The sequence below is a fragment of the Bradyrhizobium erythrophlei genome, from assembly GCF_042430365.1.
In the GTDB taxonomy this organism is placed as follows: Bacteria; Pseudomonadota; Alphaproteobacteria; order Rhizobiales; family Xanthobacteraceae; genus Bradyrhizobium; species Bradyrhizobium erythrophlei.
Window position 1 is genome coordinate 1 of sequence record NZ_JBHMET010000185.1, and the last position, 57,498, is coordinate 57,498.

The 57,498-nt window shown below is 60.5% G+C and carries 50 protein-coding genes and 1 pseudogene; 13 read left to right on the forward strand and 38 right to left on the reverse strand.

Annotated features, from left to right (window positions below):
* The first annotated feature begins 426 nt into the window (after positions 1–426).
* On the forward strand, positions 427–1,758 hold the full coding sequence (locus tag ACFFWD_RS25940; protein ID WP_376969933.1) for an acetamidase/formamidase family protein: 1,332 nt from the start codon (positions 427–429) through the stop codon (positions 1,756–1,758).
* A gap of 134 nt (positions 1,759–1,892) precedes the next feature.
* Here ACFFWD_RS25940 and ACFFWD_RS25945 read toward each other — a convergent pair whose 3' ends face one another.
* The 9 genes from ACFFWD_RS25945 to ACFFWD_RS25985 form a co-directional block, all read right to left on the reverse strand.
* Positions 1,893–2,690, reverse strand: a complete 798-nt coding sequence (locus tag ACFFWD_RS25945) for an enoyl-CoA hydratase/isomerase family protein (protein ID WP_376969935.1) — start codon at positions 2,688–2,690, stop codon at positions 1,893–1,895.
* A gap of 28 nt (positions 2,691–2,718) precedes the next feature.
* Complete coding sequence (locus tag ACFFWD_RS25950; protein WP_376969937.1) at positions 2,719–3,918, reverse strand: pyridoxal-phosphate-dependent aminotransferase family protein; 1,200 nt, start codon at positions 3,916–3,918, stop codon at positions 2,719–2,721.
* A gap of 323 nt (positions 3,919–4,241) precedes the next feature.
* On the reverse strand, positions 4,242–4,421 hold the full coding sequence (locus ACFFWD_RS25955) for a hypothetical protein (RefSeq protein WP_376969939.1): 180 nt from the start codon (positions 4,419–4,421) through the stop codon (positions 4,242–4,244).
* A 62-nt stretch (positions 4,422–4,483) separates the two neighbouring features.
* Complete coding sequence (locus ACFFWD_RS25960) at positions 4,484–6,040, reverse strand: amidase family protein (protein ID WP_376969941.1); 1,557 nt, start codon at positions 6,038–6,040, stop codon at positions 4,484–4,486.
* 245 nt (positions 6,041–6,285) lie between these two features.
* Positions 6,286–7,548: an amidase gene (locus ACFFWD_RS25965; protein WP_376970095.1), complete on the reverse strand. Its 1,263-nt coding sequence runs from the start codon at positions 7,546–7,548 to the stop codon at positions 6,286–6,288.
* Positions 7,457–7,843: a hypothetical protein gene (locus ACFFWD_RS25970; RefSeq protein WP_376969943.1), complete on the reverse strand. Its 387-nt coding sequence runs from the start codon at positions 7,841–7,843 to the stop codon at positions 7,457–7,459. Before ACFFWD_RS25970 ends, ACFFWD_RS25965 begins: the two co-directional genes overlap by 92 nt.
* Before the next feature lie 75 nt (positions 7,844–7,918).
* Entirely contained in the window at positions 7,919–8,992 is a 1,074-nt protein-coding gene (locus ACFFWD_RS25975) for a ketopantoate reductase family protein (protein WP_376969945.1), read from the reverse strand.
* Positions 8,993–9,139: 147 nt separating this feature from the next.
* Positions 9,140–10,432 carry an MFS transporter gene (locus ACFFWD_RS25980; protein ID WP_376969947.1) on the reverse strand — a complete coding sequence of 431 codons (1,293 nt, stop codon included), beginning with the start codon at positions 10,430–10,432 and terminating at the stop codon, positions 9,140–9,142.
* Positions 10,433–10,568: 136 nt separating this feature from the next.
* Positions 10,569–11,771: a pyridoxal-phosphate-dependent aminotransferase family protein gene (locus ACFFWD_RS25985; protein WP_376969949.1), complete on the reverse strand. Its 1,203-nt coding sequence runs from the start codon at positions 11,769–11,771 to the stop codon at positions 10,569–10,571.
* A gap of 132 nt (positions 11,772–11,903) precedes the next feature.
* On the opposite strand from ACFFWD_RS25985, the gene ACFFWD_RS25990 reads away from it, so the two are divergent.
* The 3 genes from ACFFWD_RS25990 (at position 11,904) to ACFFWD_RS26000 (ending at position 16,157) form a co-directional block, all read left to right on the forward strand.
* Positions 11,904–12,656, forward strand: a complete 753-nt coding sequence (locus ACFFWD_RS25990) for a GntR family transcriptional regulator (RefSeq protein ID WP_376969951.1) — start codon at positions 11,904–11,906, stop codon at positions 12,654–12,656.
* A 101-nt stretch (positions 12,657–12,757) separates the two neighbouring features.
* Positions 12,758–15,706, forward strand: a complete 2,949-nt coding sequence (locus ACFFWD_RS25995; RefSeq protein ID WP_376969953.1) for an FAD-binding and (Fe-S)-binding domain-containing protein — start codon at positions 12,758–12,760, stop codon at positions 15,704–15,706.
* Between the two features lie 22 nt (positions 15,707–15,728).
* Complete coding sequence (locus ACFFWD_RS26000) at positions 15,729–16,157, forward strand: GlcG/HbpS family heme-binding protein (protein ID WP_376969955.1); 429 nt, start codon at positions 15,729–15,731, stop codon at positions 16,155–16,157.
* A gap of 220 nt (positions 16,158–16,377) precedes the next feature.
* Here the strand turns inward: ACFFWD_RS26000 and ACFFWD_RS26005 are convergent.
* Both ACFFWD_RS26005 and ACFFWD_RS26010 read right to left on the reverse strand, forming a co-directional pair.
* Positions 16,378–16,545: pseudogene (locus tag ACFFWD_RS26005) on the reverse strand (transcriptional regulator domain-containing protein); the annotation flags it as partial.
* A gap of 190 nt (positions 16,546–16,735) precedes the next feature.
* The gene (locus tag ACFFWD_RS26010; RefSeq protein WP_376969957.1) at positions 16,736–17,008 is read right to left on the reverse strand and encodes a DUF2285 domain-containing protein; all 273 of its coding nucleotides are present in this window, start codon (positions 17,006–17,008) and stop codon (positions 16,736–16,738) included.
* Positions 17,009–17,232: 224 nt separating this feature from the next.
* Here ACFFWD_RS26010 and ACFFWD_RS26015 point away from each other — a divergent pair, with 224 nt between their 5' ends.
* Complete coding sequence (locus tag ACFFWD_RS26015; RefSeq protein ID WP_376969959.1) at positions 17,233–17,460, forward strand: helix-turn-helix domain-containing protein; 228 nt, start codon at positions 17,233–17,235, stop codon at positions 17,458–17,460.
* A 754-nt stretch (positions 17,461–18,214) separates the two neighbouring features.
* Here the strand turns inward: ACFFWD_RS26015 and ACFFWD_RS26020 are convergent.
* From ACFFWD_RS26020 to ACFFWD_RS26030, 3 genes are all read right to left on the reverse strand, one after another.
* Positions 18,215–19,516, reverse strand: a complete 1,302-nt coding sequence (locus tag ACFFWD_RS26020; RefSeq protein ID WP_376969961.1) for an ATP-binding protein — start codon at positions 19,514–19,516, stop codon at positions 18,215–18,217.
* Positions 19,510–20,175: a response regulator transcription factor gene (locus tag ACFFWD_RS26025; protein WP_376969963.1), complete on the reverse strand. Its 666-nt coding sequence runs from the start codon at positions 20,173–20,175 to the stop codon at positions 19,510–19,512. The genes ACFFWD_RS26020 and ACFFWD_RS26025 overlap by 7 nt, the downstream gene beginning before the upstream one ends.
* A gap of 65 nt (positions 20,176–20,240) precedes the next feature.
* Positions 20,241–20,576, reverse strand: coding sequence for a PepSY domain-containing protein (locus ACFFWD_RS26030; RefSeq protein WP_376969965.1), 336 nt, complete (start codon positions 20,574–20,576; stop codon positions 20,241–20,243).
* A 245-nt stretch (positions 20,577–20,821) separates the two neighbouring features.
* On the opposite strand from ACFFWD_RS26030, the gene ACFFWD_RS26035 reads away from it, so the two are divergent.
* Together ACFFWD_RS26035 and ACFFWD_RS26040 are read left to right on the forward strand one after the other, a co-directional pair.
* On the forward strand, positions 20,822–21,565 hold the full coding sequence (locus ACFFWD_RS26035; RefSeq protein ID WP_376969967.1) for a COG4705 family protein: 744 nt from the start codon (positions 20,822–20,824) through the stop codon (positions 21,563–21,565).
* Between the two features lie 69 nt (positions 21,566–21,634).
* Positions 21,635–22,033: a hypothetical protein gene (locus tag ACFFWD_RS26040; protein ID WP_376969969.1), complete on the forward strand. Its 399-nt coding sequence runs from the start codon at positions 21,635–21,637 to the stop codon at positions 22,031–22,033.
* Positions 22,034–22,643: 610 nt separating this feature from the next.
* Here ACFFWD_RS26040 and ACFFWD_RS26045 read toward each other — a convergent pair.
* From ACFFWD_RS26045 to ACFFWD_RS26080, 8 genes are all read right to left on the reverse strand, one after another.
* Positions 22,644–25,355, reverse strand: coding sequence for a CoA-binding protein (locus tag ACFFWD_RS26045; RefSeq protein ID WP_376969971.1), 2,712 nt, complete (start codon positions 25,353–25,355; stop codon positions 22,644–22,646).
* An 18-nt stretch (positions 25,356–25,373) separates the two neighbouring features.
* Positions 25,374–26,654, reverse strand: coding sequence for an ATP citrate lyase citrate-binding domain-containing protein (locus ACFFWD_RS26050; protein WP_376969973.1), 1,281 nt, complete (start codon positions 26,652–26,654; stop codon positions 25,374–25,376).
* Positions 26,655–26,726: 72 nt separating this feature from the next.
* A complete protein-coding gene (locus ACFFWD_RS26055; protein WP_376970097.1) occupies positions 26,727–27,683 on the reverse strand; it encodes a PstS family phosphate ABC transporter substrate-binding protein in 957 nt (318 codons plus the stop codon).
* A 246-nt stretch (positions 27,684–27,929) separates the two neighbouring features.
* Positions 27,930–28,997 carry an ABC transporter ATP-binding protein gene (locus ACFFWD_RS26060; RefSeq protein ID WP_376969975.1) on the reverse strand — a complete coding sequence of 356 codons (1,068 nt, stop codon included), beginning with the start codon at positions 28,995–28,997 and terminating at the stop codon, positions 27,930–27,932.
* Entirely contained in the window at positions 28,990–30,660 is a 1,671-nt protein-coding gene (locus ACFFWD_RS26065; protein ID WP_376969977.1) for an ABC transporter permease, read from the reverse strand. The genes ACFFWD_RS26060 and ACFFWD_RS26065 overlap by 8 nt, the downstream gene beginning before the upstream one ends.
* On the reverse strand, positions 30,657–31,721 hold the full coding sequence (locus tag ACFFWD_RS26070) for an ABC transporter substrate-binding protein (protein WP_376969979.1): 1,065 nt from the start codon (positions 31,719–31,721) through the stop codon (positions 30,657–30,659). The genes ACFFWD_RS26065 and ACFFWD_RS26070 overlap by 4 nt, the downstream gene beginning before the upstream one ends.
* Before the next feature lie 453 nt (positions 31,722–32,174).
* On the reverse strand, positions 32,175–33,620 hold the full coding sequence (locus tag ACFFWD_RS26075) for a sensor histidine kinase (protein ID WP_376969981.1): 1,446 nt from the start codon (positions 33,618–33,620) through the stop codon (positions 32,175–32,177).
* Positions 33,617–34,300: a response regulator gene (locus ACFFWD_RS26080; protein WP_376969983.1), complete on the reverse strand. Its 684-nt coding sequence runs from the start codon at positions 34,298–34,300 to the stop codon at positions 33,617–33,619. Before ACFFWD_RS26080 ends, ACFFWD_RS26075 begins: the two co-directional genes overlap by 4 nt.
* A gap of 147 nt (positions 34,301–34,447) precedes the next feature.
* Between ACFFWD_RS26080 and ACFFWD_RS26085 the strand changes: the two genes are divergently transcribed.
* Entirely contained in the window at positions 34,448–35,545 is a 1,098-nt protein-coding gene (locus ACFFWD_RS26085) for an ABC transporter substrate-binding protein (protein ID WP_376969985.1), read from the forward strand.
* A 243-nt stretch (positions 35,546–35,788) separates the two neighbouring features.
* On the opposite strand, the gene ACFFWD_RS26090 is transcribed toward ACFFWD_RS26085, so the two are convergent.
* The 4 genes from ACFFWD_RS26090 to ACFFWD_RS26105 form a co-directional block, all read right to left on the reverse strand.
* Positions 35,789–36,316 carry a hypothetical protein gene (locus ACFFWD_RS26090; RefSeq protein WP_376969987.1) on the reverse strand — a complete coding sequence of 176 codons (528 nt, stop codon included), beginning with the start codon at positions 36,314–36,316 and terminating at the stop codon, positions 35,789–35,791.
* 111 nt (positions 36,317–36,427) lie between these two features.
* Positions 36,428–37,951, reverse strand: coding sequence for a hypothetical protein (locus ACFFWD_RS26095; RefSeq protein WP_376969989.1), 1,524 nt, complete (start codon positions 37,949–37,951; stop codon positions 36,428–36,430).
* A gap of 87 nt (positions 37,952–38,038) precedes the next feature.
* Entirely contained in the window at positions 38,039–39,022 is a 984-nt protein-coding gene (locus ACFFWD_RS26100) for a YncE family protein (protein ID WP_376969991.1), read from the reverse strand.
* A gap of 324 nt (positions 39,023–39,346) precedes the next feature.
* The gene (locus ACFFWD_RS26105; RefSeq protein WP_376969993.1) at positions 39,347–41,539 is read right to left on the reverse strand and encodes a TonB-dependent siderophore receptor; all 2,193 of its coding nucleotides are present in this window, start codon (positions 41,537–41,539) and stop codon (positions 39,347–39,349) included.
* A 475-nt stretch (positions 41,540–42,014) separates the two neighbouring features.
* On the opposite strand from ACFFWD_RS26105, the gene ACFFWD_RS26110 reads away from it, so the two are divergent.
* The 4 genes from ACFFWD_RS26110 to ACFFWD_RS26125 all read left to right on the forward strand — a co-directional run bounded on the left by ACFFWD_RS26110 (position 42,015) and on the right by ACFFWD_RS26125 (position 45,770).
* Entirely contained in the window at positions 42,015–43,079 is a 1,065-nt protein-coding gene (locus ACFFWD_RS26110) for a YncE family protein (RefSeq protein ID WP_376969995.1), read from the forward strand.
* A gap of 191 nt (positions 43,080–43,270) precedes the next feature.
* On the forward strand, positions 43,271–43,999 hold the full coding sequence (locus ACFFWD_RS26115) for a LuxR family transcriptional regulator (RefSeq protein WP_376969997.1): 729 nt from the start codon (positions 43,271–43,273) through the stop codon (positions 43,997–43,999).
* Between the two features lie 84 nt (positions 44,000–44,083).
* Positions 44,084–44,716, forward strand: a complete 633-nt coding sequence (locus ACFFWD_RS26120; RefSeq protein WP_376969999.1) for an acyl-homoserine-lactone synthase — start codon at positions 44,084–44,086, stop codon at positions 44,714–44,716.
* An 88-nt stretch (positions 44,717–44,804) separates the two neighbouring features.
* Entirely contained in the window at positions 44,805–45,770 is a 966-nt protein-coding gene (locus tag ACFFWD_RS26125; RefSeq protein ID WP_376970001.1) for a LysR family transcriptional regulator, read from the forward strand.
* Here the strand turns inward: ACFFWD_RS26125 and ACFFWD_RS26130 are convergent.
* From ACFFWD_RS26130 to ACFFWD_RS26185, 12 genes are all read right to left on the reverse strand, one after another.
* Positions 45,737–45,982: a DUF2274 domain-containing protein gene (locus ACFFWD_RS26130; protein WP_376970003.1), complete on the reverse strand. Its 246-nt coding sequence runs from the start codon at positions 45,980–45,982 to the stop codon at positions 45,737–45,739. The genes ACFFWD_RS26125 and ACFFWD_RS26130 overlap by 34 nt on opposite strands.
* 7 nt (positions 45,983–45,989) lie before the next feature.
* Positions 45,990–47,207 carry a TraB/TrbI/VirB10 family type IV secretion system protein gene (locus ACFFWD_RS26135; RefSeq protein ID WP_376970005.1) on the reverse strand — a complete coding sequence of 406 codons (1,218 nt, stop codon included), beginning with the start codon at positions 47,205–47,207 and terminating at the stop codon, positions 45,990–45,992.
* Positions 47,204–48,133 (reverse strand): P-type conjugative transfer protein TrbG, encoded by a 930-nt coding sequence (gene trbG / locus ACFFWD_RS26140; RefSeq protein ID WP_376970099.1) that lies wholly within the window; start codon positions 48,131–48,133, stop codon positions 47,204–47,206. The genes ACFFWD_RS26135 and trbG overlap by 4 nt, the downstream gene beginning before the upstream one ends.
* Before the next feature lie 83 nt (positions 48,134–48,216).
* Positions 48,217–48,900 carry a conjugal transfer protein TrbF gene (trbF, locus tag ACFFWD_RS26145; RefSeq protein ID WP_376970007.1) on the reverse strand — a complete coding sequence of 228 codons (684 nt, stop codon included), beginning with the start codon at positions 48,898–48,900 and terminating at the stop codon, positions 48,217–48,219.
* Between the two features lie 485 nt (positions 48,901–49,385).
* Entirely contained in the window at positions 49,386–50,615 is a 1,230-nt protein-coding gene (gene trbL, locus ACFFWD_RS26150) for a P-type conjugative transfer protein TrbL (protein WP_376970009.1), read from the reverse strand.
* Positions 50,612–50,995 (reverse strand): putative entry exclusion protein TrbK-alt, encoded by a 384-nt coding sequence (gene trbK-alt / locus ACFFWD_RS26155; RefSeq protein ID WP_376970011.1) that lies wholly within the window; start codon positions 50,993–50,995, stop codon positions 50,612–50,614. The genes trbL and trbK-alt overlap by 4 nt, the downstream gene beginning before the upstream one ends.
* On the reverse strand, positions 50,995–51,723 hold the full coding sequence (gene trbJ, locus ACFFWD_RS26160; RefSeq protein ID WP_376970013.1) for a P-type conjugative transfer protein TrbJ: 729 nt from the start codon (positions 51,721–51,723) through the stop codon (positions 50,995–50,997). The genes trbK-alt and trbJ overlap by 1 nt, the downstream gene beginning before the upstream one ends.
* Positions 51,720–54,152: a conjugal transfer protein TrbE gene (trbE, locus tag ACFFWD_RS26165; RefSeq protein ID WP_376970015.1), complete on the reverse strand. Its 2,433-nt coding sequence runs from the start codon at positions 54,150–54,152 to the stop codon at positions 51,720–51,722. Before trbE ends, trbJ begins: the two co-directional genes overlap by 4 nt.
* Positions 54,153–54,161: 9 nt before the next feature.
* Positions 54,162–54,425 (reverse strand): VirB3 family type IV secretion system protein, encoded by a 264-nt coding sequence (locus tag ACFFWD_RS26170; protein ID WP_376970017.1) that lies wholly within the window; start codon positions 54,423–54,425, stop codon positions 54,162–54,164.
* Positions 54,425–54,712, reverse strand: a complete 288-nt coding sequence (locus tag ACFFWD_RS26175) for a TrbC/VirB2 family type IV secretion system protein (RefSeq protein WP_376970101.1) — start codon at positions 54,710–54,712, stop codon at positions 54,425–54,427. Before ACFFWD_RS26175 ends, ACFFWD_RS26170 begins: the two co-directional genes overlap by 1 nt.
* A 35-nt stretch (positions 54,713–54,747) precedes the next feature.
* Positions 54,748–55,728 carry a P-type conjugative transfer ATPase TrbB gene (gene trbB, locus ACFFWD_RS26180; RefSeq protein WP_376970019.1) on the reverse strand — a complete coding sequence of 327 codons (981 nt, stop codon included), beginning with the start codon at positions 55,726–55,728 and terminating at the stop codon, positions 54,748–54,750.
* A gap of 636 nt (positions 55,729–56,364) precedes the next feature.
* Positions 56,365–56,721 (reverse strand): Rrf2 family transcriptional regulator, encoded by a 357-nt coding sequence (locus ACFFWD_RS26185; protein WP_376970021.1) that lies wholly within the window; start codon positions 56,719–56,721, stop codon positions 56,365–56,367.
* A 136-nt stretch (positions 56,722–56,857) separates the two neighbouring features.
* On the opposite strand from ACFFWD_RS26185, the gene ACFFWD_RS26190 reads away from it, so the two are divergent.
* Entirely contained in the window at positions 56,858–57,244 is a 387-nt protein-coding gene (locus ACFFWD_RS26190) for a hypothetical protein (RefSeq protein ID WP_376970023.1), read from the forward strand.
* Positions 57,245–57,498: the final 254 nt, after the last annotated feature.

The following is a 57,498-nucleotide window of genomic DNA, read 5'->3' on the forward strand; positions in this document are numbered from 1 at the left end:
CAGAATCCCTTTCTTCCGATTTGGCAACTACTTGCAGACGCCCACATGCGATTCCCCTGCAGTCTCTTGCCCCGGACTCCAATTTGGGCTCAAGCAACGGTCGAGCCGATAAGGGCGGCTTTCCGGTTTACCCCCTGACGGCCGATGTGGAGACGAGTGCTGGGGTGGGACGGAACCGATCGGCCCTCCACGAGCGGGGACCACGGGCGACCACCTCAAGGTCGACGGCAAGCGAGTAACGTGGTACTGAAGGTTCTCTCGTACGACAAAGCGAAGCGAACCTTGTGAGAGGTCCGCGATAATTCCGCGATCTGACCATCGCGCCAGGTAAGGCGGCGTTCCAAGGCGTGTTGCTTGATCGCCAGTGAGCGCGGCTAGCGGTCCATTGATGCGGCATACCGCGCGAACGCTTTCTTGGGGGTCATCATGTCCGAGACCCACGGCGACGGAAGTGAGCACGCCCACCACCACCCTGATCATCACGTCTGCGCCAATCTCTTCGGCTGCGGCGACGAGAAGGGCACGGGCATCGTCCGCGAGGACATCAAGGATGCCGCCTTCGATGATCGCGCCCGCGATGCGCTTCTCCATATGGACGAGGTCGATAAAGAGAGTTTCGACGGCTATCTGTCGGCGCGCGGCCATTGGCGCCGCAAGTTCCTGCAAGCAAGCAGCTTCATGGGTGCGCTCGCCGCGGTCGAGCCATGGTTCGCGAGGCTGGCGCGGGCGCAGGAGTCCGGCGCAATTCCAAAGCGCCAATCCCATGGTGGAGGCCGCGTGCACGTGGTTCCCTCGACGAAGGAGACGGTGCGGCTCGGTGTGTTCGACGCCAACCTGGCGCCCATTCTCACCATCGATTCGGGCGATATCATCAGCTTTCCGGATACCTGGTCGCATTTCCTCAATGAAATGCAGCCGGGCGTAACGATCGACACGCTGGCGAAGCTGCGCGTCGATAATCCGGGTAAAGGGCCGCATTCGATCATCGGGCCGATTGCCGTGAACAAGGCCGAGCCGGGCGACGTGTTGGAGATCCGCTACGAGCGGATCCGTCCCTACCAATGGGGTGCCGTCTTCAACAATCCCGGCGCACTGGGAACCGGCCTACTGCCGCAGGACTATGCTCAGGGGCAGGTCAAGTATGTCGATCTCGACCTGCGGGCCATGACGGCTAGGCTCCTGCCCAACATCACCATTCCGTTGAAGCCGTTCCAGGGCACCTTTGGCGTTGCGCCACCCGATGGCTATTTCCCGCCCCTAAGTCCCGGCGTCACCAGTTCGGTGCCGCCGGGCCCGCACGCGGGCAATCTCGATCTCAGTGACTTGTCCGAGGGCTCGACGCTCTACATCCCGGTATGGAAGCCCGGCGCGCTGATCTATACGGGCGATAGCCATGCGGTGCAGGGCGACGGCGAGATCTCGCTTACGGCGCTTGAGACACGCCTGAAGGAGCTGCGCGTCCAGGTTATTCTCCACAAGCAGAAGAACCTGGCTTGGCCGGTCGCCGAGACAGATTCACACTGGATTATTATCGGCCTCGACAAGGACCTGAACGCAGCGATGGCTCTCGCAGCGCGCAACGCCATCAAGTTTCTGGCGGCCCGGGCGAGGATCAGCGAGCTCGACGCCTACGCGCTGTGCAGCGTCGCGGTGAGCTTCCGCGTGACCCAGGTGGTTGACATCGTGCGCGGCGTCCACGCACTGATACCTAAGACTATCTTCGCCTCCCAACTCAGGCGCGAGATGACGGTGGTGTGAGTGGCGCGCCTGCAGCGACGACTTCCAGTCGTGGGTCCTCCTGGACCGATTCGGCAAGTTTTGCTGCCGGTCCATATCCGCTTCGCCCGCGAAAGCGGACCTGTAGGAGAAGATGGCGGCGGGCGCCTCCAGCGCTACTTGCCCTTCCAGTTCGGCGTCCGCTTGTTGAGGAAGGCGTCCATCCCCTCGCGAAAATCCTCGCTCATATAGGCGCGCAGGATCAAATCCTCGCCCTCGTCGCGCGACAGCGTGCGGCGGATGCGGCGCACGGCTTCCTTGGTCACTTCGAGCGTGATCGGTGCGTGGCTGGCGACGAGCCTCGCGGTTTCGTCGGCGCGACGCTGCAGTGTCGCGACGTCGGGCACGATCTCATTGAGCAGGCCGAGCGCCAGCGCTTCCGGCGCCTCGACCAGGCGCGCCTTGAAGATCAGATCCTTGGTGCGCGCCGGACCGACCAGCGAGACCAGGCGCGAGATGTTGGACATCGAGAGGCAGTTGCCGAGCGTGCGCGCGATCGGAAAGCCGATCCGGGTCGATTCGGTGCCGATTCGGATGTCGCAGCAGGCCGCAATCCCGGCGCCGCCGCCGGTGCAGGCCCCGGCAATCGCCGCGATCACCGGAACCCGGCACTGCTCCAGCGCGCCGAGCACGCGATCGATCCGCGCTTCGTAATCAAGCGCGTCCTGCGCGGTCTTGAACGCGCGGAACTGCGAGATGTCGGTGCCCGAGGCGAACGCCTTGTCGCCGGCGCCGGTCAGGATCAGCGCCTTGATCGAGCGATCCTGGTTGATGCTGTCGCAGATCGACGCCATCTGCTCGTACATCGCAAAGGTCAGCGCGTTGCGCGCCTGTGGCCGGTTGAACGTGATCCGCGCGATCCCGTCCTCGACGGCATAAATCAGATCTTCGGTCGAATTGACGGGCGCGTTCATGTCTCGCTCATTCTGTTCAAGATGAATTTCAGGCGACGGCGGCCTTGGGCGTGAGCACGGCGTCGCGACCTTTCAGGACTTCCATCGCGGCCAGCACGCCGCCGCCGCGATGCGGCACCTTGGCAAGGTCGAGCCCCATCTCAACGCCGGACAGCGTTCCCATCAACATCAAATCGTTGAAGTGACCGATATGGCCGATGCGGAACAGCTTGCCCTTGACCTTGTTCAGGCCGGTGCCCAGCGACATGTCGAAGTTCTCAAGCACGATCTTGCGGAAGTTGTCGGCGTCGTGGCCTTCGGGCAGGCGCACGCCGGTCAGGGCCGGCGAATGCGCGTTGGGATCAAGACACTGCGTCTCCAGGCCCCAGGCCTTGATCGCCGCGCGCGTCGCGGCGCTGTGGCGCTTGTGGCGCGCGAACACGTTCTCGAGCCCTTCCTCTTCCAGCATCTTGACGGCCTCTTTCAGGCCCATCAGCAGATTGCACGCGGGCGTATAGGGGAAGGTGCCGGCCTTGTTGAAGGCGATGACCTCCTGCCAGTCCCAATACGAGCGCATGCTTTGATTAGCCTTAGCAACCGCGAGCGCCTTCTCCGAGACGGCGTTGAAGCCGAGCCCCGGCGGCAGCATCAGACCCTTCTGGGAGCCGGCAACCGACACGTCGATGCCCCAGGCATCGTGTTCATACGCCAGCGATCCGAGTCCCGAGATGGTGTCGACCATCAGCAGCGCCGGATGCTTCACGGCGTCCATGATCTTGCGCACGTCGAGCGGATAGGTGACGCAGGCGGTCGAGGTCTCGTTGTGGACCACGCAGACCGCCTTGATCTTGTGGGCCTTGTCGGCGGCAAGCTTCGCCTCGATCTGCGCGAGGTCGGCGCCATGGCGCCAATCGCCCGGGATGAAGTCGACGTCGAGCTTGAACTTGTCGGCGATGCCGCGCCACAGCACGGCAAACTGACCGGTCTCGCACATCAGGACCTTGTCGCCCGGCGCGAGCGTGTTGACCATCGCCGCCTCCCAGGCGCCGGTCCCGGACGACGGATAGATGATCACCGGCTGCTTGGTGCGGAATACGCGCTGCATCGCGGCGAGCACCGCAAAACCGAGCTCGGCGAATTCAGGACCGCGGTGGTCCAGCGTCGGCATGTCCATCGCCCGCAGCACCCGGTCCGGCACGTTGGTCGGTCCCGGGATCTGCAGAAAATGCCTTCCAGTGTGCACGGTCATGGGCGTCCTTCCCGGTCTTGCAGCGGTCTTGATAAGCCGCTCGCATATCACTATTCGCCGGGTTTGTCCCTCGCCGGGCGGGGGGCCGTCATGCAGATACGATGGCCCTCCGCCAAGGACGTGATGAACTTATGTCGAAGCAACGGGCTCTGCTTCACCTCGCCACCCGTGCGGGGAGAGGTCGGAACGCATCGCTAGATGCGTTCCGGGTGAGGGGGGAGCCTCCACGAACGCATCTGCCGTTGCGTATGCGGAGACAGCCCCTCACCCCAACCCTCTCCCCGCGAGGAGCGGAGCGAGGGACCGCACTTCCGTTGCGGTCGCTATTCCTCGGCCACCACCTTTCCGGACGGAGCCAATGCGTCAGCCTCCTCGAACGGCCGCTCGGGATGCATCAGGAGCCCCGAGAAGCCGCCGAGCAGCAACAACCCCATCGTCATCAGGAACGGCAGGTACCAATTCCCGGTGGCATCGACGACGAAGCCGGCGACGGGCGGCGACACCGTCGCCGCGGACAGGCGCGCTCGATATTGGTTGCGCCACTGTCGAGCGCGCGCAGCCGATGCTATTGGCGCAATGCAGGAACGCTCTGCGGGGGCTTGCGTACTTTGGTTGCTTGCTCAAACCCGTAAGCAACTTTGAACAACAACGCTTCGGTGAAAGGTCGCCCAAGAATATCCAATCCTATGGGGACACCGATCGGTGCAGTCGAACTCGGTTTAGAAAATCCCATGGGTACCGTCACTGCGGGAAATCCGGTCAGGGCGGCGAGAATGCCGGTACGATCCGCCTGGTTCAATTCGCCTATAGGGACGACCAGGCGCTTCTGCTCCGGATAAACCACGACGTCCACTTTCTGTTGTGCCATCCGTCCAAGGAGATGGTCGCGTAAACCGTCAATCATGGAGAGTCGGGAGAGATACTCGTTTTCCTGGGCCGGAGCTTCGAGAGCGTCAGTGGCGACCAGAAATTTTTCCAAAGAAGGCTTGTGATACTTTCCCGACACGATCAGTTCATTCAGATTTTTGACGGGCGCCTTATCGCCAAGACCTTTCAGGTAACCGTCGAACTGTGTCTTGAACTCCCACTTCTGTACGTCGTAATCACGGTTGAATGCATCAGTGCTAAAAAACGAATCGTCGATTTCGACGATCGTCGCGCCCGCTTGCTCCAGAGCGCTTAACGCATTCCTCAAGGCGACATTGACTTCTTCATGAAGCGGCTCTGCGCCGATAAAATTTTTAAGGACGCCGATTCGAACACCGAACAAGCCTTTCGGGTCGAGCGAGGTCGAAAATGACTTCGGAATTTTGCCGATGCTACGCGCTGTCGCAGCGTCACCTGGGTCGTAACCCGCAATCAGATCAAGCATTACCGCTGCGTCGGCAACCGAACGCGTAATGGGACCGACGACATCTTGTGTTGTCGACGTTGGCATAACACCTGCACGACTGATCAAGCCTTTGGTCGATCGAAATCCCACGAGACTGTTCGCCGATGCCGGAGAGCGAATGGAATTGACGGTATCGCTACCCAAGCCCACGGCTGCAAAATTCGACGCAACCGCGGCGCCTGTGCCACCGCTTGAACCGCCCGGCGTGCGCGTGAGATCATAAGGATTTTTGGTCTGCCCTCCGAGCGAGCTGACCGTGGTTCCAGACAGCGCAAACTCATGCATATTGGTTTTCATCAGAATGATGGCGCCCGCTTCTCGCAACTTGCGCGTGACGGTGCTTTCGACAGTCGGCTTGACGTCCTTCAACAGTAGATTGCCGCCTGTCGTCGGCATGTCTATTGTATTGTAATTGTCTTTGGCGGCAACGGGCACACAATGTAACGGGCCAACCAACTTGCCTGTTCTTTTGAAATCGGCGTCCATACGTGCAGCGATATCCAGAGCGGCCGGATTTATTGCAATCGTCGTATTAAGCGCTGGCCCCTTTTGGTCGTATGCGTTGATGCGATCAAGATACTTCGTGACCAAGGCTTTACAAGTAATCTGCTCGCTCTTAATTGCTTTCTGAATCGTGGCTATCGAAGCCTCTTCAATATTGAATGGTGCAGCGTACGCCGCGCCACAAACCATCGACAGCAAGAGTATCGCTAATAGTTCGCGTTTCACGTATTTCCTCCTTTTTTGAGTTGGTGGTCGTTTCACTCACAACCGACTCGTTTCGACTCCGTCGTCGACTATTGACCTGTTACAGCGCCACAGCCTTCTTGCGATTTGCCGCGATCCTTCCGTCCACGAGGATGACGATGGCGTCGAACGGGATGGCTCATGCCTTGTTGTTGGGCGACGAGTTGCACCCGCCTGTCGGCGCGCTCAATGTTGGTTGCGCCATTGTTGAGCGCGCGCAGCCGATGCTATTGGCGTAATGCTGGAACGCTCTGCGGGGGCTTGCGTACTTTGGTCGCTTGCTCAAATCCGTAAGAAATCTTGATGAGCAACGCTTCGGTGAACGGTCGCCCAAGAATATCCATTCCGATGGGAACGCCGATCGGCGCAGTGGAACTCGGTTTGGAGAACCCCATGGGTACCGTGACTGCGGGAAATCCGGTCATAGCGGCAAGAATGCCGGTACGATCCGCCTGGTTCAATTCGGTCACAGGAACAACCAAGCGCTTCTGCTCCGGATAAACCACGACATCAATTTTTTGTTGCGCCATTCGCGCGAGCAGATGATCGCGCAAGCCGTCGATCTTGGAAAGCCGCGCGAGATATTCGGTTTCCTGGGCGGGCATTTCAAGCGCGTCGGTGGCGGTTAGGAATTTTTCCAGGGACGGCTTGTGATATTTGCCCGACGCAATCACTTCGCTCAAGTTTTTGACCGGCGCTTTGTCGCCCAGAGTTTGCAAGTAATCGTTGAACAGCGTCTTGAATTCCCATTTCGTCACGTCGTAGTCACGATTGAACACGTTTGCGTCAAAGAACGGATCGTCAATTTCGACGATCGTCGCGCCCGCCCGCTTGAACGCCTTCAGCGCATTCGCCATAGCGGTATTGACTTCTTCATGAATGGGTTCGCTACCCATGAAGTTCTTAAGTACGCCGACGCGAACGCCGGACAAGCCTTTCGGATCGAGTGAGGCGGTGAATGATTTCGGGATGTTGCCGACGCTTCGCGCAGTCGGAGCGTCGGCCGCGTCGTAGCCTGCAATCACATCCAGTATGATCGCCGCGTCGTCAACCGAACGCGTGATCGGACCGGCGACTTCCTGCGTCGTTGAAGCTGACATGACCCCGGCGTGACTGACCAGGCCCTTGGTCGGACGGAACCCCACCAGACTGTTCGCCGATGCTGGGGAACGGATGGAATTGACACCATCAGTACCAAAGCCGGCGGCTGCAAAATTCGACGCAACCGCGGCGCCTGTGCCACCGCTCGAGCCGCCAGGTGTGCGCGTCAGATCGTAGGGATTCTTGGTCTGCCCTCCGAGTGAACTGACCGTGGTTCCGGACATCGCAAACTCGTGCATATTGGTTTTCATCAGAATGATGGCGCCCGCCTCTCGCAACTTGCGCGTGACGGTGCTTTCAACAGCCGGCTTGACGTCCTTCAACAGCAGATTGCCGGCCGTCGTCGGCATGTCCACCGTGTTGTAATTGTCTTTGACCGCGACCGGCACACAATGCAGCGGACCAACCAACTTGCCGGTTTTTTTTGAAATCGGCATCCATGTGCGCCGCTGTATCACGAGCGTGCGGATTAACCGTGATCGCCGTATCAAGCGCCGGCCCCTTTTGGTCATACGCGTCGATGCGATCAAGATACTTCGTGACCAGGGCTTCGCACGTAATCTGCTTGCTCTTAATCGCTTTCTGAATCGTGGCTATCGAAGCCTCTTCAATATTGAATGGTGCAGCGAATGCCGCGCCACAAACCATCGACAGCAAGGGTATCGCTAATAGTCCGCACTTCATGTATTTCCTCCTTTTTTGAGTTGGTGGTCGTATTACTCACCGAGTCGTTTCGACCCGTTGTCGACTATTGATCAGTTACGTCGCCGCAGCCTTCTTGCGATTTGCGGCAATCCTTTCGTCCACGAGCATGACAATGGCGTCGAGGACGGGATGGCTCATGCCTTGTTGTTGGGCGACGAGTTGCACCAGCCTGTCGGCGCGTTCGATATTGGTTGCGCCATTGTTGAGCGCGCGCGCAGCCGATGCAGGACGCACCAGGCTTTCTGCGGCCACAGCGTATTTCTCGAATGGTACGAGCTCGTCTCGCGAGGCACCGAGCTTGACGCATACGTCCACGACGAAGTCGTATATCGAACGCGATTCCTTGAGGTTGGCATGCACCGCTTCCTGTGCGGTTCTCATGCCGTCCTGGGTGATGCACCGATAGTTGCCGGCCATCAGCATGGCCCATTTCGCCAGTGGCACGAAAAGCGAGTCGTGAAAACGCAACTTCACCGGCAGCTCGATCTTGCCTTCCGGGGCATCGAAACGAACGGCATCGATATCCTTCTCGATATTGCGAAGGATCTCGTTGCTCTTCTCGCTGTCAAAGCGTGCAACCTTGAAGTTGGTCGGCAACGTTACTTGTAGCATGTTGGCCTTCCCCTCCGGAGGCCGGACCGCTTGCGGATCCGGGCTGCACAGTGTCAACGTGCCGGGATCGAAACTGTCCCATACCGCTGGCATGGTGTATGCCGGTCGGAGCAATTCGCTGTTCAGGTTGCGGATGCGCTTCATGTAAGGCAGCGGCGGCATGTTCATGATCGACATGCACGGCACGCGCGACTTCGCCACGGCTTCGAGCAATTCGCGCACGCCAGGCGAGCCGTATTGCGGCTCCTGCATCGCCAGCCCGATCAGGTCGTAGTCTTTGGGATTTATATCGACCGGACCGGAAGCAGACACCTTTCCCGGCAACTTGCGCGAATCGATCTCGATCTGCTCGTTGCGGCCGCGGATCGGCATCCGCACGCGAAAGCCTTCGGAATTGATGAGGGCAGCCTCAGCCGGCAGACAAACAAGTTGCACGTTGTGGCCACCAAACATCATCTTGGATGCAAGAAGCGAACCATACGACGCACCGAGAATGAGAATTTTGTAGTTGGGCATAGTTTGGCTCCAGTGTTGATTGGATATCGACAAGGCTCGACATGCAGTCACTCCGGGATACCGACAGCTGCTGCTCCCGGAGGTGATTTCGTCACAATTGGAAAAAGATCCGAGAAGATCTTGACCACCTGTGCGGAGGTAGAAGAGTCATTTTAGCTGCTGAACGAGTACACCTCGCTTGACCGGCTTCACTTCCTCGGGTGCTTCAAAGGGCTTTTCGGGATGCATGAGAAACGCAGTAAATGCGCCAAGAAGGAGCAATCCCATCGACATCAGAAAAGGCAGGTACCAGTTGCCGGTAGCGTCGATTACAAGGCCAGCCACAATCGGCGAAACGATTGCTGCAAACGCAGAGCCGGTGTTCATCAGGCCTGCAGCCGTGCCCGAATATTTCGGAGCGATATCCATTGGCACCGACCACATCGGACCGATCACAAGTTCGGCAAAGAAAAAACCTCCAGACAGGCATAGAGCAACGATCGTGATATCGTGAATGAACAGGATCGGAACAAGCGACAGGAAGGCGCCCGCGAAGCCGGTAATCGTAACGCTCAACCGCGCAAACCGGACATTGCCCGTCTTCTTGAGAACGCGATCAGACAGGATTCCGCCCAGGCTGTCGCCGACGACGCCGGCGAAGAAAACGCCCGAGGCGAACAGCGCCGAATTCTTGATGTCCAGGCTGTAGTTGTTCTTGAAGAACAGCGGCAGCCAATTCAGATACAGCCACAGGCACCAGCCGTAACAGAAATATGTGAGCGTGACGGGCCACATCTGGCGTAACAGCGGTCCCCACGGCACCTGGGGTCGCGTACCGATCGGGCGTGGCGGAAGCGACGCCAGTTCGGCCTCGGTGATGTCAGGATGATCCTTGGGCTCGTTGCGGAAATACAGGACCCAGGCCACGCCCCACAGCAGGCTGACCAGTCCCAGCGCGATGAACGAGCCGCGCCACGTCAGCCAAAACATCAGCGCAGCGATCAAAGGCGGCGTAACCGCATTGCCTAGCCGCGCAAAGGCGTGGGTAATGCCCTGCGCGAAACCGCGCCTGGTCGCGGGGGTCCAATATTGCATGGCGCGCGTAGCGGTCGGAAAGGTTGCACCTTCTCCAAAGCCAAGCGCGACGCGGGCGATGAACAACGTCAGCAGACCGTTCACAAAGCCCGTCAAGATGGTCGCCGCGGCCCAGACCATGCCGCACCAGAACAAGGTCCTGCGCGGCCCGAAATGATCGCCGACCCAGCCACCGACCACCTGGAACAGCAGATAGGGGTAGGCGAACGCCGAGAACACCAGCCCGAGTTGGGTGTTGGTGAGACCGAGCTCCTTCTGGATATCGCTCGCCGCGGTGCCGATATTCACCCGATCGACATAGGTGATGAAATACATCACGCAGAGCATCGCCAGCACGACGTGCGTGGCCTTGAAACGAATCCTCACGTTTTCCCCTCCCGAATTTTCGGTTTTTGAGTCGTTTGGACGCGCGACGCCGCGCGCCTCATCGTCTGAGCGTGATCGCCTCGGAAAACCGCGGCACGCTTTGCGCTAACGCGGCCCTCCGGATCCGGATCATGGATTAGGTCGTGACCACCTTCAGATGCGGCGACGAATTGCTCTGCGTCCGCTGCTCGAAATATTTCATCGCGGCATCGACCCCGCCGGAGCGGTGCGGAATGCCGGCGACCGACAGCCCCATCTCGACGCCGGTGAGCGCGCCGAGCAATGTCAGCTCGTTGCATTCGCCGAGATGGCCGATGCGGAACACCTTGCCGGCGACCTTCGACAGGCCGGCGCCGAGCGACATGTTGTAATTGTCGAGCACGACCTTGCGGAACTGATCGGCGTCGTGGCCCGGCGGCATCAGCACGGCGGTGAGCACCGGCGAGTATTCCGACGGCTCCTGGCACAGCACCTCGAGGCCCCATTGGGTGACGGCGGCACGGGTGGCGGCCGCCAGCCGCTGATGGCGGGCGAATACGTTGTCGAGGCCCTCCTCCAGCAGCATCGCGATGGCTTCGCGCAGGCCATAGAGCAGGTTCGTCGCCGGCGTATACGGGAAGAAGCCCTTCGCATTCGGCTTCAGCATCTCGTCCCAATCGAAGTAGGAGCGCGGCATCTTGTTGACCCGGGATGCGGCGCGGGCCTTTTCCGAGATCGCGTTGAAGCCGAGGCCGGGCGGCAGCATGAAGCCCTTTTGCGAGCAACTGACGCTGACATCGACCTTCCATTCGTCGTGCCGGTAGTCGACCGAGCCGAGCGAGGAAATGGTGTCGACCATCAACAGCGCCGGATGGCCGGTGCGGTCGATGGCGGCGCGGATGTCCGCGATCCGGCTGGTGGCGCCGGTCGAGGTCTCGTTATGCACGACCATCACCGCCTTGATGGTGTGCGCGGTGTCCCGCGCGAGCCTCGATTCGATCTCGGCGGGGTCGGCGCCGCGGCGCCAATCGCCGGGCACGAAGTCGACCTCGATGCCGAACCGTCCCGCCATCTGGCGCCACAGGGTCGCGAAGTGGCCGGTCTCGACCATCAGCACCTTGTCGCCCGGCGACAGCGTGTTGACGATCGCCGCCTCCCAGGCGCCGGTCCCCGACGACGGGAAGATGACCACCGGGCCCGAGGTCTGGAAGATCTGCTGGCTGCCCTCCAGCACGGCATGGCCGAGCTCGGCGAACTCGGCGCTGCGGTGATCGATCACCGGCATATCCATGGCGCGAAGGACCCGGTCTGGGACCGGGCTCGGTCCTGGAATCTGCAGGAAATGGCGTCCTTGATGCATGAAACCCTCCCAATCGGCACGTTCGGCCAGATACGCGAGTCATTTTGCATTCATTTTTTGTCTTTTCAATCTATTTTTGGTATTTAATTGTGAACATCGACGCAACCAAATGGGTAAATTACTGTCGTGCATATGAAATCCACGATTCTCGAAACCAGGACCCCGATCGCTGAGCCGGCCGCCGGCAATGGCGGCGACCGCCAGGAAGCCTCGCTGCACGGGGAAATCCTGCTGCGGCTTCGCGACTATGTTGTCGAAGGCAATATCCCCGAGGGCGCCCGCGTTCCCGAGCGCCAGCTCTGCGAGATGCTCGGCATCTCCCGAACCCCGCTCCGCGAGGCCCTCAAGGTGCTGGCCGCCGAGGGCCTGATCGAACTCCTGCCCAATCGCGGCGCGCGGGTGCGCCAGCTCAGGGCGCGCGACCTCGAGGAGCTGTTCGACGTGATGGCAGGACTCGAGAGCCTGGCCGGAAGGCTGGCCTGCGAGGCCATTACCGACGAGGAAATCACCGCGATCGAGCGGCTGCATTACGAGATGTATGGACACTATTTGCATCGCGACATGCACGGCTACTTCCAGGTCAACCAGCGCATCCATGAGAGCATTGTCGCCGCCGCCCGCAACGAGACGCTGAAGACCGCCTACGCCAATTTCGCCGGCCGGATCCGCCGCGTGCGCTACTCCGCCAATTTCGCCCGCAAGCGGCAGCGCTGGGCCGAGGCGATGCGCGAGCACGAGGCTATCCTCGACGCGCTACGCCGCCGCGCCGCCAGCGAACTGAGCGACATCCTGTTCCAGCACCTGCGCAACAAGCGGACCGCCGCCATCGAGCACCTGTCCGAGGATCGCGAAACGACGCCAGAGACGACGCCTCAGGGCGGATAGTCTTGCCGATTATGAATTCATAATGTAACTATCATCGCGCATGAATGCATAATCGACAGGAGACCGCGGCAACGGCCCTCCTGGATCACATCGGATTTGGGATGAAGAACGCCTCACCGCTCGAACGGCGCCTGCGGTCAGAACTGACCGGCGACGTCTTTTTCGACGCCTTCAACCGCGGCCGCTACGCGACCGACGCCTCGTTCTACCAGATCATGCCGGCCGGCGTGGTCGTCCCCAAGACCACCGACGAGGCGCTGCGGGCGCTTGCGATCACCCGCGACGACGGACGAATCGTCACCCCGCGCGGCGGCGGCACCTCGCAATGCGGCCAGACCATCAACAACGGCATCGTCGTCGACGTCTCCAAGCACCTGAACCGGATCGTCTCGCTCGATATCGAGAATCGCTCCTGCGTGGTCGAGCCCGGCATTGTGCTCGACGACCTCAACCGCCAGCTCAAAAAGCACGGACTGTGGTTTCCGGTCGACGTCTCCACCGCCTCGCGCGCGACGATCGGCGGCATGGCCGGCAACAATTCCTGCGGCGGACGCTCGCTGCGCTACGGCACCATGCGCGACAACACGCTGTCGATGGACGCGGCGCTGGCGGACGGCACGCTCGTGCATTTCGGCGAGGTGCCGCGCGATCTTGCCAACGTGAATGCGCCCGACGGCGGATTGAAGCTGTTCCGCGACATGCTCGACCTCGGCGAACGCGAGGCGGCCGAGATCGCGGACAAATTCCCGAAAGTGCAGCGCCGCGTCGGCGGCTACAATCTCGATGCGCTGGTGCCGCGCAACGCGCCTAACAACATGGCGCATCTTCTGGTCGGCTCGGAGGGCACACTCGCCTTCACGACGCAGGTCGCACTCAAGCTGTGGCCGGTGATCCGCAACAAGGTGCTCGGCGTCTGCCATTTCGGCAGCTTCTACGAGGCGATGGACGCCGCCCAGCATCTGGTCAAGCTGCGGCCGATCGCCGTCGAGCTGGTCGACCGCACCATGATCGCGCTCGGGCGCGAGATCGCAATGTTCAGGCCCGTGATCGAGGCGACCGTGCGCGGCGATCCGGATGCGCTGTTGATCGTCGAATTCGCGGAAGAGGATCAGCCCGACAACCTGCAGAAGCTGAAGCAGCTTTCCGAATTGATGGCAGACCTCGGGTTCGGCTGGAGCCATCCGCAGCGCAAATGGGGCGGTGTGGTCGACGTCATTGAACCCGCGACGCAAACAGCGATAGCGGATTTCCGCACCTCCGGCCTCAACGTCATGATGTCGATGAAGCAGGAGGGCAAACCGGTCTCCTTCGTCGAGGACTGCGCGGTGCCGCTGCCGCATCTTGCCGACTACACCGAGCGGCTCAACGCCATCTTCGCCAAGCACGGCACCCGCGGCACGATGTATGCCCACGCCTCCGAAGGCTGCCTGCATGTGCGCCCGGTGCTCAACCTCAAGCTCGAGAAGGACGTCAAGGCGATGCGCGCCATCGCCGAAGAGGCGTTCGAGATGGTGCGCGAGTACAAGGGCTCGCACTCCGGCGAGCATGGCGACGGCCTGGTGCGCTCCGAATTCCACGAGCCGATGTTCGGCGCGCGCATCGTCGCCGATTTCCGCGAGGTCAAGCACCGCTTCGATCCCGGCAACACGCTCAATCCCGGCAAGATCGTCGATCCGCCCAAGATGGACGACCGCTCTCTGTTCCGCTTCGCGCCGGACTACCGGGTCGATGACCTGAAGACCGTGCTCGACTGGTCGGCCTATCCCGGCGCCGGCGGCGGTTTCCAAGGCGCAGTCGAGATGTGCAACAATAACGGCGCCTGTCGCAAGCTCGAGGGCGGCGTGATGTGCCCGTCCTATCGCGCAACCCGCAACGAGAAGGACGTGACCCGCGGCCGCGCCAATACGCTGCGGCTCGCGATCTCCGGCCAGCTCGGCCCCGACGCGCTCGCCTCCGACGACATGATGGAGACGCTGAAACTCTGCGTGTCCTGCAAGGCCTGCCGCCACGAATGCCCGACCGGCGTCGACATGGCCAAGATGAAGATCGAGGTTCTGGCGGCGCGTGCGACCAGGCACGGCCTGTCGCTGCGTGACCGGCTGGTGGGCTATTTACCCCGCTACGCCGATCTTGCGTCGCGCTTTGCGCCGATCGCCAACCTGCGCAACAGGAGCCCGCTGCTGCGTGCGCTATTTGAGAAGATTGCCGGCATCAGCGCGCAACGCGCCCTGCCCGCTTTCCGGCGCGACACGTTCAAGCCCGACTCCGTGGTGTTCGGCCCCACCGACGGCCGCGAGGTCGTGCTGTTCGCCGACACGTTCAACCGCGCCTACGAGCGCGAGAACCTCGATGCCGCGCTCGACGTGCTGGTTGCCGGCGGATATCGCGTGCACCTGCCGAAGCCTGCGGATAAGGCCCGCTCGCTCTGCTGCGGGCGGACCTTCCTGTCGGCCGGCCTGGTCGAGGAGGCCCGCGCCGAGCTCGACCGGCTGGTCGCGACATTTGCGCCGTTTGCGGCGCGCGGCGTGCCCATTGTCGGCCTCGAGCCGAGCTGTCTGTTGACCTTGCGCGACGAATTGCTGTCGCTGCGATCGGACGAGGTGGCACGAAACGTCAGCGCGCACGCGCTGTTGTTCGAGGAATTCCTGGTGCGCGAGGCCGAGGCCGGACGGCTCAGCCTGCCGCTCAAGACGGTTGCCCGGAAGGCGATGGTCCACGGCCATTGCCACCAGAAATCCTTCGGCGCCTTCAAGCCGGTCGAGAAGGTGCTCCGCCTGGTACCTGAGCTGGCGGTGGAAACCATCGAGTCGAGCTGCTGCGGGATGGCCGGTGCGTTCGGCTATGGCGCGGACACCTACCAGGCCTCGATCGAGATGGCCGAGCTCTCGCTCTTGCCCGCGGTCCGGCGCGCCGACGCCGCCACGCTAATCGTGGCCGACGGCACCTCGTGCCGGCACCAGATCAAGGACGGTAGCGGACGCGCCCCACTTCACGTTGCCCGCGTCTTGGCGATGAGCCTGAACTGTGCGACATCCCCTTCCGACAAGTGATTACCCCATAAAGGAATAGACCATGGCCGAGCTGACCCTCGACGTTGCCCGCAAGATTCTTGACGCCGCGCTGGCCAAGGGCGTGGAGAAAAAGCTCAAGCCGCTCGTCATCACGATCCTTGACGCTCGTGGCGCCGTGAAGGTCACAGCCGCGCAGGACGGCACCAGCCTGATGCGCGCCGAGATTGCCCACGGCAAGGCCTATGGCGCGCTGGCGATGGGCATGGGGTCGCGCGCTCTTTTTCAACGCGCGCAGGAGCAGGCCTATTTCATCGACGCCGTGAACACCATCGCGCAGGGCCGCCTGGTCCCGGTGCCCGGCGGCGTCCTGATCCTCGATGGCAGCACTCTGCTCGGTGCCGTCGGCGTCAGCGGCGATACGTCCGACAATGACGAGCTTTGCGCGATCGCGGGTATAGAGGCCGCGGGGCTCAAGGCGAACGCGGGATGAGGTTTGCGACACCGGTGCGGCCTCGCCCCACCGTGCCGAGGCGCAGCACGACATGCCAGCCGTCCGCAGGCACGGCGAACCCCACCGGCCGCAATATCAAGCACTGAATGAGAGGCCGCGCCACTACTGACGGTCGGCGCGGTCGCTGCGACCGGCATGACGGCCGGCAGAACCTCGGGCGCCCCAAAAGATGGTCTGTTGCTTGAACGACCGCTGCGGGTCATGGGCGAAAGCAGATGCCCCACCTCCTCCTGAACTCCGATGTCACTTCGCCTTGCGGGCTGTTGGCAATCGCTTCGTGGTCGCGTCGATAGTCCGCGTTGCGACGAAGACATTCCCAGGCGATGTCGGTGATTTCGGCGTCTTGTAGGCTCCTATACGAATCCGACGACCGCCAGTCGAACTAAGGCATTGCACCCGCCCCTATTTACGCAGCTGGCAAGGATTGGGACGCAATAATTCTAATCGATTGGGTTGCGGGAAGATCCTAGTTTGGCACCACGTGGTGCTCGGAGTTGACCACTGGCTAGCGGGAGCAAATTGTTTGCTGGGGCAGATTCTGAGCGAAGATTTTCGTTCTATTTGGGCTCAGAGCCGCGCAATAGACGGCCCTCCTCGGTCAGCCATTTGGCGCGCGCGAGATGACTCTGGTATGCACCACATGCGCGATTTGGGTCGCACTCAGGATCGATATGCAGCACGATCCGAGCGACATCGCGCCAATCAGCTCCCTCGCCCTCGGCCTGCAGAAGCCGCAGGTACGTGACGACATGCTGCTCGTCATAGGGCGTCAGTGCCCGATCGTCGGGCGCTCTATCGGCTACATCCGGGTCTAGCGATGGTTTTTGCATTTTGTCCGATTTGTGAAAGCAGGGACGTTTCGCTATCGTTTGGCTAGCTCGCCGCAGCCCTTTGGCAACTCTGCATCCTATTCGGCAATCCCCTCCGGCAGAGACGGTCACCTTGATCGGGCGGCTCCAGCTAGCATTTGCCGTCTCATGAAATAGCATGTTCGGCGACGAATAGGAACGATCGTTCCTAGAACGATCGTTCCGGTTCGGGTTCCCATGTCGCTATGGATCTCATGGAGATCATGGCAGCGAACCTGCGTCGGAAACGCCACGATCTGCAAATGACGCAAGAGGAGCTGGCCGAGCGCGCGGGCTTAAGCGCCCGTTACGTCGGCGCCATCGAACGCGGCGATGTGTCGGCAAGCGTCACCGTCCTTGGGCAGATTGCCGAGGCATTGGGGGTGGAACCGGGAGACTTACTCAAGCGAGTCGGGCGGGTGAGCAAATCGTAGGCCGCCTCAAACCGGCCGCAGAGAGCTCGGCTGAATGAGCGGGCGGTTCACTCGGCTTGGCTCGGTCACCGTTCGGCGAGCGACTGCGAGACCAGAATCAGGGTGTAGGCGTCTTCGTCGTCGAAGAGGGTTGGCGTAAATCACCGGAGACTGATGGCGCCTTCCCGGCGCCAAAGGACATTCAGACTTAGCAATCTCTTCAAACGAAAATGCTCTTTCCCCTTCCCGCAAAGCGGCACAAGAAGCGATCGGGATAGGGAGAGCCTCGCGGCTCCTCCCTACCACACCACCGTACATACGGGTCCGTATACGGCGGTTCACCGGATTGAGCACGAACGGTTTGTTGAGCGTCCGTGCCAGAGGCTCAGAGAGTGGACTCCGCTGCGCTAGCCGGGTGGGGCTGTATGCATCAGGCGCCTAAGTCGAAGCAGGACCGCTGCCAAAAGAGTGACTGAAACCATATCCGAGCTCACCCACAAGGCAGATGTTGGAGCCGCTCGTGCCGTGTAATGCCCAGGGGAATTTGCCGGTTCACGGTGCCGCGCAATGTACCCCAGTTGCCGATTGGATCCGCCCAGAACCCGTTGTGGTGAAACACCGTGCAGAGATTGACGGCAAAACTCATCATTCGGCGATGTCGGTTGGATTCCGCCAACGATTCGCCTCGGTGCCCTCAGGAAACACATGAACGGTGTTGCAGAGCGACTTCCCCGCGATCACCCAACGCGCCGATCGAACACTGCCTTCCACGTCATTACGCTAGACGCAGTTTAACGGTCGCACGAAGGCCCGAACGGCCCCCCGCGTCGGTGATGTTCTCGAGTACGATCGAGCCGCCTATTTTATCAACGATCCGTTTCACGATAGATAGCCCCAGGCCCGCCCCCTCCCCGGTCGGGTGTCGCCCGCGATAGAATGGTTCAAATGCTCGGTCGAGGTCGCCTTGCGAAATACCGGGTCCCGTATCTTCAACTTGTAGGACGGCCCGCTCGCCCTCGCGATAGACGCCGAGATCGATCTGCCCGCCCTTCGGTGTAAATTTGATCGCATTCTCAACGAGGTTACGCACCAGGGAAGTGAGCGCTACCAGCTCGCCCCTTACCGCTATGGCTTCGACCATCTCGAAGCCGACATCGATTTCCCGGCTCGCGGCTTCCGGCAAAAGATCTGCGACAACTTCCTTCGCAATCTGGTCGAGAGATACGGCGGCGAATTCACCTGATGGAGTGCTATCTTGCCGCGCGAGCGTCAATAGTTGTTCAAGCAGCCGCTTGGTTCTTCGCATCCCCTCCTTGAGGGAGCCAATTCGCTCGCGCGCTTGACCGGGAAGGTCCACCGTATCCAGATTTTCTGCTTGCAAGCTAAGTGCGGTAATTGGCGTGCGCAGTTCATGGGCGGCATCTGCTACGAAACGCCGCTGTTGGTCCATCAGGTTGCGCATCCGTGCCAGGAGGCCGTTGATCGAAGTGATAAACGGATACAACTCGCTGGGCGTGCCCACCGCTGGAAGTTCGTGCATGTCGTCAGCCCGCTTAACATCGAGATCATGGGCGAGCCGCACCATCGGACGCAGCGAGCGCTCGATTACAAAGGCGGTTACGAGCATAAGACAAGGGATGAGCGCGGCGATCGGCAGCAGCGTTCGGAGCGCCATTTCCCCTGCTGTTTCGTCTCGGATCGTCGTACGCTGCATCACCGCAATGCGGCTCGTATCGGGCCGCGTGCGAAGCAGGATCCGTACCGGTTGGCCTTCGCGCACACCATTGTGCAGACCGTCTGGCAAGTTTACGAACTGACGGTCGTTGTCAGAATCGTGATGGAATTTTCCGATCTCCGCGACGGTCACCCTCGCTTCCGCATCGACGCCGGTCACGGGTTGGCTGTCCGGGAAGGTTTCCCCCTGTACAACGGCGCCGATCTGGATCAGGACCGCGTCCTGCATTTCGATCGCCTCGTTAAACGCCCAGACGTAGGCAAATAGGCCTCCGATACAGCCGGTCACCACAATGATGGCGGTGAACCCGATGAATAGGCGTCCACGCAGTGACTCTAGCATGGCGGCCGATCTGCCATCCATCCAACGCCACGAACGTTTCGGATTACCGTAGCTCCTAGCTTCTTGCGCACGGCATGGATTAGAAACTCAACCGCGTTGCTTTCGACCTCCTCACCCCAACCGTAGAGGTGTCGCTCCAGGTCGCCACGGGATAGGATGACGCCGGGCTGCATTAGGAGGGCTTGCAGCAACGCAAATTCTCGTGCGCTTAGCACCACCTTCTCTCCGGAAAAGGACGCTTCCCGCGTGGCCGGATCAAGCTCGATTCGGCCATTGGTGAGGATGGGCGACGAACCGCTGCCTTGGCGGCGAAGTACGGCGCGCATGCGCGCCAGAAGTTCCCCGATCTCGAACGGCTTAACCACATAGTCGTCGGCGCCGAGATCGAGGCCATCGATGCGGTCGTTCAAGGTGTCACGCGCGGTGAGCACAATAACGGGAACTTTTCTGCCTTCAGCCCGAAGTCTCCGCAGCACCTCGCGACCGTCAACGACCGGAAGCCCAAGGTCCAGCAACGCGATATCATAGGTCTCACTATAGACTGCCTCGATGGCAAGATCGCCATCCTTGACCCAATCGACGGCGTACGCGGCGTCCCTAAGCGCTTGCATGACCGCGGCACCGATCATGTGGTCGTCCTCGATCAACAGCACTCGCATGTCCGTTCCATTTAGCTAAGGCGCCGGCGAGACTGAACCCGCCGGCGCGCCTTCTCGGCTGAGGCTCAATCCGGTTTGTCGTCACCATCATCGGCGTCAGTCGGATCAACCGTCGATGCAATGACCGTTCCCTTTTCGGCATCGACCTTGACGTCCATCACCGTCGAACCGGCTCGCACTTCCACGTCATAGATCCAAGCACCCTCCCTTTGCCTCTCGAACTCGACGCGCGCGGCCTTGCCGCTTGCATGCTTCTCAGCGATCGAGACCGCCGTTTCCAGAGATATTCTCGCCGATGCGACAGGTCCCGCATCGTTGGTATCTTTTCGTGAAGGCTCGGCAAGCGCGGCCGAGTTGATCAACAAGATCGTCGAACCGGCAAAGGTCAATACACGCAGCATCGTCTACTCCTGAGCTTTCCGCCCCATGCCGCAAATGACAGCTCAGACTTAGCCGATCCTTAGCCTACCTGCAGACCGCGCGGCGCGATCCCGTTGGCCCTAATGAACGTGAATTGGGGACGCACTCTAGCAAAACCGCATCACCTAAGCCGCAGCTAAGTCCAGTGGGACACCCTTCACCGAACGATACAACCATCGAAATTGGAGTTGTTGAAGTGTCCTATCCTGAGCACGCCGATACTCGGATGCTGAACAAGGTTCCAGAGGTGACGTTGATCTTCTGGATAATCAAGATCATGTCGACGACGGTTGGCGAAACCGGCGCGGATTACCTGGCTGTTCACGTGGGGCTCGGGACGAGCGTGACTGGCATGATCATGACTTGCTTCCTCGTCGCCGCGTTGGTCATGCAACTGCGAACAGGGCGTTACGTCCCCTGGGTCTATTGGTTGACGGTGGTGCTGGTCAGCGTCGTTGGCACGCAAATCACTGACATGCTGACCGACAAGCTTGAGGTCAGTCTCTACGTCAGTACCGCCGCCTTTGCCGTTATATTGGCCGCTCTCTTCGCAACCTGGTACCGCATAGAGCGGACGCTTTCGATCCACACCATCGTCACCACACGACGAGAACAATTCTATTGGGCCGTCATCCTGTTTACCTTCGCACTCGGTACTGCGGCAGGCGATCTGGCCACGGAAGCGCTTGGTCTCGGTTTCAATTATGGGGTGATCGCGTTCTCGGGTTTGATCGCAGTGATTGCGATGGCCTATTTCCTCGGTGCGAACGCGGTGTTGACCTTTTGGCTGGCCTACATTCTGACGCGGCCGCTCGGCGCCTCGCTTGGAGATCTGCTGTCGCAATCGCGCGAGTACGGCGGACTTGGTCTGGGCACGATCCATACGAGCCTCGCATTCCTAACGGTCATTATCGGGCTCGTGATCTGGGTGTCCTTCGAGAGCGATCGAGCCGAAAAGGTGGACGCCTAATTCATCCGAATGAGTTCTGCAGAGCCGTCCGGGCGAAGCCTCCCGGACAATCAACAACGGAGAGCAACCATGAAGAAGATCATTCTGACCCTCGTCACCGGCGTTCTGGCCATTTCTTCGCCGCAGCACTTTCCATACGCGATCGAAGGAGCGTCGCTGGTATCGCGCGCTGAAGCGGCTGCGTCCAAACTCGGCGACCTTACGCCGTTCCGCACCATTGTCGTTGACGTCGCGGCACTGATCGATAAGGGCGATCTGGCCGCCGCCAAGACACGCATCAAGGATCTCGAAACCAAGTGGGACGAGGCGGAAGCAGGGTTGAAGCCACGTGCGGCCGTGGATTGGCACAAGGTCGATAAGGCAATCGATCGTGCTCTTCAGGCAGTGCGCGAGGATAATCCTGATGCGGCCAAATGCAAACAGGCTATCGCTGATTTGCTATCGATCATGGACTCAATGAAAGCCTAGCTGAGCTGCGAAACGTGTAGCCTTTGATCACCACTGACGGCGATGGGAATGACACCCGCTCAACCTGTTCGGTTTAACCGCTAGGCCGCTCGCCGGGTTACTCGTCCTCTCGGCCATCCTGATCCGATCACCCCGAAGCTCGGGGCGATCGGATTGATTTTTCGTCCCAGCCATCGCTCTTGTCTCGGTTGTAGGTTTCAACGTCAGTCGACATCATGCGCTCGACGCTCTCCGCTTTGCGGTGAGGAGTTCGAAGTCGGCCCTGCCGACCGAAACTTAGCGGGCAACCGACTGGCTTAGGTTTCAGGCCCGACGCACCGATCTCACGCGTGATATCCGGGAATTTCAATTCCCGGCTCGGGCAGGTCTCTCCTACCCCTCACGAACGATCCTGATGATACGCGTGACAGCCCCATCGGCTGATACGCCCCGGATCGTCCGATACGGAGCCCGGACGCAAGGGGGCGACGCTTTTCGATCATGTATCGTCCCTCGCGGCGCCCGCGCAGGAATGCAACACAACATGCTGCACGTCACATAATGCTGCTAATCATTTTCGACATTAACCGGCCGCACAATGTGACGCGGACGGGCGGTAGGCATGCTGACATCAGACCACGAAGCTGCATGCAGAAGCTGCGGCACGTGTGTCCATATTGCGTCCACGATTGAGGTGGTCGTCGATCTCTGCCGCGGCGCCGATCATACGGCCGTAGAGGAAGACGGTGAAGGCCGCGCGCTCCAGATCGCGCTCGTTGAGGCGACCAGCCTGATAGTCGGGCCAGAGCAGGCCGAGCAAGAGCGCTGCGATCACCGCATCGACATTGACACAGAAAACGTAAGGCGAAGCTCCTTCGTCGTGAAGCGCCTGGACGAGTTCGCGGTAGAAAGCGTGGAAGATGTTGTACTGTCCTTGTTGTGCCATGAACTCTGCGATGAAGCGCTCGCGGGGATCGTGGTTGACCGGTTTGCCCTTGAAGACAGGGTGGTGAACCCCGGGAAGCGCTCTGACCTCGGCGCCGAGTTCCTTGGCCTCGGCCTTCTCGCGCCTGTAGCGCTTGGCGAAGGCGGTCGCCATGCCCTTGAGGTCGACGCCATGGTCCGGGTCGGTGGGCTCGGTCAACTCGGCGCCCTTGAACTGCTCGAGCAGGAAAGCCATCCCCTCAAAGCCATTGCCGCCGTGGCTGTAGCCGGTATGAGTGAGAAAGCCGACTATCGCCTTGTTGATCTGGACGCGACCGGGGGTCTGCGGCCCGTCCGCCGAAACCGCGCCCTTGGCGCCCTGGGCCGAGATGGCGCCGGGGCCGTTCGAGATCAGGAGTCCTACGAGCATTTGCAGCGGCAGCGCCTCTGCGGTGGAGGGCTTTTTTCCGGTCATGGCAAGGAAACAAAGGTCGGCCATGGTCCATCGCCCAAAGCGCTCGTCGCGTGAGATGCCCCAGAGCGAACCCGACTGGTGATGCTCTCCGGGGATCGTGGCGCCGACCATGACGCCGTAGAGCCGAAGATACCAGGGCAGCGTCTCAGCGGTCAGGCGCGAGATGCGCTTGCGCATGAGCGGCCCCCAGGCGATCGTCATCGCAATGGCCGCGAGAATGGCATCTCGAGACAGCCGGCCGCCAAGGTCCCCAAGATATTTCAGGAAGGCCGACTTGGCGCCACGGGCCTCCATCGCAGCCAGCATCGCCTCGGGACGCGGATCGGCCGTCTCAGCTTCGGTGGCGAAGAACAGATCGCGGGTCGACGCGTCGCATATAATCTTGGACGTGTCGAAGCTCTCATCGCGACCATCTCTGAGGCCGGAATGAGCGAAGAGATCTATCAGCGCGCGCGTGCAGGCGAGCGTTCGCGCCACGCGCTTCGGACCCACGATGGCGGCTGCCGCAGCCATCACAGCATTGGGCGCATTACCGGCGTCCCGGGCGGCGTCAGCGGCGACGAGGATCGGATCGCCGACGAGATTGACCTCGGCAGCCACAGCAATGTCGAGCATGGCTCGGTCGTTCGCGCTGGCGATCTCGTGCACGAGCGGCAGGGCAAAGTTCGCTTCCAGCGGTTCGAGCGCAAGCTCGAGCACCGAATGACCGTGCACGCTCGTCACCTGCGTGGCGGGATCCATCTGCGACGCGCCGGACTTGTCCTTCATGTTCTGCCGGGCGACGACCGCGCCGACCTGCCGATCGAGTGCGGTGATCTGCACGGCGTAAGGATCTGGTGCAGTGACCGCCGGCATGGCGAGATCCGGCGGCAAGTGCAGCCCTTGATCATTGGCGATCCAGGGCTTGAGCGACAGGCTGCCGCGTGGCGCGAAGTCGGGAGTACGGTCATTGAGCGCCATCACCGCACTGAGCGCCGCAGGGATGTCAGCGATATTAGTGACGACCGCGCCCTTGGCCGAGACCACCGGACGCTCAGGCGTGAAGAGGCCATCGACGCCGAAGGCCTCCATGAACCAGCGCTCCTTGTCCTCGGCGCTGTCCCCCGAGCCCGCCATGGCGCCGGCATGTCCCACGGCACGCGTCAGCTTCGACTTCCAGCGGCCGACGACGCAGGCAACCACCGGCTTCGACCACGCCACGCCCTGCTCGTAGTAGCCGCCCGGCTCCACATAGAGCACGGCGGCCCGGGAGCGCTCGTCAGCGCCGAAGGCATGGGCGAAATCCCGAGCAGCGTAATGGATATAGACGTCCTTGCCGGATGAGATCAGGGTCGTCGTGCCCCAACCTGCGGTCGCCAAATATTGCGCGATTGTGGTGGTGAAGCCGCCGGAATTCGAAAAGATCGCGATCGAGCCTCTGAGAAGCGATTCCTCGGGATGGTCACCGCCGAGCGCGCCGCCGATGCGGACGCGGTTCCAGCTGTCGGCGACACCAAGGCAATTGCCGCCGATCACATCGACGCCATTGGCCTGCGCCATGGCGCGGATCTCCCGCGCATCGTGCACGGCGATCTTCTCGGTGATGATCACGATCTTCTGCAAGTCGCTATTGACCCGGATGAGCTCCGCCACGCCGTCGCGCACGCCCGTCGGCGGCAGGTAGACGACGCCGGTGTTGAAGCAGTGCCCGGCCGCGAGCCCCTCTCGCACATTGTTGTAGACCGGAATGTCGCCGCCTGCGGTCTTCAGCCTCTCGCCCGCTCGGCCGGGGGACGTACCGAAAACCACGTTGCCTCCGGAAAAAGCATGGCTCGTCGGCGTCACCTGCCGGGACTCACCGCCGAGGATGTTGAGCACGCACACCCGATCCTTGCGGGTCGCCATCTCGGCAAGCGAGCCGACGCTGAGAAAGTAGGGAAAGTCTTTAATGCCCTGGCGATACATGACCTCTTTCCTCTTTGATCAAGCTGCGGCCTTCAGGCCCAACGACGCCGCGATCTCGGCGCGGCCGCCGGCGCACATCCAGGCGTCGACCCGCTTGGCATAGGTGACAACCTCGGAGATGGCGCTGTCGAAGCCGAAGAAGCGATAGGGAAGCCCGAGGCTCTCGAGCGTCTCGGCGAGGTTGCCCATCCCACGCACGAGATTCGGGCCGCCCCGGCCGACCACCACATAAAGCGGGGTCGGCCCACAGGCGACGAAATGCTCGCGTAGTGCATCGCCCATACCCCGGAAGGTCTCCAGGATGTCGGTATTGTTCGACTTGCCGCCGATAATGAAGAGCACATTGGTTTGCGCGAGGTAGTGGCGATAACAGATGGCCGCGACCGCCTTCATCTTCTCATAGGGCGGATTGCCGCCGAAATCCGACGAGATGATCGCGGCCTCGCCCAAGACCTCTGTCACGAGACTGTTCGCGCCGCCGCCGAACGTAGGCGCAAGGATTGTGCCAGCCTCGTTGATCACGAAGACGTCTGATTGACCTTGGTGGGTGCGCAACTGGTTCACCTCCTGCTCGAACGCCGACACACCGGCCGCGAACAGCTGCGCGGGCAACCCGAGCCGGGTGACGCGCGGATCGTCGCGATCGAATCCGCATTTGAAATCGCAAGCGACGGGGATCAGCCGACCGTCGCGGCCGGCGCGCATTCGGATCGGGTTCAGCTCGAGCGTCGTGATGCCGTAGTGATGCACGAGCTCCCAAAGCTTCGGCAGATGCTGGACGAGCGGCGAGACGATCTCGCGTGGGGCGCCGATGTCGCTGAGCGCATTGGCCACCACGAAGGCTTTCAGCCCCGTCAGCGCCTCGAAGGGAACGGAAGCGATCTCGTGCTTCGGGAGCTGCTCAATGTCGACGCCGCCGCGATGGGTAAGCGTCATGGTCGGCGCGCGGAAGCGCGTGTCGTCCGTGATGGCGAAATAGACCTCGTGCTCGGCAGGGATACCGGCCTCATAGGTTACGCCGTTGGCCTTGACAGAGGCGTTGCCGTGACGGTGCTCGGCAAAATACAGTCGCTCCTTTTCGGCGAGCGCGGTCTTTAGGTCCCGCGCCTTACCGATCAGCCCGGCTTTTCCCTTCTTGCCGACGCCACCGCGGAATACCGGCTTGATGAAGATCAGACCGTGGCGGGCAATGAGATCCTGGATCGCGTCTTCGTCGGCATCGGGTCCGAGCACCTCCGAGCTGGGAAAGCCGACGTGGCTGAGCAGTTTCGAGCCGTGGAGCATTCCGTTGAGTTGCATCGTCGTTCATTCCAATGACCAAGATGTGGTTCGAATCGTTGTTCGGTCGGCAACAAGCGTCCGTCCGCTACCTCAGTGCCTGCCAAGCGGGCTACAGCCGTCAGGCTGGCCACTGTCGTCTATGAGCCGGCGTGCGGCCGCTGCCTGCGACTCCCGTAACGGCAGCATGACGCCCTGATCAAGGACAATCCGCTGTCCCTCTCGGCTCAGAATGAAGCGCACGAACTCGCGCAGCACCGGATCGAGCGGTTGGTCGGCGGCGCGGGACGGCACCAGATAGGCAACGCGACTCAGCGGGTAGCGTGCGAGCGCAACATCTTCGTAAGTCGCATCCACCGCTGGGCCGCCCGACTCTCGCGCCAGCGCTACCGTCTTGATGCCGGCCACAAGGTGCCCCATACCGGTGAAGCCGATGGCGTAGGGATCGGCGGCTACCTGATCGGGCACATCCGCTTCGCTGCCCTCGGCCGCGATATCGTCGCGCCATACCCCGGAAGCCTGGCCGACGCTCAGGACGTTCCGGTGCACGACCAAAGCGCGCGCAGAAGCTTCTGCGCCGCGCCATGCCGCAGCGCCCACGACACGTACCGGCTTGTCCGCCCAGGCGTGAACGCCAAGGTCGCCCCAAGTGCGGACTTGTATGTATCCGCGTAGACGACTGGCCGAGAACACCGAATCGAGTTGCGCGAGCGTCAGTGTCCGCAACGGATTGGCTTCGTTGACGACAACAGCGATGGCGTCGACGAAGCCAAAGTGACGCCAGGCGCCCCCCACCACGGGGATCGGCCGCGGAACCGCCCGATGCGCACGCTCGTAAGCAACGACGTCCGCACGCGTCATGTCGCGCGACACCAGGGCAAAATGGCTGCCGCCATCAAGAAACTGCCGCAGCGTCGGACTGAGCGAGCCCTGCGGCGCGGAATACGGTGGAGGAAGGTTCACGCGCACAGCCGGGTGCAGCTGTTGGAACGCCGCGATCCAGCTTTGGACCAATTGCGGCAGAATCGTCGGCGCGCTGCCTTCGAGCACGCCTTGCAAAGGCTGCTCGGAGCATGGCCGATAGAGCGGAAGGCGCTGGTCGAGCTGCGGCTGGAGAAACTCCGGTCGCGGCAGCGGTCGACCATCGCTAGCCCAGGCGGCAGCTGCAGCGTTGCGCGCAGCGGGTTCTGCCAACACGCTAGGCGCGGCTGCAGTGATTGAAAGGGCTGCGACGAAAGTCCACCTCATCAAGCGATCGACGGAAATAGGCATGCTCTCAACCGACCTCCGCTGGCGCTAACTTGATGGATCAAAAACCCAAAGCCGCTCGTGTGGGATCTCCAACCAGTAAGCTCCCGGTCTACACTCATTCGCTGAGTGCATCCGGATAGTCTGGTTGCCGCAGCGAAAAAGATGTTCGAACTGGTCACCGAGATAGATTGACGTCTCATAGTCCGCGAGAAGAGAATTTTCCTGCGGCCGTTCTGCGAGACGCACGGCCTCGACGCGGACGACGCTCCTGGCCTCGTCGCTCTGGAAACGAGCGCTGCAAGTTCGACCCCAGAGCGGTTGGCCGCTCACTTTAATCAAAGTCCGTCCATCCGCCTGCGTGAGGACTTTAGCCGATAGCGTATTGTTGGTGCCCATGAACTCTGAGGCGAATAAGCTTGTGGGATGGTTATAGAGTTCCTTGGGAGAGCCGGACTGAACCAATCGCCCGCCGTCCAAAAGAATAATCTGGTCGGCGATAGCGAGCGCCTCGCTCTGGTCATGGGTAACAAACACCGCCGTAATATCCAACCGCTTGATAAGGCCACGGATCCAGATGCGCGCCTCTTCTCGTAGCTTGGCGTCAAGGTTTGAAAGAGGCTCATCGAGAAGGAGGACCGGCGGCTCATAGACGAGAGCCCGGGCAATGGCGACCCGCTGCTGTTGGCCGCCCGACAGTTGCGACGGATACCGCTCGGCGAATGCCCCGAGACCCACACCGTCGAGCGCCATCTTGACCTTGTCTCCTACCTCCTGTGCCCCCCGCCCGCGCAGGCGCAAGCCATAAGCGACGTTGTCGAACACAGTGCGGTGCGGCCACAATGCATAAGATTGGAAAACAAAGCCCAGGTCGCGCCGCTCCGGTGGCAGATTCACACGGGCCTTGGCGTCGAAGATCGAGAGATCACCGATGCGGATGGCGCCACAGAATGGCTCCTCGAGCCCGGCGATCGAACGCAGCAAGGTCGACTTCCCGCTTCCGGAACGCCCGAGGAGACAGACGATCGATCCCTTCTCGAACTTTGCGTCGATGCCTTTGAGCACCTCTACAGATCCGTATCGCAGGTGCAGGTCTTCTATAACCAAATCAGGCATGACGTTTATTTCCGAGGGCGAACATCAGCGCGAGACCGACGAGCACCAAAGCAATGTTGACGGTGGAGAGAGCGGTGACGAGGTCGACGGCGCCCGTGCCCCACAGCGAGACCAAGAGCGAGCCGATAACCTCGGTTCCTGGGCTGAGGAGATAGACGCCGGTCGAGTATTCACGCACGAAGGTAACGAAGATCAGCACCCAAGACCCAATCAGACCGGCCTTGATCAAGGGAAGCGTGATATCGCGGCTTACTTGACCAGGCCGGGCGCCGACCACCCGCCCCGCCTCCTCCAGTTCGGGACCAATTTGAAGGAGGGCTGCACTGACGAGACGCATCCCGTAGGCAAGCCACACCAGAGTGTACGCGAACCAGATGCTGATGAGCGTCTGACGAAGCGGCTGCAGGAGCGGCGTGAACAGGAAAACCCAGAAGATCGCAAGACCCGCGACCAGGCCCGGCATGGCGCGCGGCACGAGCACGAGATAGTCGAGCATCGCTATCCAGTGTGATCGCCACCGATGGCCGGCAAGGTTGATCAGCGTGTAAACGGCGACCGACAATGCTCCTCCGACCGAGGCGATGAGCAGCGTATTGGTGATACCGCGAACCAGATTGGGATACTCGAACAGCTCGCGAAAATGCACTGTTGTTAGGTTCGCCCAGATATTGACGCCCTCGCCCCAGGTTCCAAGGAACGATCGCAACACCAACGCCGAAACCGGGATGACGACCGTCACTGAGAACCAAGCCGCGATCAGCCCAGTCGCCGGCCAACGCCAAAACCCGATCGCAAGCGGCTTTCGCCCGGTCGCTTTGCCTTTGACTGCGACGTAACGATTTGCAGCCGCGAGCAGCCGGCGCTGGGTATAAACGAGCGGAAGCGTCGCAAGGATAATCGCCACCACAACGACGGCCATCAGGTCGTATGAAGGCGTGCCGAGCTTGTTCGTGAGCTTATAGAGAAATGTCGCGAGAGCCGGAATTCTCTCGGGATCACCGAGCACAAGGGGCAAGCCGAAAAGTTCGAAGCCCAGAAAGAACACCAGAACGGTCGAATAGAGAATGCTAGGCATGATCATCGGCAGACTGACGGTAAGCGCGACCCGCAGGGGGCCTGCACCGGCGGAGCGCGCCGCCTCCTCCACGTCCGAGCCCAGCGAACGCAACGCCGACGATGCGTAGAGGAAAACGTGAGGTACATGGGTCAACCCCGCGATCACGATCAGTGACGTCTTGGAATAAAGGTACCAAGGGATCACGCCGAGCCAATTCTTGACCGTCAGGCTGACGATCCCAACAGGACCGAGAGCGACGACAAAACCGAATGCCAGCACCACCGATGAAACGAACATCGGGACAAGAATCAGGGGCTCGATCAGACGCCCCCCTGGCAGATCGGTGCGGACGATAAGAAAAGCCAGGATGCAGCCGAGCGGCACGGCTATCGCGGTCATTCCTGTCGCAATAATCGCCGAATTCAAAAAGGCTTCGAGAAAGTCATCTTCTTCCAGGAGGACATATTTGTACGCCTCAACAGTCAATGTGACATTGGGCTGAAAAAAGGGCCCGCTGAGGAAGCTCTGGTAGATGACCAGCCCAACGGGACCCAGGATTGCAATGCCGGTTGCAACTATGATCGCAATACGAAGCGGACGATTCATCGATTGCTCGCCAGCGAGCGTTGCCAATCCTTGAGAAACCGAAGTCGTTTGCTCTGATCAAGGTAGGTGAGCAGCTCGGGACCGACCTTGATCGGACGAAGCGTGACGTTACGGAGGCCCGGAAGGCTGGCGATGCCATGCGTTGCCTCAAGGTCCGTGCGCACCGAAGCCATCGAACGCTTGGAGAGCTCGATCTGACCCGTGCGGGAGAGGAGAAAGTCGAGGAAGAGCTTGGCCGCGTTCGGATTCTTGGCCTTGGCCGCGATGAACGCAATCCGCGACATCACCAGCGTATAGTCAGATGGCAGAACAATGCCGAGGCTCGGATCCTTGCGCTGGCGCTGCAGCACATAGGATCCGATCATATTGTAGGCGAGGACATGTTCGCCCGACACCACGCGCTCGATCATCGCTCCAGTTGACGTGTAGAACTTCGAATTGGCTCGCCCCATCGCCTGCGCGACATCCCACGCCGCGGGAGCAGCGAGCTGCACATCCTGCGTGAAGTACAGGAACCCAACCCCGGAACGTTCCGGGTCGTAGGAGGTGACTTTGCCCTTGAAAGTGTCGCCGCGCTCGCCGATTAGTTTCGCAAAATCCGTGTGCGTGCGTGGCGCCTCCGCTTCGGGCAACAGACGGGTGTTGTAAGCGAAGACGACGGGCTCGGAGGTGGTTCCGAAGGCCTGGTCGTTCCAGAGCGCCCAACCGGGCAGCGCCGCCTTCTCGGGCGAAGCATAGGTCATGGCGTATCCGTCATTAACGAGCTTCATCTGCAGGTCCATCGCCGAAGACCAGACCAGGTCGGCCGTCTTGCCTGCTGCCGCCTCGCCGATGAAGCGGCTATAGAGTTCCGTCGAGTTCTGATCAGCGTACTCGACCTTGATCTTGGGATAGAGCCGCTGGAATTGCGCCAGCAGGTCCGCGACTTCACCAGCATCGGCATTCGAATAAATGGACAGCGCACCTTCGCGATTGGCTGCCTCGATCGTTTCGCGATAATTCGACGGATACCCCGCTGGTACTGCATCTTGGGCTAGGGCCGCCGACATCAACCCCAACATTGACAGAATCAACGAAACGACTGCGCTTGACCGCATCCTGGTCCTCCCTTTTGTGCCGACCGCGCATGTCATTGCGCACCTGCTTCTGCTTGGTATCGTCCAGAAAAGCTTGCACGATCCTGACACGGGGGACTGTCGGGCGCAGAAGGGCCGAGAAGAGAGGAGGGATGCGGCAATGTGCGCATCTGTCGCAGCAAGGATCGCTCCCCGCTTTCACTTTTTACGTTCAGTAATCTATCGTTCGCAGGTATTTGGATAGCGGGCGGCTGATGACCAGATCAGGAGCATGATCGGTCCCGTCCTTTGAGTGGTCGCTTGTCCGAATTCGTCCATTGCTGACGTTGGCTCGGCTTGCCATCCGCTCAGACTTCATCCTTGAAGCAAAGCGAAGTTCTGCCCTCGGCGTCGAAACGATCGGAATCAAACGCCCGTTCAGAATCCCTCTGGGCCTCTTTAGACCAGCTCGGCTCCATGAATGCGAAGGTCGTCACCTGCCGCATCGGCGATCTGGAGGGTGATTCTAGCTCGCAGGCCGCGGCCGCCGTGCCCCTCCGACAACAAGATAGCCCCCTCGAACCGCCCAACGAATGCGCGCACGATTGCGAGGCCCAGGCCGCTGCCGCCGGGATCATCAGGACGCGTAACCCGGTGAAAGCGCTCGAAAACCAGCTCGCGCTGCGCTTCGGGGATACCCGGACCATCGTCCTCGACATCAAGGACGGCAATGGCTGCCCCATCTTTGGGGGCAAAGACGGACACGCCAACCGAAACCCGTCCACCAGCGCGGTTGTAGCGTATCGCGTTGTCGAGGAGGTTGCGCAATGCCTGCTCAAGTAACAAAGGGACTACCATCACATGGACGGGTTGATCCTTCGCATCGAAAGACAGGTCGATCCCCCGGCGCCGCGCAATCAGAGCAAAATCAAAGGCCGTTCTACGGGCGAGTTCGGTCAGATCGCACCGAGCAGGAGCAGACTGCCGAGCTGCATCCTCCTCGATCGCGGCGAGCGTGAGGAGCTGCATGATCAAATGGTCGAGCCGATCGATAGCGCTGTCGATATCGGAGCGCGAGGAGCGCCAGGCCGGACTGCCTGGCGGCTGCCGATCGAGCAAGTCGAGGTGGGTTTTCACAATCGCGACTGGCGTGCGCAGCTGGTGCGAAGCGTCGGCAGTAAATTGGCGAAGCACCGCCATCGCCTGGTTGAGCTGTGCGAGGAGATCGTTCAGAGCACCGACGAGCGGCAGCGCCTCCTGTGGAACATTGGCAAGGGAAAAGGGGGCGATCGAGCCGTGGCCGAGGAGACGGCGATGCTCCACCTCCCACCGGAGCCTGTCGAGAGGACTAAGCCCCAGCCGCACTGCGAGCCAGATAAGCACACTCCCGATGCTGGCGAGAACCAGTCCAAGGACGGTCAGAGCGATCAGCATGCGGCGGGCGAAGAGATCTCGCCCCTGGGTCGTCTCCGCAACCTGCACGAGGGCATTGTGCTTGGTGACGTAAATGGGTCTCAGTGTCATGCCTATGCGCACGCGCTGGCCGTGAAAAACTGCGTCCCGGTAGCTCAGCGAATATGGCGCCGGCATGTGCTCGGGAAGCGGCAGATCTTGATAGCCGGTGACGAACTGTCCGTCAGACGTAATGCTGTAGAAAATACTGTCGCCTTCCGAATTCGACAGCATTCCGAAGGCAGCTGCGGGCAGATTCACCATAATCTGTCCGTCTTGTACGTTAAGTCGCTCGGCGATCGCCAGGATTGAGCCACCGAGCACTCGGTCAAAGCTTTTAGTCACGAATGTCTCGACGAACCACGTTCCACCGATCGCAAGCACCACGGCCAACGCGGCCATCGGAATGAGCAGATAGGCCGCAACGCGAATGCGAAGCGAGCGGAAGGTCACTGGCCCGCCTCCACCGCATTTGACTCCATGAGGTAACCTAATCCCCGCAACGTTACGATCCTGGGACCGGATTCCCCAAAACATCGCCGAAGACGGGCAATGTAGACCTCAATCGCATTCGGCGAGATTTCTTCGTCATACCCGAAGACCTCGCTTATCAGGCGGTCCTTCGAGACTACTTTTCCCGCTCTCGTCATTAGCGATTCCAGGATCGCGAGTTCGCGCTTGCGCAATGGGAGCGTCTTGCCGCAAAGCGTAGCAACTTGAGACGAGCGATCGTAGACAAGGTCTCCACATGAAAGGATTGGATCTGGGTGGCCGCTCCCGCGGCGAACCAGCGCGCGTACCCGAGCCTCCAGTTCGGCCGGATCAAAGGGTTTCGTCAAGTAGTCGTCGGCCCCGAGGTCGAGCCCGCGCACCCGGTCTGCAACCGCAGAGCGAGCGGTCAGGATCATGACGGGCGTCTGGAGTCCCGCCCGGCGAATTTCGCGCAAAATATCAAAACCCGACTGATCCGGCAGCCCAAGATCGAGCACCACAAGTGCGAACACGTCTTGACGAAGCAGATGAGCTACGTCGGCTCCGTTGGACAGATGATCGACTGCATAACCACCAAGGCGCAAGGACGACACTATGCCGCGGGCAAGTGCCGCGTCGTCCTCGACAATGAGGATGCGCATGCTACTGTTCCCTCCTGCCGGTCCACCGCATCTTTCTTAGGCGGCGGTTTCGGCTCCATGATCGTAAAGGATAGCTTAGCCGATTGCGCCGTTGCCTTGGAAGTACGCATTGCAACAGTGCCGACGCCCGACGGATGGTGAAGACAGATGGGCCGTGGAATTGTGCTTTCGATCGCCCTGGGTCTGATCGGAGGTTCGCCGTTCCCCAGGACGGAAACACCAATCCCAACGGGCTACCCTGTCGAATATGCAGAGATCATCGAGGCTGGCAATCGCGAAGGCTCGCTGTCGATCTATTCCACCGCGGACGCCTCCCAGGTACCCGAACTCCTGGCTCAGTTCCGAGCGCTCTACCCGAAGATCAAGGTCGAGTATTCCGACCTAAATTCGACGGAGCTCCATAGACGCTTCATCGGTGAGGCAGCCGCTGGGGCAACAGCCGACCTGGTCTGGTCGTCAGCGATGGACCTCCAGATGAAGCTGATCAATGACGGCTATGCCATGACGTACGCCTCGCCGGAGAAAGACCATCTCATCGATTGGGCGAAATGGAAAAGTCAAGCATATGGAACGACAGCAGAACCCATCGTCTTCGCCTACAATGCCCGCCTGTTGCCGGACACGGCGGTACCGCGCACTCATGCAGAGTTTGCCAGACTGGTCGGGCAACCGCAGGGAACCTTCAGGGGGAAGGTCGCGAGTTACGATCCCGAGCGCTCGAGCGTCGGCTTTCTCTATGCAACTCAGGACTTGCAGACCAGCATCCCAGCCACCTGGGAAGTTGTCCGCGCGATGGGCCAAGCCGACGCCCAGTTCTATTCCTCGACCGCTGCGATGATCGAACACGTGGTGTCCGGCGAACATACATTGGCGTACAACGCAATCGGTTCATATGTCCTGCAGCGGCAACGGAACGATCCAAGCCTCGGCTTCGTTCTTCCCTCCGACTATACGCTGGTGATGTCGCGGATCGCCTTCGTCTCTGCCAAGGCCAAGAACCCGAATGCTGCCAAGCTCTTCCTCGACTTCCTCTTGTCCCGAACCGGTCAGATTGAGCTTGCCAAGCGAGGGATGGCGTCCGTCCGCGCTGACCTAGAGGCGACGCATGGCATTATCAGCTTTCCTGGTGCTCGCGACGTCGCGCTTCGTCCGATCCGTGTCGGTCCAGAGTTGCTGGCCTCCCTCGATCAGCTCAAGCGGCTTCGCTTCCTTCAGCTATGGCAGCGCGCATTGCATCCGAATTGACGGTGTCGCTCTCTAGCAATTCATCGTGATTGTCGGCCCCCTGGGTGAAGGGAGAGTGTTACGGCCGCCACTCCGACTCGGTCAGAGCCATCCCTCCTACAGCGCGCTTTGCTCCGGTCCGGCGCGAGTTTAGATCGCGGCCCCGACGCAGATTACTTGCCGCGCCGGAGCCCATGCCGATTCTAAGTGGAGCCATCGACCGGTCTATGGCACCGATCAATCAAAGCAGGTCTTCGCGCATGATCAACTTGCCGGCGCGAACAGGGACGCGTGGTCCGCGATCATGGGGCGGATGCTATCGCGAATGCCGTTGGCGGCGGCAAGAAACTCTGCTTCGGTCTTGGTGAACTCTTTGGTGTTCTTGAATGCAAACACGATGCATCCCACATTACGGGACTGCGCATCGCGTAGCGGAACGAGCACGAGGAATTTCGGTTCGGGATCCTTCTTATTCCAACGCGGGTCGATGATCGTGAAGCCCTTGGCCGCAACCATGATATCGTCATCGGCGGAAGCCTTGCCAATCCGATCAAGGAACGACCCGGCGAACATCGCAAAGCGATCCTTGTCCGCCCCTGGCGGCACGCCGTGGAACGTCACACTGAGAAGCTCCGGACGCTCCTTCATCAGCTTATCGATGATCGTTTGAGCAACGATTTTGTGGGCTGGTGGGGTCCACACCTTAACGACATCTTCAGCACGTACATTGCCAGCGGTGAATGTCGACAGCAACATGGCAGCAGCAGCAAACAGAGTGAGAAGTGGCTTCATTGTAGTCCTCAGGCTTTGGGAAATCGGAGCACCGCAAAGGCGGCAATTAGCTGCGCCAGGATACCCGACCGAGCCGCTCCCGCGATTCGATCCGAGCATCCAGGCGAACTTTTAGGACTGGGGCTTGCTCAGCCCCCATTTCACGACGGCCCCATAGACCGTGAGCCCTTCTTCGGTCAGGTCGGGGAAGCGCGATGCGTCCATCGGAAACAGAACACGTCGAGCGGGGGCGACAGCGTCGTTCGCCATGGTGGCCCCCTTCTCGTAGGCGAACAAGGTTGCGTGCTCCGGCTGATTGGGTATCGTCGCAATCACCTGCGCACCAGCCGGGGGGCGTGACCATGCCAGGACCCCTGGCGTCTTGTACAATTTGAACTGCCCAACCGGGAAACCCGCCGCGACGGGATGCGCAGGCCGGGCAATGTCCACATAGTTCTCCGGAGGATAGAGGCTCTCCTTGTGGTCGTTGACGCCGTAGTCGGTGTTCCGACGCCGCGACACCATGTGCAGTGAGTCGACCGCTTTCGCCTCGAGAACGATCACCGGCACCGCAGCATTCGCGTATTTCATGCCGAGCTTGTACTTGTTGATGCTCGCGGAGATGATCACCAAATCCTTACCCTGTGCATGGCTTTCCGGCTCCATCTGATCGACCACAGTCAATTCAACGCCGAGCGACTTGAGCCAAGTCATGTGGGCTTGATCCGATGCCTCATTCTCGGGCCAGGGTAGATCCAGGCGACGCACGAACAGTACTCGCTTTGCGGCGGCCAATTTCTTCAGCTCTTCGAACTGCTGAGGTGCGTTCTCCCTGACCGGCTGTTCGGGTGGAGTCAGCGCCCAGCGAATCGCAGCATCGACTACGCGGCGGCCAGCAAACCACGCGTACTCCTGCGGATCGTTAACTGTCGGCCCCTGCGCATCTGAAAGCTTCGAGAACGTATTATCGCCCATGAACAAACCGACGCGGCGCGCTGGCGCTGCATACTCTCCCGCCATCAGCGCCCCACGCTCGTAGGCAAAAACGGCCGCCTGGTTGCGATCATCTGCGAAGGTTACCGCAACGTCGGCGCTAAGCGCGGGTTTTCCCCAGCTCGGGTTGGTCTCACCCGCGCTGAACAGAATGGTGTTGAACATCCCGTGCGGCAGACGGGCAGCGGCCAGGATCTCGTTCGTACTACTCGTGGCGTGAGCATAGAAACTGGCGTGATTCTCGTTGTGGAATGGCTTCTCTCGCACCACCGAGAAGTCGTGGTGCAGAACCTTACCGGTCATGTTCATGTCAGCAAAGGTATAGGCGTTCCAGGTCGCGACCGGCACCGGAACATCCCGGTACTTGCCGCGGAGTTCGCGCGCGTTGACCGTTGACGAGATCAGAACCAAGTCCTTGCCGTTGGCCGCGGAGACGTCGGTATCAGACTTCGCGTAAGTGACCTCCGCCCCCCTGAGTTGCAGGTAGCCTTTGACGAGTGGATCATCGTTTTCACTCCCCTTCTTTGTATCGCCAACCACGAAGAGGATTTTCTTGCCCTTGATGGCGTCGACACTGACGGGAGCGGCAGAGGCGGAGTTCAGAACTGTGGAAGCCAGAAGCAAGGCTCCGATGACAGGTAATTGAGGGAACGTCTTGCGCATTGGGTAGGATCCTCTGAAGGCGAAATGAAATCGAATGAAGGGAAGAAAACGGCCTATGATGGATTTAGCCGTTGAACAGTGGAGGCCTCATCTGCTCAGAACGAGCACCTCGGCCTCACCACCCAGAAATGTGCGACCGCTCCGCGGATCGATATCGACTGCGTCTGACCTGACGTTGGCAGCGACAGTCGATTCGAGGGTCGCGGTGAGTTTGGCATTCTTGATCACGCTGACATTGCCATCGCTCGTGGGCATCACCAGCCAAGCCAGACGGGCGGGCATATATTGGATAGCAATGCCCGCACTACCGCGCCCGTTTGTTTCGACCTGGCCAATCATCTGACCGGCATCAGGATCGACGATCACCATGCGGTTGTTCTCGGCCGCGACATAGAGTCGGCGCTCCTTATTGTCGAGAGCCAGGCCAGTCGGCTTCTCGGCAGGCCAAGACGGGATCTGGCCGAGCACCTTCAGGTCCTTCGTGCTAATCACGTGGATCGCGTTTTTGGCGGAATCCGCCACGAAGAGACCACCGCGGGTATCGACCGCGGCCTGCTTCAGCACACCACCTACCGCAACCGTGCCAGCAACCTTGCCTGTCGTCCCCACAATCGCCGTCAGCTTGCCGTCCTTGCCCGATACAAACACCTGCTTGGTGCCGGGATCATAGGTCATGCCGCCAGGCTCGCCGGAGAGCTTCTCGGTGCTCAGGACCTTCAGCGAAGCGAGGTCAAACGTGACGACCGCGTTCTCACCCGGCACGCTTGCGAAACCGCGCCCGATATCCGTACCGAGTGCAATGGCGGAAGCGCGCCCCCCCAGCTCGACAGTACCGACGCGCTTTCCAGCGTCGATATCGATCACCTCGATCGCGCGTGAGCCGCCAGCGAACAGCCTGCGCGAGATTGGGTCGAGGCGCAGCGCCTGTACGACGCCCTGCCCCTCTAGCTTAATCGGGGCAAGGGGCCGATAGGCTGTATCGGCCGCCGATGAAGCCGCGATTGTCCCGACGAGCGCCATCGCCGCGACGATGCAGGCATTAAACGTTTCATGTATGGTCTTTCTTCGCATGACGATTCCCTCAGTGGATCTGATGCTGATTGGATGGGGAGTACGGATAGCTGCGGCGCCGCATGACGCGGCTCGGACAGACTTGCAAGCCAAGCGACTTCATGAGTGCGTGGTCGACGTACGCAAACAATGCTCGCAAGGCACGCACCCCGTAAGACTGCAAGCGGTTAGCGCAACCGAACCTTGTCATTCTAATTTCCTCTCCACTTGCTTCCGATCTTTGGTCGGATGCTTTGCGTAGCTATTGCCTGACACATACTGGCTGACACCAACCTGTCATCGGCGACCATTCGGTCTTCGGTATGCCGGCACGCGACTACCCAACTAGAATTCCACGCGAGCGCTCAACGTCACCGTGCGCGGTGCACCGATAGCGAGGGCGCCCGTGGCCACCGAACTGAAGTAGCGCTTGTCGGTGAGATTTCGAACGTTCAGATTGAATACCACGCGCCGACCTCCGATCCGCGTCGCATAGTTCGCTCCGACATTGAAAAGCCAATTCGCCGGCAGAGTTGCTTGGTTCTGCGGATTTACCTCGCGCACGCCGATGTACTGAACACCGCCGTTGAGACTCAGTCCCCTCAGCCAATCCGGCCGGTAGACGACCCCAGCTGTCCCACTGAAGAAGGGCGTGTTCTCAGGGGTCTTGCCATCAATGCTCGGATCATCCGGCGCAATCTGACGAGCCTTCATAATCTGGCCGCCGGTATTTACACTTAGCTCCGAGGTAATGGGGCGAGCCAACGTGTATTCTATCCCCTCGTATACGATGTTGCCATTGAAGCCATAAACCCGCGTATGTGGATCAATCGTAGCGTTGGCGCGATTGATCTTGAACGCCCCGACTGTCGCCTGGGTGCCGAAGAGTTCGGCTCGCACACCAGCGTCCATCTGAGTCGCCGGCGCCGGCGGCAGAACAGAATAGGCATTGACAGCCTGGACCGGAGCTTGGCCAGTCTCTTCCAGCGAACTCACATAGCTCGCATAGACGGAAATCTTCGGCGTGACGTCAAAGACGATGCCTGCCGCTGGGGCATAGGTCGTGGACTCGCTGACATCGAAGCCTCCCCCCTTTCGCCGGGCCGTCTCGGACGTGTAGTTGATTTGCCGGATGCCACCAAACAGGTGCAGACGATCGAAGAAGTCGATTTGGTCCTGGAAGTACGTATCGAAATTCCGACTATTGTTCGGTAGAAATGTCCGGCCACTTGGTACGATCGGGGCAGGCACATAAAAGGGATCGTAGATGTTCTGCTGGAAGGTAAATGTTGGATTCTGCGGATTGTTAAACAGCCGCTCGCTATGTGTGATGCCGACCGTAAGCTCGTTCTTGATGAACTCCCATGATGTTTGATGCTTGGCTGCAAGGTTTCCGTAGTTGTTCACGCTAAGTTGGTCTTCGACCATCGTAACCGTGCCACGCCCAAGACCTGTCACTACGTTGTAGTTACCAATTTGCGCCACAGCCCGCTGTGGACGAAAACCCTCCGAACGGCCCGCTTCGCCAATAATGCTGAAGCCATTGCCAACGTCAGCAGTGGCGCGGCCAAAAATATTCTCGCCATAGCCGACCGATCGAGCCCAACTGCCTGTGTTAAGCCGGTCGTTCTTAGGCACCCGCGGCAGCACAATCTTGTTGTTGACTGCAGGGTTTAGCAGGAGGGGAGCCTGCTCGACGACGTCGATCCCAAAACGCTCATAGTCGAAGATCACCTTGAAACGGTCACTGGGCTGCCAGTCTGTCGCTACGGCTCCGAGATACCGGACGCCCCCTGCTCCTTGAATCGGAGAACCGATCTCGCCACCGGCAAGATTCACCCTCATTCCAAATTGATTATCTTCCCCAAATCGACGTCCGACATCGAGCGCGCCGATCATTTGGCCGTACTGGCTACCGGATACAGATAGTGCGGTAACCGGCTTGTCGGTTGCCCGTTTCATGATGTAGTTCACAATGCCTGCCGGGCTCGCCACGCCATACTGGAGCGCGCCCGCGCCTTTGAGTGCGTCGATACGTGCTTTGCTCTCGATCGGCAGGTTAATGTTGTTGACGATCGGGAGACCGCCATCCATTCGATAACTGCTCGTTGAGTTGAGCTTGATGCCGCGGATCTGCAGCGAGTCGGCGGTACCGGCCCTCGCCTCGGCCTGCGCAACGCCAGGCACATTTCTGATCGCGTCATAAGTATTCTGTGCGTTGGAAGCTTGCAGCGCATCGCTGGTGATGCTCGTGCGCGTAACTGCGGCACTGCCTCGCTCCTCGAGCTGCGGTCGTGCCGACTCCCCCTCGGGGATACGGGGGAGTCGCGTCTCTGCCGGTCGAGGTGACGGCAACGGCGACGGCGCAGCAACCGCTCCCTGTCCTTTCGGCTTACGCATTTTAGCGGCCGAGCGTGAAGTCGGCTCGCCAGCTGCTCGAGCCTCCAGCTCCTCGGCAATCACCAAAGCAGGAGACATCGACAAAGCCGGGATCGACAAGACCACAGCGTACGCTGTCGACCTGACAAAAAATTTCATTTATGGCGCCCCAACCAAATGGCCGCGCCTCGAATGGGCGGGCTCGTTCTCGCGCTTGATCAGCAATTCCTGCAAAAGCGCTTAAGCGCACGACTGGTACAGCTGAAATCCTGTCACCAACCTGAAGCGACGCAGAGTGCCGAATATATTTTTGAGTCCCTTGAAACGCTCACACGAGCGCTTGTAACTCTCCTTCACAACCAGGAAGGGAGCACTCCTAAAGTGAAACGGATTCGACGAAGATGTAATTCGCAACGGAAGGTCTTGGTGATGCGAAAATATCTATTCGACAATTGATCCAGCTAACCGCACACGTCCTGCAGCTCAGCGATCCGCAAGCGAAGAGAATGCTGTCGTGATCTAGCTCGTCCGCTGCATGCGTCCACACCAAAACAGCTCGTCCCACACCCGTTCAAAACCACCGAGCACCGCAATCCGCTTGCGCCACGGGCGCTTTATCTAAAGGAAACTTGCAATGCGCCTTGCCACTCTAGCATTCGCTGCGTCTCTACTCACCGCAACGTCGGCGCCGGCTTTCGACGGCTGGCGACTTCAGGACACGCAGATTCTTCCAAGCAATGGCTCCTCCTGGGATTATCTGCATCTCGATCCCACGCAGCCACGCCTTTTCATCGGGAATCGCAAGGAGGGGCTGAAAGTCTATGATCTACGCTCCAAGAAAATCGTGAAGGTCATCGATCAAACCGAGCAACACAGTTCCAACGGCGTTACTTTGGCGCCGGATCTCGACCTGGGAATTTCCAACAACGAGGATGGAACGATCACGCCGTTTCGACTTTCATCACTTCAGGCAGCGGAGGCCATCAAGCTTGCCAATGAACTCGACAACAGCCACTACGATCCCTCAACAAAACGCCTTATCGTCAATGTCGCTCCGGACAAGGACGGAACAGGCCTCGTCGTACTTGACGCACCGTCGTTGAAGGTTGTTGGCACCATCAAGGTCCCCACCCTCAAACCGGAGCATGCCGATTTCGACGGCAACGGCGTGATGTTCCTGGCCGGTCGCGACACTGATACCGTCTATCGGATCGATACTCGACAGATGACCGTGACCGCTTCTTGGTCTACCCCCGGCTGCGCGCGGACCAATAGCCTCGTCTACGACGCCGGCAACAGGCGGATTCTTCTCGGATGCCGCGGTAGCGATACAGTGAAGCCGAGCTTCGCAGTGATGAACGCTGACAGTGGGCAGATTGTCTATACCGCCGAGATCGGAGGTGGCGTCGATGGTATCGTCTTTGATCCAAGGACGAAACGCGTCTTCCTCTCATGTGGCGTAAGTGCCGTGATCAACATTTTCGAGCAGCTTTCGGCTGATTCATACCGACCTATCGAAGCAGTCGGCACTCAGGCTGGCGCGCGTACGCTCGCCTACGATCCAGTGATGGAGCGGCTCTATTCGGTAACCGCAGAAGGAACAGCCGACCTTTCGAAAAAGGTCGTGACCAGCGTGTCGCCATTCTACGCAAACGTCTTTTTCCGGAACACGTTCAAGGTCCTGACCTATGCCAAGTAGCTAGGTAATCAGAGGCAACTGCCTCTCGAGATCCAATACGAACAGACTCGGGCTCGCGTAGCACGCAGGCATCGCGCTGCTACAATGTTGCGGAACAACAAGGTTCGACACGAACGTGCGGACCTGGTTCGCGCCGCCGCGGTCGAAGTACCGTCTCGCCCTACCCCAACACTCATGATCGACATAGGTCGATGCACCGCATTTTTCAGAGATTCATTGATCTTCTGTCGAACGCCGAAGATCTTGCTGACTTTTCTGAAGCGATGTCGGTCACGGCCGCAGCGCTGGACTTGTCTTGTTTTGCGTATCTGGCGCTTCCGCGAGAGCAACACGACGAGCCACGCCTCATCTCAACATATCCGACGACGTGGACCTCTCACTATCTGCTAAACCGCTATGAGCGCATCGATCCGGTCATCGTGCAGGCCCTCCAAGATCGAGAACCCTTCCGATGGGGAATTGACGTGCCCTCAGGATATTGCACGGGAGAGCAGCAACAACTACTTGACGAAGCGTCTGAATTTGGAATCCGGCTAGGCTTTACTGTTCCTATCCATGACGGTCACGGTCCGATCGCTGCCCTTACTTTCGCTACCAATCAGCGAAAGGCGTCGTTCGAAAGCTGTGTTGCTTCACACGCACGCGTCCTTCAGCTTATCGCGATGTTCTTTCACGCTCACGTCCGCCGCAAGCTCGTAAACAGGTACAGAATAGAGGGACTCCTCTTGTCTCCTCGTGAATTCGAATGCCTCGAATGGGCTGCCGAAGGGAAAAGTGCCTGGGAGATCGGATGTATTCTCGGCATTTCGCGCAATACCGCGGCTTCCTACCTAAACAGCGCGAAGGAAAAGCTGGGCGTACGAACAATAGTACAAGCCGCCATGCGCCTGGCTGCTGCTAAGAAAAGTAAGCAAAATTAGGGACGCGCCCCCCCTGCAACTAGAGGTGATGCGTTCGGGCGCATTCATTTGCCAAGATCATGACTCCACTAGTTGGAGAAAGTCATGATTCAACTGATCACAGAGCCATACTATGGTGAGTTTTCCAACACGCTCATTGGAATCCACCAGCTGCGATATCGCGTTTTCAGAGTACGAATGGATTGGGACGTCCAGCGCAGCGGCGACATGGAAATCGATGATTTCGACGCGCTACATCCTGCATACCTGGCACAGGTTTCGGAGAGCGGTCACGTGCAGGGATGTGTTCGGCTCCTGCCCAGTCTCGGCCCGAATATGCTTCGAGATACGTTCCCCGCACTCCTGGACGGGCAGCCGGCGCCGGCGAGCCCTGTCATCTGGGAAAGCAGCAGATTTGCGGTCGACGTTGCATCGGACGCCGAGAAAGGGAAACACGGCATCGCTCGCGCCACTTACGAGTTGTTCGCAGGAATGATCGAATTTGGGGTGTCGCGACGCCTAACCGATATTGTCACCGTCACGGACATCCGGATGGAAAGGATCCTTCGGCGCGTTGGCTGGCACCTGCGAAGGATTGGTGATCCCCGCAAGATCGGAAATACCTTCGCCGTTGCAGGTTACCTTGCTGTTTCGGTTGAGGTACTCGCGACGCTACGTAAAGCAGGTAACCTTTCTGGCCCAGTTCTCTGGGCGCCGGTCATGCTCACGGCCGCGTAAGACGAGGCGTGCGACCATTCCCCGCGGAAATGCACGTTCTTGCCGAAGCGGGAACGCAACCATCTTAGTCCAATTTCGAGCTACGGAGATGACGGAGATCGGTAACACGAGTAATCGGAAACTTGCGGCAAGAACGTCTGCGATCGAGCTGCAGCATCTTCGCTTTGCAGTAGCTGCTAATGATTGCGGGAGTCTCCGGCGGGCCGCAGAGATGCTCTCGGTTCGACATTCAGTCTTGAGCCGCTCGATCAGTCGCTTCGAGCATCTGATTGGAGCCGCCATATTCGAGCGCTCTACCGGAGGGGTAAAGCCCACTCTGGCTGGCCGAGGCGTTCTGCGGATCGCAAGCTTGATCCTGGAGCAGGTCGACGCACTGGTCGAGACAGCAGGTTCCAACGGGCGCGGCGATGCTGGCCGCATCTCGATCGGCTTTTGCACCTCTATTTCTGCAGGAAACTTGCGCGCCACCCTTGTTGAGTTCAAGAGGTGCTTTCCGCAGATCGAGCTGGCAACAGTCGAACGCTCAAGGGATCGCCTGATGAATGCCCTCCGTGACGGAACAGTTGACATCGTTATCTGTCCGGGACGCCTGCCCTACTCAGACGGCAAGACGCTGTCGCTCTGGAGTGAGCAGATTCTGGTTTCACTCCCCAAGGACCATGCCTTGACCGCGCGCGACGTCGTTTACTGGACGGATCTCCGTCCCGAAACCGTTCTCCTCAGCACGCAGGATCCGGGACGAGAACTTGAGGATCTTCTCATTTCCAAGCTCTTGTCTCCTGAAGAGCGACCGAAAATACAGCGCCACGATGTGAGCCGAGGCATTGTAAAGAGCCTTATCAGCATGGGGCTCGGGATAAGCTTGGTAATGGAGTCAGATATTGGAGCCAGTTTCGCTGGATTGATCTACCGAGAACTACAGGACGGAACGGGGCCAAGCCGTATCGGCTTCTACGCGCATTGGGGAGCTGACAATGAAAGCCCGACCCTGAGGCACTTTCTCAACCTCTTGGCAGAGCGCTATCCCTCACCTCCACCGGCTCCTGGCGAGTGATTGCTTCGCCGCAGCTTTGCAAACCCCCGGTCGGTGGCCATGAACCGCGCCAACATGGGCGCAATCAGCTTCTCGGGAGAGACCGTTTGACCGGTTTCACGCGTCAGGGCCTCCGCATACGTTACGAGGTCCCGATGCACGATCGCGGGCAATTCAGTAGTCACCTTTACGGGCTTGGCGTCGGGAAGCGCTGCGATCTTGAGTTTTGCCATGTGGCGATCATCCCTTGTAGGGCTCGAGCACGAGATCACGATTGACAATGACACGGACCGGGAAGCCGGGCCGGACGGTCAATGTCGGCTGAATGTTGAGGCTGCGCCGAACCACCTGCTGGCCGGCCTGATTCAGTGAGCCCGCCGCACCTTGCCGCAAGGCCCGGATGAGTGCGCTGTTGTCACTGTTGGTATTGGTGCCCGCACCCACTTCCGTGCCGACAGCCAGGAACGTCGACAGCGCGGCAGCCTTGAATAGCTCACCCCAGTGATTGTCGACGTCGTCTTGCAGACCGGCATACCCCGCCACGTCCGCCCCGGGCTGCCGCTCCAGGACGATCGAACGGCCATTCGGCATGATCAGCCGCGTCCAGACGAGCAGCACGCGGGACTGCCCGAAAGTCACCTGGCTATCGTAAATGCCTATCAGGCGCGCCCCCTGCGGGACCAGCAGGAAACGGCCGGACGGCGTGTCAAATACCTGTTCGGTGACCTGTGCTGTGATTTGCCCGGGCAGATCAGAGCGGATTCCGGTGATGAGCGCTCCAGGAATGACCGTTCCTGCTTGAACTATATATGGTGAAGCCGGTTTCGTGATCCGATCCGTACTCGTGGTACGGCGATCAACCGGGGCATTGACGAAGGTCAGCTTCCGCTCCTGCCCGTTCTGTGCGAATTCATCGTCATTGTTGAACGCTGTCGCCGGTGCGGTTCCGCGATCGCCTGTCTGCACGTGAGCATCAGCGGCCGGTTGGTGTCGGATATTCGTCGGCGCAAACAGACGGCTGACGCGTGCCGCTTCCATTTCCTGATCCCGGCGCTGCTGCTCTGGGTCGGGCACCCCGGCCGATGCAGCCGGTGACAATCCCTGAGCGGACAGAATCGGCCTGCCAAGATCACCAGGAAGTGGGGGACCGAGTTGCGGCACCTGACGTGGAAGATTTGCATAGTCACGCGGCAACGCCGTAATGCCTTCGGCGATATTGCGATGATCAGTGCTATAGAGCTCTTCCGGCGCGGAGCTGGCGCTCCTGTTCTTCTGCAGTGCCCACACCACAGCAACACCGACGATGGCTAGCCCGAGCGCGCTTCCCGTCGCCAAGACCTTTCGCGAAAGGCGCGTGACATGCGGGTATTCGGGTCTGAGGCGAAAGCCCCTCGCCAGTTCATCGGACGTTTGTGCGCCAGCCGATGATCCGTCAACTTGCCGATTTTCGGTGCTCATGAGGATGGCCTCCCATCGGTCCGGACAATCCTGACCTTCTGCTGGTGCTCTCCTCCCAGTCGCAATTCGGCAGCGGCAAAGAGGCGATCGACGATCAACACGTTGCCGTAGGCGCGGTAGTTGACGATTTCGGTCTTGCCGTCGGGACCAAGCACAAATAATGGCGGCATCTCGCCTTGAACGATGCCCCGCGGAAATTCGATATAGACCTTCCGGCCGTCGTCGTAGGCCGCAAGGGGACGCCAAGGCGGGCTGTCGCCTTCGATTGCATAGCGGAAGCGGCGCTGCGACGCGTCAGGCAGAACCGGCGTCAATTGCGCCAATCGCACCTTCCCTTGCCTCTCCTCCGGGTAATGCCAGGCAACCGAGGGCATATAGGGCTTTTCGCGGGCGCGGAGCTCGATCAAGTAGGTGCGCCGGTCGGTATTGACGACGAGGTTGGTTTCGATCGCCGCGCGGGTCGGCTTCACAAGAACATGGACTCGGCGCGTGTCCCCGCTGCCGCTTTCCGTGTCACCAACCACCCAGCGCACCGTATCACCTGCGGCAAGCGGCCCGTTCCCCGTCAGTTGCTCGCCCTCTTCCAGCGCAATGTCGGTAATTTGTCCCGGCGCCGCGTAAACCTGGTAGAGCGCCCCCGGACTGTAGCTATAGATCTGCGCCGCGTTGAAATACCCCGTCTTGCGCGGTTCAACCCGGGCAGAGCTGTTCGCCGTCTCGATTCTGCTGATCGGCTCAGCCTCTTCCTTCGCCCCCGATTTACCGCCAAGCGCCGGCTTCCAGGACGGAGGAATGTGGAGCGGTCGAGGCCGGTCATCCGCCGGCGCCGGGGCGGGCGGCAATGGCGGCACATCGGAGTCGTAGGCGATCTCGGGCGGAATGAACGTCGAGCAACCGCCAAGCATACAGCTGCAGATAACTGCCATTGAAACGAGCACATTTCTCCGCGTCGCAACTTTCCGCCCGGCTTGCGGGGAGACGTTCATATGAGGTTCGAGGAGATACGCTGTCACTGCCCCAACTCCTTCGACCAATTGATCGCATTCACGTAGATTCCGAGCGGATTTTTGCGCAACCGATCGGCGTCACGCGGTGTCCGGATGACCACCGATAGAATGGCAGTCCAACGCTCGGTCGAGGCCAGGGATCCGTTGTCGTAGGCACGCTGAACCCAAGCCACGCGAAAACTGTCCGGTGACGCCCGGATGACGCTCGAGATCTCGACCGAGACCTGCGCTTTGCCGAGCTTCGCAAAGGGATCGTTGCTTCGCGCATGTTCGTTGAGCGCGGCAGCACCGCGACCGGTGGTGAAGTCGTAGGCCCGAAGCCAGTTCTGGCGCATGACAATCGCATCGGCTGGTAGACCGCGAACGTCCTCGATGAAGCGAGCCAGGTGATAGGCGATCTGTGGATCGGTCGGCTCGTATTCCGAATTGGCCGGCGCCACTCTCTGGGCCTGGCCGAGTTGATCGACTTCGACGATCCAGGGCGTGATCGCGCCCTGTGCCGATTGCCAAATCAGACCTCCCGCTAGGCCGCACGACAGCGTCAGGCAGCCAAAGGCCATAAGCCGCCAATTCCTTGCCTGGACACGGGCCGTTCCAATTCGCTCATCCCAGACCTGCGCCGCCTTCTGATACGGTGTCACTGGTTCGGGTGTGCGCCCGTAATGAACTGAAGATCGTTTGAACATCACCACTTCCCTAAGATACAGAATTCAAGTCCTTGATTTTGTCCGCCAGCGAGACGGCAACGGCGTATTGCGCGTTCATGTCACGCGTTCCGTACGTACAACGCGGGCGAAGACACAGAGGCAGCGTAAAACGCGGCAAGCCTTGCATTGTCGTCGACGTACGCTCACGCCCAATCCCCTGATATCAGGAAGCAAATGCGCGAGATGTGGCGTGAGAGAAGGAGTCGGCCGAGCTTCCGTGCGCGACCATTCGAGTCCTTCGAGCTTTTCACGCCGCAGCATTCCCGCCGGATCGGACTGGCCATGGATTGCCTGCCAGATAACTGCGGGCGTAAGGGTGAACGAAAGGGCTCGAGAAGCCAGTACCAGGACGTGCCAACCCCAGTCGCGCCAAGTGCCCATGGTGAGAACGCTTTCCGTTGAACTTGGCGCGCGAGTCGAGTGGCTACGCTCGCTCGAGCCCAGAGAAAGAAGGCGGCTCGGCATCATCGTCCTCCCTCCGAGAGATCGACAGAGCTGCCACTTCCGCCGTGATCACCAGTTCGAACGGCGTGACCCGCCGCGGACACGCCATGGCTGATCGTCTGGGCGCGCCTCATGCGCTGCGCCCATGCTGGAGGATTCTCGGCCGGGCCGTGCGATCCCTGAGAGACCGGCTGGCGGCGGCCGCCAAGGGCAGTCGCGGCCCGACGCAAGGGGCTCGTGGCAGCGGACAGGCCAGCCTCGGCAACGCCGCTCACACCACCGCTGCGGTAGGCCGCAGCTGCTCCGCTTGCGATCGCACTGCTACCGCGCGCCGCACCTGCGACCGCGCCCCCGGCAAGGCCGGCCCCGCCCGCAGCGAGGCCCGCACCAGCGGCAACGATGCCGCCAGCTGCAAGACCTGTCCCAACCGCGGCGCCGGCTCCAAGTTGCGGCCCGCCGGAAACAAGCCCGTTCGCAATTCCGGGGCTGAAGATGCCGAGGCCCAACAGCGACAACGCCGCCAGCACCAACGTCATCGCGTCTTCGATCGTCGGCTGCCCACCGCTGAATCCGGACGTGAACTGGGAAAACAGGGTCGAGCCGATGCCGACGATGACGGCCAGCACCAAAACCTTGATGCCCGATGAGACGACGTTGCCGAGCACCCGTTCGGCCGCGAACGCCGTCTTCCCGAACAGGCCGAAGGGAATCAGCACAAAGCCCGCAAGCGTCGTCAGCTTGAACTCGATCAGGGTAACGAACAGCTGGATTGCCAGAATGAAGAAGGCGAGCAGAACGACCGCCCAGGCGAACAATAGAACAACGATCTGGACGAAATTCTCGAAGAAGCTGATGTAGCCCATCAGATTCGAAATCGACTCGAGGATTGGCCGGCCGGCATCGAGGCCGACCTGTGCAATCTTCCCGGGGCGGACGAAATCGCCCGCTGAAAGGCCTGTGCCGGACGCCTTCAGTCCGAGGCCGGCGAAGCTCTCGAAGACGATGCGGGCGAGATTGTTCCAATTCCCAATCAGGTAGGCGAAGACACCGACGAACAGCGTCTTTTTGACGAGCCGCGCGACGACATCATCGTCCCCACCCCAGCTCCAAAACAAGGCAGCGAGCGTAATGTCGATTGCCACCAGCGTGGTCGCGACATAGCCGACCTCACCGCTCACAAGCCCGAAACCGCTGTCGATGTAGCGGGTGAAGGTTTCGAGGAACTGATCGATGATACCGGCGCCGGTCATTGGCTACCTTCCCCTGGCATCGTGACGGAGGGGTCGCCCTGCGGGATTCGGCTTTGGTCCTTCGGCGCCAATTCTTGCGACGAACCACCCGGACCACCTCCCGTGGGTTGCACCGGCCCAGCCTTTTGACCAAAGAACCGCCGGCGGTTCTCGACCCAGATTCTTCGGCAACGTTCGTAGGCAGCCCCCTGTTCTGACGTGACAGTGCGGCAACGGGCCAGGTCCGGCTCGAGCGTTGCCGTCTTCTGCGGGCTTGATCGTGCCGGGGCCGGTTCGCGGCTCGGCTGGCGCAGCTGGATTGCGCAGGCGGCGGCTGCAGCGAGCGTCACTCCAAGGGCCAGGACGGCCGGGAGTCGCTTAAGGCTGACAGGGACATTCATCAGTGAAACATCTGCACATTGGAGGATTGATAGCCCCGGCCTGGCGTTAGAAAGCGTCGGAGCTGCTCGCGACCCTGGTCCTGCGCGGCGGCGCGCTGAGCGGTCTCCAGAGCCTGGGCCCTGCCCTGCGCGGCGACAGTTGCAGTGAGATCGGCGAGCTGCTGCGCCTGAAGCGCAAGAATCTGGTTGCCGGCTTGCGTTGCCTGTAATGCGCCGCTTGCACTCTGGCTTGAGGTCACGAGGGCCGCGCTCTGAGTCCGGCTGATGTCGAGATTGCCGACCACGCCAGCCTGCACACGGAGGGCGTCCTGAAGTGCCGCCACCGAGTTCTGCCAGCGTGCATGCGCACCCGCGATCAGCGCCGAATTGGATTGGCTGCTCGTTGCCGGAGCATAGCCGGTCGCGAACGCCCGATCGATTTGCTGCACGTCGTAGGCGATACGTTGGGCCTGCGCCAGAAGCTGCTGGGTGCGCTGGATCGATGACTGAAGTTGCTGCAGCGACGAGTATGGCAGGCTTGCAAGGTTCTTCGCCTGATTGACCAGCATTTGCGCTTCGTTCTGCAACGAGACGATCTGGTTGTTGATCTGCTGCAGTTCGCGCGCCGCCGTGAGAACATTCTGGACGTAGTTGTTGGGGTCAAAGACGATCAGCGCCCGCGCCGACCCGGCGGCCAACAGTGACACAGCGAGGACGTTGACCGCCATGGTCAACCGACGACGGCTCATTGCGACTTCTCCAGGTTGGTGAGATTGGGAATGAGATCGGCGGCCCAGTCCACGCCACGGTGTTGAAGCCATGCCGGCACAAAACCCTCGCGGCCGTGCTCTGCAAGCAACCGGTCGATCGCGGCCTGATCGGATTTGGAGGAGGCCGCCGTAAGGGCGAGCGCGACCTCGCCGAGGCCAAGTTCGAACATACGATTGCCGCGGCGGGACTGGCAGTAATAGTCGCGTTTTGGGGTCGCCTGGCTTAACAGCTCGATCTGGCGATCGTTGAGCCCGAAGCGCCGATAGATCGCCGCGATCTGTGGCTCGATCGCCCGTTCGTTCGGCAGCAGCACGCGGGTCGGGCAACTTTCGATGATGGCAGGAGCGATCGCCGAACCGTCGATATCCGACAGCGACTGGGTGGCGAAGACAACGGAGGCATTCTTCTTCCGCAGCGTCTTCAGCCATTCGCGGAGCTGACCGGCGAAATCTGAATCATCGAGCGCGAGCCAGCCTTCGTCGACGATGATGAGAGTGGGCCGGCCGTCGAGACGGTCGCCAATGCGGTGAAAGAGATAGGCGAGCACCGCAGGCGCCGCGCCCGTGCCAATCAGCCCTTCTGTCTCGAAAGCCTGGACCGGGGCCTCGCCGAGGCGCTCGAATTCCGCGTCGAGTAACCGTCCATAGGGCCCACCGAGACAATACGGCTGCAGGGCGCGCTTCAGGGCCGTCGACTGAAGCAGGACGGAAAGCCCTGTCAGAGTTCTCTCGGGTAGGCGCGCGGAGGCAAGGGACGTCAGTGCCGACCAGAGATGGTCCTTTGCATCCGGCGTGATCTCGATCTTTTCCCGTGCGAGGATGGAGGCAATCCATTCCGTGGCCCAACCTCGCTCGGCCGGATCGTCGATCCAGGCTAAAGGCTGTAGCGCTAGCGGCTCGGTCGCATCGTGCGACAGCGCTCCGCCAAGATCGTGCCAGTCTCCGCCCATTGCGATTGTGGCCGCCCGGATCGAGCCGCCGAAATCAAATGCAAAGACCTGAGAGTTCGGGTAGCGGCGGAACTGCAGCGCCATCAGCGCCAGCATCACCGACTTGCCGGCACCGGTCGGGCCGACCACAAGGGTATGGCCAACATCCCCGACATGGAGCGAGAACCGGAATGGAGTAGCCCCCTCTGTCTTGCCAAAGAACAGGGGTGGAGCCTTGAAATGGTAGTCCCTCGCCTCACCGGCCCATACGGCCGAAAGCGGAATCATGTGCGCGAGGTTGAGCGTCGAGACCGGCGGTTGACGGACATTGGCATAAGCATGCCCGGGCAGACTGCCGAGCCAGGCCTCGACCGCATTCACCGTCTCGATCATGCAGGTGAAATCGCGCCCCTGGATGACCTTCTCGACCAGCCGCAATCTTTCGTCGGCGGAGCGCGCATCTCGGCCCCAAACGGCAACGGTCGCCGTAACGAAGGCTTCGCCGATCTGGTCAGATCCCAGCTCCTGGAGCGCCGCATCCGCATCCAGCGCCTTGTTGTTGGCATCGGTGTCGAGCAGCGACGACGCCTCGTTGGTCATTACCTCCTTCAGGATCGCCGCGATCGACTTCCGCTTCGCGAACCATTGCCGCCGGATCTTGGTCAGAAGCTTTGTGGCGTCTGTCTTGTCGAGCATGATGGCCCGGGTCGACCACCGATATGGGAACGCGAGACGGTTCAAATCATCGAGAACCCCGGGCGTGGTTGCGGTCGGAAACCCCACAACGGTCAGAACACGCAGGTGGGCCGCACCCAATACCGGCTCGAGACCGCCGGTCAGAGGCTGGTCCGCGAGCAGCGCATCGAGATACATCGGGATCTCGGGGACCCGTACGCGATGCCTGTTGGTCGAGATCGTTGAATGGAGGTATGTGAGGGTGCCAGCATCGTCGAGCCAGGCGCATTCCGGCATGAAACCTTCGACGAGTTGCAAGACCCGGTCGGTGCGATCGACAAAGCCTCGCAGCACCTCGCGCGCGTCGGCGTGGTCGCGCACCTCATAGAGAAATCGTTCGGCGCGCGACGCATCCTCTGGCGGCGGCAGATACTGGAAGGTGAGGAAGTAGCTCGATTCGTAGTGAGCGCCCTCTTCCTCAAACTGGGCCTGCCGCTCGGCATCGACCAGCGCGGAAGCGATATCGGGAAAAATGCTCGGCGGATACGCTCCAGCCGAATGCCGTTGCGCCTCCACAAAGACTGCCCAGCCTGAGCCCAGACGGCGCAAGGCGCTGTTGAGGCGACCGGCCACGCCGACGAGCTCGGCTGGGACAGCACTGTCGAGATCAGGTCCGCGGAACTTCACTGTCCGCTGAAATGAGCCATCCTTGTTCAGGACGACGCCCTCGCCAACCAGTGCCGCCCAGGGCAGGAAATCGGCAAGACGGGTGTTGGATCGGCGGTATTCGGCAAGATTCATCATGGAGGGAGCTCAGGTGGTGAGATATCCGGGAATACGCAGGTGACGCCTCACGACCTCGACGAAAGCCGGATCGCGTTTGGCAGCCCACACGGCCGCCATGTGGCCGATGAACCAGAGGAGAAGGCCGGCAAGCCAGAGACGCAGGCCAAGCCCGAGCGCTGCAGCCAAGGTGCCGTTGACAATGGCGACCGACCGCGGTGCACCGCCCATCAGGATTGGTTCGGTGAGTGCGCGATGCACTGGCGCGACAAAGCCTGGGACCGGCTCATCCATCAGACCACCACGCCGCCGCCGAAGGAAAAGAACGAGAGGAAGAAGCTCGACGCCGCAAAAGCGATGGACAGCCCGAACACGATTTGAATGAGCCTGCGAAAGCCGCCCGACGTATCGCCAAAGGCCAAGGCCAACCCGGTGACGATAATGATGATGACGGCGATGATCTTCGCGACCGGTCCTTCGACCGATTGCAGGATCTGATTGAGCGGCTGCTCCCAGGGCATATTGGAGCCGGCAGCCCAGGCTGGCGCGCTAGCGCACAGGATGATACCGGCTGCGGCCATCGCAGCCACGCGTGACGAAAGCGAATATCGAAAACTCATGTCAGGTCTCCTGCTGGTGAGAGGCTGTAGTCGCCCGTCGTTCCAAGCCCTTCGACGCGCGCGAGCTCGGCGAGGCGGCGGTCGGCACCGCGGCCTGAAAGGACGGCAATGACGTCGATGGTTTCGGCGATCAGGGCGCGCGGCACGGTGATGACGGCTTCCTGGATCAACTGCTCGAGCCGCCGCAACACGCCGAGCGCCGTTCCAGCGTGGATGGTGCCGATGCCGCCGGGATGACCGGTTCCCCAGGCTTTCAGCAGATCGAGCGCCTCGGCGCCGCGGACTTCTCCGATCGGAATGCGATCTGGACGTAAGCGAAGCGACGACCGCACGAGATCTGAGAGCGAGACCACCCCGTCCTTGGTCCGCAACGCAACCAGGTTCGGTGCTCTGCACTGCAGTTCGCGGGTATCCTCGATCAGCACCACGCGATCGCTGGTTTTCGCTACCTCAGCCAGGAGTGCATTTGTGAGCGTGGTCTTCCCTGTCGAGGTGCCGCCGGCGACCAGGATGTTCTTGCGCGTGGCGACCGCCTGCCGTAGGGCAGTCGCCTGATCTAACGTCATGATGGCGGCGTCGACATAGTCGTCGAGTGTGAATACCGCGACCGCGGGCTTGCGGATGGCGAAGGCCGGCGCCGCCACCACAGGCGGCAGCAGACCCTCGAACCGTTCCCCGGTCTCAGGCAATTCGGCCGAAATGCGTGGCGCAGCAGCGTGCACCTCACTGCCGACATGGTGCGCCACCAGGCGAATGATGCGCTCAGCGTCCGCCGCAGAGAGTTGCTCACCCGTGTCGATCAACCCGTTCGCCAGACGGTCAATCCACAGCCGGCCGTCTGGGTTCAGCATCACCTCAACCACGGCGACGTCTTCCAGATATCGCGCTATCGCGGGTCCAAGCGCGCTGCGGAGCATTCGCGCGCCGCGCGAGACCGCGTCCGACTGAAAGGAATGGATCGCCACTGCCGCCCCCATCGATCGAGGGCCGATCAGATAGCGCCCTCAGATGGGATGATAGAAAAGCTACCGGCGCTCAGCCGGCAACAAGGCGCCTACGACGATCGTACTGTATCGTAGAAAGAGAAAGCTTTGCGCGAGGTTACGGGGTCTCCTGATCGGAAGACCAATTCATCAGACCTTCCGGAATGAAACGTGCCGTCACTACGGCCAAGGCGATGATATTGCCGACTCCACGACTGCCCTGCGGGGCGCCATGCGCTTTCGGTCGGTTGTCAATTCCTGAGGAACAGCCCCGATGTGGGCTGCTAAGAAGAAGATGGTGTCGCCGGTTTTCACCTCAATTTGCAATTGTGTGATGCGACTGCTCGCGTTGCTACTTAGGCGCGGCGGGACCACCTATGTCGATCATTGCGTAGGCGTCGGGAACATTATCGCTGCTCCATCCGCTCGGAGATCCACTGTCGATTCGCCTAATGGAGGGCTTCCTTGAGAACGGGTCCTCGACCATCAAAACACGCCGCCGGCCTTCCAGCGATGTTGATGCGCCGCGAACCAGTACGGGCGGGTCAAAAACACTTGCTTCGCTCGATGTCATAGGAGCGATACCGACGATGCGGAAGCTCTCGCTCAGGTCACTCGGCGGCGGCGACCCTATGATCGGCGTGCGGTTTTCTCTTCCCGCATTGCCCGATCAGCCGCCGTGGCAAGATCCGAGAAGAAGTTGTCAAAGTTGGAGCTTACGAGACAACGGTGCGGAATGTCCGCTCGGGAGGGCCACAAGAGGCCTGAACCCGTGGAAGCGTCGTAGATTGCCGCGATGTCCTCCGGACGATGCGCCAGACTCATTCCTCCATCCCGTCCGGAGGAGGACGCGATAACGCCTGCCTTGATGAGAGGCGTCAGCAGCTTGCGCACAAGGGTGGGATTGGAAGCAACGCCCACGGCCAGGTTGCTCGAACTCAGACGGGGTACTCCCTCGGCGTGCACCAAGGCCAGACTGAGCATCATCTGACGTTGATCATATACGGCTCTGAACTATAATTGCATACACGTATGGCCACCATCGTTCGCGATGGCGCGAAAATAGCCGTAAGGATCAGCATTACCTCGGAGCACGAAAGCACACGAAGTAGGAGGGCAAACAATGCGACGACCGATGCTGATTGTGGCGCTGTCCCTACTTGTTGGTCCGGTGGCCGCGCAACAGGGGTACGACTTCCTGAGACGCGATAATCCTTTCGGTTCCGCCGAGGATCCGGCGCAAGGGCCCGGCACGTTCGGTTTCTGTTGGATGAACGAACCAGTGCCCAACACGAAGAATATCTTGATTACCAATGTATTTGCGACCCGACAAAGCGCATCGGCGCTAAAAAACGAGCTCGACAGCTACGAGCGCGGCCTTGGCGTCGTTGCAACTTTCGACTGCACCGTCGATTCATCCCAGGTCCAGAATTCGCGCTTCACCCAGAAGATCGCGGCGTTCTCGCAACTGGGTTATAGCATCGGGCAGGTGCGGGTTCGTCCGCATTGATCGGAACCACGCTCGCTCCAGCATGCACTCTGGCATGGGCGGCGGATGCGGACGTCGCCCATGTTCATAAGCGAGACCGCGCGCATGATGACCGCACGTACGCAGGATCGATCGATGGTCATGAAGGGGCCGCGGACAAGGATCACGAGTGCGTTGCTATGAAGCCGCCGCGAAGATGCAGACTCTAGTCGCTTGCTCACTGGAAGCGATCGCAGAATGTGGCCGCTTCAATTCTGGAAATGCCGATTCGACTA

What these genes read in the sequence shown, in the direction of transcription:
- ACFFWD_RS26025 (WP_376969963.1), bottom strand. Translation starts at nt 20,175, where the DNA reads ATGCGAGTGCTGTTGATCGAGGACGACCACATGATCGGTGCCGCGGTC.
- trbG (WP_376970099.1), bottom strand. Translation starts at nt 48,133, where the DNA reads ATGGCAGTTATCTGCAGCTGTATGCTTGGCGGTTGCTCGACGTTCATT.
- ACFFWD_RS26100 (WP_376969991.1), bottom strand. Translation starts at nt 39,022, where the DNA reads ATGCGAAGAAAGACCATACATGAAACGTTTAATGCCTGCATCGTCGCG.
- trbL (WP_376970009.1), bottom strand. Translation starts at nt 50,615, where the DNA reads ATGACCGGCGCCGGTATCATCGATCAGTTCCTCGAAACCTTCACCCGC.
- ACFFWD_RS26090 (WP_376969987.1), bottom strand. Translation starts at nt 36,316, where the DNA reads ATGAAGCCACTTCTCACTCTGTTTGCTGCTGCTGCCATGTTGCTGTCG.
- ACFFWD_RS25950 (WP_376969937.1), bottom strand. Translation starts at nt 3,918, where the DNA reads ATGACCGTGCACACTGGAAGGCATTTTCTGCAGATCCCGGGACCGACC.
- ACFFWD_RS26085 (WP_376969985.1), top strand. Translation starts at nt 34,448, where the DNA reads ATGGGCCGTGGAATTGTGCTTTCGATCGCCCTGGGTCTGATCGGAGGT.
- trbB (WP_376970019.1), bottom strand. Translation starts at nt 55,728, where the DNA reads ATGGGGGCGGCAGTGGCGATCCATTCCTTTCAGTCGGACGCGGTCTCG.
- ACFFWD_RS26045 (WP_376969971.1), bottom strand. Translation starts at nt 25,355, where the DNA reads ATGTATCGCCAGGGCATTAAAGACTTTCCCTACTTTCTCAGCGTCGGC.
- ACFFWD_RS26135 (WP_376970005.1), bottom strand. Translation starts at nt 47,207, where the DNA reads ATGAGCACCGAAAATCGGCAAGTTGACGGATCATCGGCTGGCGCACAA.
- ACFFWD_RS26170 (WP_376970017.1), bottom strand. Translation starts at nt 54,425, where the DNA reads ATGGATGAGCCGGTCCCAGGCTTTGTCGCGCCAGTGCATCGCGCACTC.
- ACFFWD_RS26110 (WP_376969995.1), top strand. Translation starts at nt 42,015, where the DNA reads ATGCGCCTTGCCACTCTAGCATTCGCTGCGTCTCTACTCACCGCAACG.
- ACFFWD_RS26040 (WP_376969969.1), top strand. Translation starts at nt 21,635, where the DNA reads ATGAAGAAGATCATTCTGACCCTCGTCACCGGCGTTCTGGCCATTTCT.
- ACFFWD_RS26185 (WP_376970021.1), bottom strand. Translation starts at nt 56,721, where the DNA reads ATGATGCTCAGTCTGGCCTTGGTGCACGCCGAGGGAGTACCCCGTCTG.
- ACFFWD_RS25995 (WP_376969953.1), top strand. Translation starts at nt 12,758, where the DNA reads ATGAAGAACGCCTCACCGCTCGAACGGCGCCTGCGGTCAGAACTGACC.
- ACFFWD_RS26020 (WP_376969961.1), bottom strand. Translation starts at nt 19,516, where the DNA reads ATGCTAGAGTCACTGCGTGGACGCCTATTCATCGGGTTCACCGCCATC.
- ACFFWD_RS26125 (WP_376970001.1), top strand. Translation starts at nt 44,805, where the DNA reads ATGACGGAGATCGGTAACACGAGTAATCGGAAACTTGCGGCAAGAACG.
- ACFFWD_RS26050 (WP_376969973.1), bottom strand. Translation starts at nt 26,654, where the DNA reads ATGCAACTCAACGGAATGCTCCACGGCTCGAAACTGCTCAGCCACGTC.
- ACFFWD_RS26190 (WP_376970023.1), top strand. Translation starts at nt 56,858, where the DNA reads ATGCGACGACCGATGCTGATTGTGGCGCTGTCCCTACTTGTTGGTCCG.
- ACFFWD_RS26060 (WP_376969975.1), bottom strand. Translation starts at nt 28,997, where the DNA reads ATGCCTGATTTGGTTATAGAAGACCTGCACCTGCGATACGGATCTGTA.
- ACFFWD_RS26030 (WP_376969965.1), bottom strand. Translation starts at nt 20,576, where the DNA reads ATGCTGCGTGTATTGACCTTTGCCGGTTCGACGATCTTGTTGATCAAC.
- trbJ (WP_376970013.1), bottom strand. Translation starts at nt 51,723, where the DNA reads ATGAGCCGTCGTCGGTTGACCATGGCGGTCAACGTCCTCGCTGTGTCA.
- ACFFWD_RS26065 (WP_376969977.1), bottom strand. Translation starts at nt 30,660, where the DNA reads ATGAATCGTCCGCTTCGTATTGCGATCATAGTTGCAACCGGCATTGCA.
- trbK-alt (WP_376970011.1), bottom strand. Translation starts at nt 50,995, where the DNA reads ATGAATGTCCCTGTCAGCCTTAAGCGACTCCCGGCCGTCCTGGCCCTT.
- ACFFWD_RS25970 (WP_376969943.1), bottom strand. Translation starts at nt 7,843, where the DNA reads ATGAAGTGCGGACTATTAGCGATACCCTTGCTGTCGATGGTTTGTGGC.
- trbE (WP_376970015.1), bottom strand. Translation starts at nt 54,152, where the DNA reads ATGATGAATCTTGCCGAATACCGCCGATCCAACACCCGTCTTGCCGAT.
- ACFFWD_RS25940 (WP_376969933.1), top strand. Translation starts at nt 427, where the DNA reads ATGTCCGAGACCCACGGCGACGGAAGTGAGCACGCCCACCACCACCCT.
- ACFFWD_RS26175 (WP_376970101.1), bottom strand. Translation starts at nt 54,712, where the DNA reads ATGGCCGCAGCCGGTATCATCCTGTGCGCTAGCGCGCCAGCCTGGGCT.
- ACFFWD_RS26080 (WP_376969983.1), bottom strand. Translation starts at nt 34,300, where the DNA reads ATGCGCATCCTCATTGTCGAGGACGACGCGGCACTTGCCCGCGGCATA.
- ACFFWD_RS26010 (WP_376969957.1), bottom strand. Translation starts at nt 17,008, where the DNA reads ATGCAAAAACCATCGCTAGACCCGGATGTAGCCGATAGAGCGCCCGAC.
- ACFFWD_RS26120 (WP_376969999.1), top strand. Translation starts at nt 44,084, where the DNA reads ATGATTCAACTGATCACAGAGCCATACTATGGTGAGTTTTCCAACACG.
- ACFFWD_RS26035 (WP_376969967.1), top strand. Translation starts at nt 20,822, where the DNA reads ATGCTGAACAAGGTTCCAGAGGTGACGTTGATCTTCTGGATAATCAAG.
- ACFFWD_RS26000 (WP_376969955.1), top strand. Translation starts at nt 15,729, where the DNA reads ATGGCCGAGCTGACCCTCGACGTTGCCCGCAAGATTCTTGACGCCGCG.
- trbF (WP_376970007.1), bottom strand. Translation starts at nt 48,900, where the DNA reads ATGTTCAAACGATCTTCAGTTCATTACGGGCGCACACCCGAACCAGTG.
- ACFFWD_RS26015 (WP_376969959.1), top strand. Translation starts at nt 17,233, where the DNA reads ATGGATCTCATGGAGATCATGGCAGCGAACCTGCGTCGGAAACGCCAC.
- ACFFWD_RS26070 (WP_376969979.1), bottom strand. Translation starts at nt 31,721, where the DNA reads ATGTTGGGGTTGATGTCGGCGGCCCTAGCCCAAGATGCAGTACCAGCG.
- ACFFWD_RS26095 (WP_376969989.1), bottom strand. Translation starts at nt 37,951, where the DNA reads ATGCGCAAGACGTTCCCTCAATTACCTGTCATCGGAGCCTTGCTTCTG.
- ACFFWD_RS25990 (WP_376969951.1), top strand. Translation starts at nt 11,904, where the DNA reads ATGAAATCCACGATTCTCGAAACCAGGACCCCGATCGCTGAGCCGGCC.
- ACFFWD_RS25975 (WP_376969945.1), bottom strand. Translation starts at nt 8,992, where the DNA reads ATGCCCAACTACAAAATTCTCATTCTCGGTGCGTCGTATGGTTCGCTT.
- ACFFWD_RS25985 (WP_376969949.1), bottom strand. Translation starts at nt 11,771, where the DNA reads ATGCATCAAGGACGCCATTTCCTGCAGATTCCAGGACCGAGCCCGGTC.
- ACFFWD_RS26105 (WP_376969993.1), bottom strand. Translation starts at nt 41,539, where the DNA reads ATGAAATTTTTTGTCAGGTCGACAGCGTACGCTGTGGTCTTGTCGATC.
- ACFFWD_RS26115 (WP_376969997.1), top strand. Translation starts at nt 43,271, where the DNA reads ATGCACCGCATTTTTCAGAGATTCATTGATCTTCTGTCGAACGCCGAA.
- ACFFWD_RS26130 (WP_376970003.1), bottom strand. Translation starts at nt 45,982, where the DNA reads ATGGCAAAACTCAAGATCGCAGCGCTTCCCGACGCCAAGCCCGTAAAG.
- ACFFWD_RS25945 (WP_376969935.1), bottom strand. Translation starts at nt 2,690, where the DNA reads ATGAACGCGCCCGTCAATTCGACCGAAGATCTGATTTATGCCGTCGAG.